The 55,795-nt window shown below is 61.5% G+C and carries 53 protein-coding genes, 2 tRNA genes and 3 pseudogenes (2 of these 58 only partly in view); 34 read left to right on the top strand and 24 right to left on the bottom strand.

Annotated elements, in window-relative coordinates:
• The 5 genes from lpdA to ACZ1G8_RS12995 form a co-directional block, all read left to right on the top strand.
• Positions 1 to 1,208 carry the 3' portion of a dihydrolipoyl dehydrogenase gene (lpdA, locus tag ACZ1G8_RS12975; RefSeq protein WP_472679752.1) on the top strand. Its footprint begins 205 nt before the window's first position, so 1,208 of the gene's 1,413 nt are visible here — the last part of the coding sequence; the start codon falls outside the window, past its left edge; it ends in the stop codon at positions 1,206 to 1,208.
• Between the two features lie 22 nt (positions 1,209 to 1,230).
• Positions 1,231 to 3,087: a cation:proton antiporter domain-containing protein gene (locus ACZ1G8_RS12980; protein WP_472679753.1), complete on the top strand. Its 1,857-nt coding sequence runs from the start codon at positions 1,231 to 1,233 to the stop codon at positions 3,085 to 3,087.
• Entirely contained in the window at positions 3,084 to 4,010 is a 927-nt protein-coding gene (locus ACZ1G8_RS12985; protein WP_472679754.1) for an aminotransferase class IV, read from the top strand. The genes ACZ1G8_RS12980 and ACZ1G8_RS12985 overlap by 4 nt, the downstream gene beginning before the upstream one ends.
• Complete coding sequence (locus ACZ1G8_RS12990) at positions 4,007 to 4,735, top strand: sulfotransferase-like domain-containing protein (RefSeq protein ID WP_472679755.1); 729 nt, start codon at positions 4,007 to 4,009, stop codon at positions 4,733 to 4,735. Before ACZ1G8_RS12985 ends, ACZ1G8_RS12990 begins: the two co-directional genes overlap by 4 nt.
• Positions 4,736 to 4,820: 85 nt before the next feature.
• Positions 4,821 to 5,000, top strand: a complete 180-nt coding sequence (locus tag ACZ1G8_RS12995) for a hypothetical protein (RefSeq protein WP_472679756.1) — start codon at positions 4,821 to 4,823, stop codon at positions 4,998 to 5,000.
• Between the two features lie 2 nt (positions 5,001 to 5,002).
• On the opposite strand, the gene ACZ1G8_RS13000 is transcribed toward ACZ1G8_RS12995, so the two are convergent.
• A tRNA-Ser gene (locus tag ACZ1G8_RS13000) sits at positions 5,003 to 5,092 on the bottom strand.
• 149 nt (positions 5,093 to 5,241) lie between these two features.
• On the opposite strand from ACZ1G8_RS13000, the gene ACZ1G8_RS13005 reads away from it, so the two are divergent.
• From ACZ1G8_RS13005 to mazG, 9 genes are all read left to right on the top strand, one after another.
• Positions 5,242 to 6,261 (top strand): lytic murein transglycosylase, encoded by a 1,020-nt coding sequence (locus ACZ1G8_RS13005; RefSeq protein ID WP_472679757.1) that lies wholly within the window; start codon positions 5,242 to 5,244, stop codon positions 6,259 to 6,261.
• A gap of 115 nt (positions 6,262 to 6,376) precedes the next feature.
• A complete protein-coding gene (locus tag ACZ1G8_RS13010; RefSeq protein ID WP_472679758.1) occupies positions 6,377 to 7,543 on the top strand; it encodes a D-alanyl-D-alanine carboxypeptidase family protein in 1,167 nt (388 codons plus the stop codon).
• Positions 7,540 to 8,181 carry a dTMP kinase gene (gene tmk / locus ACZ1G8_RS13015; RefSeq protein WP_472679759.1) on the top strand — a complete coding sequence of 214 codons (642 nt, stop codon included), beginning with the start codon at positions 7,540 to 7,542 and terminating at the stop codon, positions 8,179 to 8,181. Before ACZ1G8_RS13010 ends, tmk begins: the two co-directional genes overlap by 4 nt.
• Positions 8,178 to 9,125, top strand: a complete 948-nt coding sequence (locus ACZ1G8_RS13020; RefSeq protein ID WP_472679760.1) for an AAA family ATPase — start codon at positions 8,178 to 8,180, stop codon at positions 9,123 to 9,125. Before tmk ends, ACZ1G8_RS13020 begins: the two co-directional genes overlap by 4 nt.
• Positions 9,118 to 10,677, top strand: a complete 1,560-nt coding sequence (metG, locus tag ACZ1G8_RS13025) for a methionine--tRNA ligase (RefSeq protein ID WP_472679761.1) — start codon at positions 9,118 to 9,120, stop codon at positions 10,675 to 10,677. Before ACZ1G8_RS13020 ends, metG begins: the two co-directional genes overlap by 8 nt.
• Positions 10,677 to 11,453: a TatD family hydrolase gene (locus ACZ1G8_RS13030; RefSeq protein WP_472679762.1), complete on the top strand. Its 777-nt coding sequence runs from the start codon at positions 10,677 to 10,679 to the stop codon at positions 11,451 to 11,453. Before metG ends, ACZ1G8_RS13030 begins: the two co-directional genes overlap by 1 nt.
• On the top strand, positions 11,450 to 12,217 hold the full coding sequence (locus ACZ1G8_RS13035; RefSeq protein ID WP_472679763.1) for an MBL fold metallo-hydrolase: 768 nt from the start codon (positions 11,450 to 11,452) through the stop codon (positions 12,215 to 12,217). The genes ACZ1G8_RS13030 and ACZ1G8_RS13035 overlap by 4 nt, the downstream gene beginning before the upstream one ends.
• A complete protein-coding gene (locus tag ACZ1G8_RS13040) occupies positions 12,214 to 12,399 on the top strand; it encodes a hypothetical protein (RefSeq protein ID WP_472679764.1) in 186 nt (61 codons plus the stop codon). Before ACZ1G8_RS13035 ends, ACZ1G8_RS13040 begins: the two co-directional genes overlap by 4 nt.
• A gap of 129 nt (positions 12,400 to 12,528) precedes the next feature.
• On the top strand, positions 12,529 to 13,290 hold the full coding sequence (gene mazG / locus ACZ1G8_RS13045) for a nucleoside triphosphate pyrophosphohydrolase (RefSeq protein WP_472679765.1): 762 nt from the start codon (positions 12,529 to 12,531) through the stop codon (positions 13,288 to 13,290).
• Here mazG and hflX read toward each other — a convergent pair.
• The 7 genes from hflX to dusB form a co-directional block, all read right to left on the bottom strand.
• Positions 13,285 to 14,625: a GTPase HflX gene (gene hflX / locus ACZ1G8_RS13050; RefSeq protein WP_472679766.1), complete on the bottom strand. Its 1,341-nt coding sequence runs from the start codon at positions 14,623 to 14,625 to the stop codon at positions 13,285 to 13,287. The genes mazG and hflX overlap by 6 nt on opposite strands.
• The gene (gene hfq / locus ACZ1G8_RS13055; protein ID WP_244920684.1) at positions 14,604 to 15,140 is read right to left on the bottom strand and encodes an RNA chaperone Hfq; all 537 of its coding nucleotides are present in this window, start codon (positions 15,138 to 15,140) and stop codon (positions 14,604 to 14,606) included. The genes hflX and hfq overlap by 22 nt, the downstream gene beginning before the upstream one ends.
• Before the next feature lie 156 nt (positions 15,141 to 15,296).
• On the bottom strand, positions 15,297 to 16,679 hold the full coding sequence (gene ntrX, locus ACZ1G8_RS13060; protein WP_472679767.1) for a nitrogen assimilation response regulator NtrX: 1,383 nt from the start codon (positions 16,677 to 16,679) through the stop codon (positions 15,297 to 15,299).
• A 1-nt stretch (position 16,680) separates the two neighbouring features.
• Positions 16,681 to 18,921 (bottom strand): sensor histidine kinase, encoded by a 2,241-nt coding sequence (locus ACZ1G8_RS13065; RefSeq protein WP_472679768.1) that lies wholly within the window; start codon positions 18,919 to 18,921, stop codon positions 16,681 to 16,683.
• A gap of 61 nt (positions 18,922 to 18,982) precedes the next feature.
• On the bottom strand, positions 18,983 to 20,398 hold the full coding sequence (ntrC, locus tag ACZ1G8_RS13070; RefSeq protein ID WP_472679769.1) for a nitrogen regulation protein NR(I): 1,416 nt from the start codon (positions 20,396 to 20,398) through the stop codon (positions 18,983 to 18,985).
• Positions 20,395 to 21,465, bottom strand: a complete 1,071-nt coding sequence (locus tag ACZ1G8_RS13075; protein ID WP_472679770.1) for a two-component system sensor histidine kinase NtrB — start codon at positions 21,463 to 21,465, stop codon at positions 20,395 to 20,397. Before ACZ1G8_RS13075 ends, ntrC begins: the two co-directional genes overlap by 4 nt.
• Entirely contained in the window at positions 21,462 to 22,481 is a 1,020-nt protein-coding gene (gene dusB, locus ACZ1G8_RS13080; protein WP_472679771.1) for a tRNA dihydrouridine synthase DusB, read from the bottom strand. Before dusB ends, ACZ1G8_RS13075 begins: the two co-directional genes overlap by 4 nt.
• A 118-nt stretch (positions 22,482 to 22,599) precedes the next feature.
• On the opposite strand from dusB, the gene ACZ1G8_RS13085 reads away from it, so the two are divergent.
• Positions 22,600 to 23,703, top strand: coding sequence for a bifunctional 2-C-methyl-D-erythritol 4-phosphate cytidylyltransferase/2-C-methyl-D-erythritol 2,4-cyclodiphosphate synthase (locus ACZ1G8_RS13085; RefSeq protein ID WP_472679772.1), 1,104 nt, complete (start codon positions 22,600 to 22,602; stop codon positions 23,701 to 23,703).
• A gap of 16 nt (positions 23,704 to 23,719) precedes the next feature.
• Complete coding sequence (locus ACZ1G8_RS13090; protein WP_472679773.1) at positions 23,720 to 24,223, top strand: CinA family protein; 504 nt, start codon at positions 23,720 to 23,722, stop codon at positions 24,221 to 24,223.
• Here ACZ1G8_RS13090 and ACZ1G8_RS13095 read toward each other — a convergent pair.
• Positions 24,220 to 24,676: pseudogene (locus tag ACZ1G8_RS13095) on the bottom strand (type II toxin-antitoxin system RatA family toxin). The gene ACZ1G8_RS13090 and the pseudogene ACZ1G8_RS13095 overlap by 4 nt on opposite strands.
• A pseudogene (lipA, locus tag ACZ1G8_RS13100) lies at positions 24,676 to 25,640 on the bottom strand (lipoyl synthase). Before lipA ends, ACZ1G8_RS13095 begins: the two co-directional pseudogenes overlap by 1 nt.
• An 89-nt stretch (positions 25,641 to 25,729) precedes the next feature.
• Between lipA and ACZ1G8_RS13105 the strand changes: the two are divergent.
• From ACZ1G8_RS13105 to ACZ1G8_RS13120, 4 genes and pseudogenes are all read left to right on the top strand, one after another.
• Positions 25,730 to 26,710 carry a sodium-dependent bicarbonate transport family permease gene (locus ACZ1G8_RS13105; protein ID WP_472679774.1) on the top strand — a complete coding sequence of 327 codons (981 nt, stop codon included), beginning with the start codon at positions 25,730 to 25,732 and terminating at the stop codon, positions 26,708 to 26,710.
• 11 nt (positions 26,711 to 26,721) lie between these two features.
• The gene (locus ACZ1G8_RS13110; RefSeq protein WP_472679775.1) at positions 26,722 to 27,030 is read left to right on the top strand and encodes a P-II family nitrogen regulator; all 309 of its coding nucleotides are present in this window, start codon (positions 26,722 to 26,724) and stop codon (positions 27,028 to 27,030) included.
• Positions 27,030 to 27,671 (top strand): carbonic anhydrase, encoded by a 642-nt coding sequence (locus tag ACZ1G8_RS13115; RefSeq protein WP_472679776.1) that lies wholly within the window; start codon positions 27,030 to 27,032, stop codon positions 27,669 to 27,671. The genes ACZ1G8_RS13110 and ACZ1G8_RS13115 overlap by 1 nt, the downstream gene beginning before the upstream one ends.
• 37 nt (positions 27,672 to 27,708) lie before the next feature.
• Positions 27,709 to 28,430 (top strand): annotated as a pseudogene (locus ACZ1G8_RS13120) (NYN domain-containing protein).
• A gap of 62 nt (positions 28,431 to 28,492) precedes the next feature.
• Here the strand turns inward: ACZ1G8_RS13120 and ACZ1G8_RS13125 are convergent.
• Positions 28,493 to 29,824 (bottom strand): hypothetical protein, encoded by a 1,332-nt coding sequence (locus tag ACZ1G8_RS13125; RefSeq protein WP_472679777.1) that lies wholly within the window; start codon positions 29,822 to 29,824, stop codon positions 28,493 to 28,495.
• A 304-nt stretch (positions 29,825 to 30,128) separates the two neighbouring features.
• Here ACZ1G8_RS13125 and gyrA point away from each other — a divergent pair, with 304 nt between their 5' ends.
• Both gyrA and ACZ1G8_RS13135 read left to right on the top strand, forming a co-directional pair.
• The gene (gene gyrA, locus ACZ1G8_RS13130) at positions 30,129 to 32,969 is read left to right on the top strand and encodes a DNA gyrase subunit A (protein WP_472679778.1); all 2,841 of its coding nucleotides are present in this window, start codon (positions 30,129 to 30,131) and stop codon (positions 32,967 to 32,969) included.
• Entirely contained in the window at positions 32,966 to 33,808 is an 843-nt protein-coding gene (locus ACZ1G8_RS13135; protein WP_472679779.1) for a TauD/TfdA dioxygenase family protein, read from the top strand. Before gyrA ends, ACZ1G8_RS13135 begins: the two co-directional genes overlap by 4 nt.
• On the opposite strand, the gene ACZ1G8_RS13140 is transcribed toward ACZ1G8_RS13135, so the two are convergent.
• Positions 33,805 to 34,473 (bottom strand): lysoplasmalogenase family protein, encoded by a 669-nt coding sequence (locus ACZ1G8_RS13140; protein WP_472679780.1) that lies wholly within the window; start codon positions 34,471 to 34,473, stop codon positions 33,805 to 33,807. The two genes, ACZ1G8_RS13135 and ACZ1G8_RS13140, sit on opposite strands and share 4 nt — an antisense overlap.
• A gap of 89 nt (positions 34,474 to 34,562) precedes the next feature.
• On the opposite strand from ACZ1G8_RS13140, the gene trmFO reads away from it, so the two are divergent.
• Positions 34,563 to 35,930: a methylenetetrahydrofolate--tRNA-(uracil(54)-C(5))-methyltransferase (FADH(2)-oxidizing) TrmFO gene (gene trmFO, locus ACZ1G8_RS13145; RefSeq protein ID WP_472681260.1), complete on the top strand. Its 1,368-nt coding sequence runs from the start codon at positions 34,563 to 34,565 to the stop codon at positions 35,928 to 35,930.
• On the opposite strand, the gene ACZ1G8_RS13150 is transcribed toward trmFO, so the two are convergent.
• Positions 35,931 to 36,398, bottom strand: coding sequence for an EF-hand domain-containing protein (locus ACZ1G8_RS13150; RefSeq protein ID WP_244920671.1), 468 nt, complete (start codon positions 36,396 to 36,398; stop codon positions 35,931 to 35,933).
• Positions 36,399 to 36,434: 36 nt separating this feature from the next.
• Entirely contained in the window at positions 36,435 to 37,094 is a 660-nt protein-coding gene (locus ACZ1G8_RS13155) for a hypothetical protein (RefSeq protein WP_472679781.1), read from the bottom strand.
• Between the two features lie 151 nt (positions 37,095 to 37,245).
• Between ACZ1G8_RS13155 and ACZ1G8_RS13160 the strand changes: the two genes are divergently transcribed.
• The 3 genes from ACZ1G8_RS13160 to ACZ1G8_RS13170 are packed head-to-tail and all read left to right on the top strand — an operon-like array spanning position 37,246 to position 39,916.
• Positions 37,246 to 38,883 (top strand): TadE/TadG family type IV pilus assembly protein, encoded by a 1,638-nt coding sequence (locus ACZ1G8_RS13160; protein WP_472679782.1) that lies wholly within the window; start codon positions 37,246 to 37,248, stop codon positions 38,881 to 38,883.
• Entirely contained in the window at positions 38,880 to 39,332 is a 453-nt protein-coding gene (locus tag ACZ1G8_RS13165) for a TadE/TadG family type IV pilus assembly protein (RefSeq protein ID WP_472679783.1), read from the top strand. Before ACZ1G8_RS13160 ends, ACZ1G8_RS13165 begins: the two co-directional genes overlap by 4 nt.
• 5 nt (positions 39,333 to 39,337) lie before the next feature.
• Positions 39,338 to 39,916, top strand: coding sequence for a TadE/TadG family type IV pilus assembly protein (locus ACZ1G8_RS13170; protein WP_472679784.1), 579 nt, complete (start codon positions 39,338 to 39,340; stop codon positions 39,914 to 39,916).
• 84 nt (positions 39,917 to 40,000) lie between these two features.
• Here ACZ1G8_RS13170 and ACZ1G8_RS13175 read toward each other — a convergent pair whose 3' ends face one another.
• The 3 genes from ACZ1G8_RS13175 to ACZ1G8_RS13185 form a co-directional block, all read right to left on the bottom strand.
• On the bottom strand, positions 40,001 to 41,392 hold the full coding sequence (locus ACZ1G8_RS13175) for a pyruvate dehydrogenase complex E1 component subunit beta (RefSeq protein ID WP_472679785.1): 1,392 nt from the start codon (positions 41,390 to 41,392) through the stop codon (positions 40,001 to 40,003).
• Between the two features lie 3 nt (positions 41,393 to 41,395).
• Positions 41,396 to 42,466, bottom strand: a complete 1,071-nt coding sequence (pdhA, locus tag ACZ1G8_RS13180; protein WP_222442408.1) for a pyruvate dehydrogenase (acetyl-transferring) E1 component subunit alpha — start codon at positions 42,464 to 42,466, stop codon at positions 41,396 to 41,398.
• Between the two features lie 137 nt (positions 42,467 to 42,603).
• The gene (locus ACZ1G8_RS13185) at positions 42,604 to 42,918 is read right to left on the bottom strand and encodes an FtsB family cell division protein (RefSeq protein WP_221428412.1); all 315 of its coding nucleotides are present in this window, start codon (positions 42,916 to 42,918) and stop codon (positions 42,604 to 42,606) included.
• A 144-nt stretch (positions 42,919 to 43,062) separates the two neighbouring features.
• Between ACZ1G8_RS13185 and hppD the strand changes: the two genes are divergently transcribed.
• From hppD to ACZ1G8_RS13210, 5 genes are all read left to right on the top strand, one after another.
• Positions 43,063 to 44,169, top strand: coding sequence for a 4-hydroxyphenylpyruvate dioxygenase (gene hppD / locus ACZ1G8_RS13190; protein WP_472679786.1), 1,107 nt, complete (start codon positions 43,063 to 43,065; stop codon positions 44,167 to 44,169).
• Positions 44,166 to 44,738: a VOC family protein gene (locus ACZ1G8_RS13195; protein WP_472679787.1), complete on the top strand. Its 573-nt coding sequence runs from the start codon at positions 44,166 to 44,168 to the stop codon at positions 44,736 to 44,738. The genes hppD and ACZ1G8_RS13195 overlap by 4 nt, the downstream gene beginning before the upstream one ends.
• A 76-nt stretch (positions 44,739 to 44,814) precedes the next feature.
• A complete protein-coding gene (locus ACZ1G8_RS13200; RefSeq protein WP_472679788.1) occupies positions 44,815 to 45,693 on the top strand; it encodes a mechanosensitive ion channel family protein in 879 nt (292 codons plus the stop codon).
• A gap of 74 nt (positions 45,694 to 45,767) precedes the next feature.
• Positions 45,768 to 46,682 carry a haloalkane dehalogenase gene (locus ACZ1G8_RS13205; protein ID WP_472679789.1) on the top strand — a complete coding sequence of 305 codons (915 nt, stop codon included), beginning with the start codon at positions 45,768 to 45,770 and terminating at the stop codon, positions 46,680 to 46,682.
• A complete protein-coding gene (locus ACZ1G8_RS13210) occupies positions 46,679 to 47,854 on the top strand; it encodes an MFS transporter (protein ID WP_472679790.1) in 1,176 nt (391 codons plus the stop codon). Before ACZ1G8_RS13205 ends, ACZ1G8_RS13210 begins: the two co-directional genes overlap by 4 nt.
• Before the next feature lie 8 nt (positions 47,855 to 47,862).
• Here the strand turns inward: ACZ1G8_RS13210 and ACZ1G8_RS13215 are convergent.
• The 4 genes from ACZ1G8_RS13215 to grxC form a co-directional block, all read right to left on the bottom strand.
• Positions 47,863 to 47,939, bottom strand: a tRNA-Arg gene (locus ACZ1G8_RS13215).
• A 39-nt stretch (positions 47,940 to 47,978) separates the two neighbouring features.
• Positions 47,979 to 48,443, bottom strand: coding sequence for a DUF1178 family protein (locus ACZ1G8_RS13220; protein WP_472679791.1), 465 nt, complete (start codon positions 48,441 to 48,443; stop codon positions 47,979 to 47,981).
• A gap of 7 nt (positions 48,444 to 48,450) precedes the next feature.
• The gene (locus ACZ1G8_RS13225; protein WP_472679792.1) at positions 48,451 to 49,269 is read right to left on the bottom strand and encodes a carbon-nitrogen hydrolase family protein; all 819 of its coding nucleotides are present in this window, start codon (positions 49,267 to 49,269) and stop codon (positions 48,451 to 48,453) included.
• On the bottom strand, positions 49,270 to 49,533 hold the full coding sequence (gene grxC / locus ACZ1G8_RS13230; protein WP_222442416.1) for a glutaredoxin 3: 264 nt from the start codon (positions 49,531 to 49,533) through the stop codon (positions 49,270 to 49,272).
• Positions 49,534 to 49,699: 166 nt separating this feature from the next.
• Between grxC and ACZ1G8_RS13235 the strand changes: the two genes are divergently transcribed.
• Entirely contained in the window at positions 49,700 to 50,170 is a 471-nt protein-coding gene (locus ACZ1G8_RS13235; RefSeq protein WP_472679793.1) for an Hsp20 family protein, read from the top strand.
• Positions 50,171 to 50,510: 340 nt separating this feature from the next.
• Here ACZ1G8_RS13235 and ACZ1G8_RS13240 read toward each other — a convergent pair whose 3' ends face one another.
• The 3 genes from ACZ1G8_RS13240 to tpiA all read right to left on the bottom strand — a co-directional run bounded on the left by ACZ1G8_RS13240 (position 50,511) and on the right by tpiA (position 53,437).
• Complete coding sequence (locus tag ACZ1G8_RS13240) at positions 50,511 to 52,145, bottom strand: CTP synthase (protein WP_472679794.1); 1,635 nt, start codon at positions 52,143 to 52,145, stop codon at positions 50,511 to 50,513.
• Positions 52,146 to 52,247: 102 nt separating this feature from the next.
• Positions 52,248 to 52,607 (bottom strand): preprotein translocase subunit SecG, encoded by a 360-nt coding sequence (secG, locus tag ACZ1G8_RS13245; RefSeq protein WP_472679795.1) that lies wholly within the window; start codon positions 52,605 to 52,607, stop codon positions 52,248 to 52,250.
• 68 nt (positions 52,608 to 52,675) lie between these two features.
• The gene (gene tpiA / locus ACZ1G8_RS13250) at positions 52,676 to 53,437 is read right to left on the bottom strand and encodes a triose-phosphate isomerase (RefSeq protein WP_472679796.1); all 762 of its coding nucleotides are present in this window, start codon (positions 53,435 to 53,437) and stop codon (positions 52,676 to 52,678) included.
• 213 nt (positions 53,438 to 53,650) lie between these two features.
• Here tpiA and ACZ1G8_RS13255 point away from each other — a divergent pair, with 213 nt between their 5' ends.
• Positions 53,651 to 55,594: a peptidylprolyl isomerase gene (locus ACZ1G8_RS13255; RefSeq protein WP_472679797.1), complete on the top strand. Its 1,944-nt coding sequence runs from the start codon at positions 53,651 to 53,653 to the stop codon at positions 55,592 to 55,594.
• A gap of 8 nt (positions 55,595 to 55,602) precedes the next feature.
• Positions 55,603 to 55,795 carry the beginning of an anthranilate synthase component I gene (trpE, locus tag ACZ1G8_RS13260; RefSeq protein ID WP_472679798.1) on the top strand. It continues 1,322 nt past the right edge of the window, so the window shows 193 of its 1,515 coding nt (coding positions 1-193); the start codon lies at positions 55,603 to 55,605; its stop codon lies off the right edge, out of view.

Here is a 55,795-nt window from a genome sequence, read left to right on the forward strand (position 1 = left end):
ATGGCCTCAAGATCGCTGGCGAGATCGAGGCCGATCTCGACGCCGTGGTGAAGCGCAGTCGCGGGGTGGCCAAGCAGCTCAATCAGGGCGTCACGCACCTGATGAAGAAGAACAAGATCACGGTCCACATGGGCGAGGGCACGCTGACGGGCCCGACCAGCCTCACCGTGAAAGGCGAGAAGGGCGAGGAGAAGCTCACCGCCAAGCACGTGATCGTCGCCACCGGCGCGCGCGCCCGTGACCTGCCTTTCGCACCGGCCGACGGGAAGCGCGTGTGGACCTATCGCCATGCGATGACCCCGCCCGAAATGCCCAAGAAGCTTCTCGTCATCGGTTCGGGCGCGATCGGCATCGAGTTCGCCAGCTTCTACAACGACATGGGCTGCGACGTGACCGTCGTCGAAATGCTCGACCGGATCGTGCCTGTGGAAGACAAGGACGTCTCCGCCTTCCTCGAGAAGAGCCTGACCAAGCAGGGCATGACCATCATGACCGGCGCGGGTGTCGAGGACATCAAGGTCTCGGACAAGGGTGTAAAGGCCAAGATCAAGGCCAAGGACGGCAAGGTCTCCGAGACCGAGTTCACTCACTGCATCACTGCCATCGGCATCGTGCCGAACACCGAGAACGTGGGTCTGGAAAAGCTGACCGAAATGGACCGCGGCTTCATCCAGATCGACGACTATGGCCGTACCAAGTCCAAAGGCCTCTGGGCCATCGGCGACTGCACGCCCGGCCCCTGGCTAGCGCACAAGGCGAGCCACGAGGGTGTCACCACTGCCGAGGCAATCGCCAAGGAATTGGGCAACAAGGACGTCCACCCGCATCCGCTCGACCGCGGCAACATCCCGGGCTGCACCTACTGCCACCCGCAGATCGCGTCGGTCGGCCTGACCGAGGAGAAGGCCAAGGAGGCCGGCCACCAGGTGAAGGCAGGCACGTTCCCCTTCATCGGCAACGGGAAGGCCATCGCGCTGGGCGAGGCGGAAGGCTTCGTAAAGACCGTGTTCGATGCGAAGACCGGCGAGCTTCTCGGCGCGCACATGGTCGGTGCTGAAGTTACCGAGATGATCCAGGGCTTCGTAGTCGGCAAGACGCTGGAGACGACCGAAGCGGAGCTGATGAACACTGTCTTCCCGCACCCGACCATCAGCGAGAGCATGCACGAGAGCGTGCTTGCGAGCTACGGCCGCGCCTTGCACATCTGACACGCCGGGTTAGGGGATAGCGATGACCAGTTTCCTGATCCTCGCTTTCCTCATCCTCGTGGCGGGGATCGTCGCGGTCCCGCTGGCAAGCCGCTTCGGACTCGGGTCGGTTCTCGGGTACCTGCTCGCCGGCATGGCGATCAGCCCGGTTCTGCTTGCGCTGGACGTTGATGTCGAGGCTCTGCAGGTTTTCGCCGAATTCGGCGTGGTGATGATGCTCTTCATCATCGGTCTCGAAATGGAGCCGCGCAGGCTGTGGGCTATGCGCGGCAAGCTGTTGGGACTAGGGGGAGGGCAGGTCCTCCTCACGACGCTGGCGATCACCGGTATTGCCCTTCTCGACAGCAACCCGTGGCAGACCGCTCTTGCGATCGGCATGGTTCTCGCGCTGTCTTCGACCGCGATCATCGTGCAGACCCTGACCGAGAAGAACCTCATGCGCAGTGAAGGCGGCGAGGCCAGCTTCTCGGTATTGCTGGTGCAGGACGTCGCGGTCATCCCGATGCTTGCGCTGCTGCCCTTGCTCGCGATGCCCGAACTCTACGGTGCGAGCGGCGATCATGGGGGCGGCCACGGACACGGGGGTCTGGATCTGACGGCGAGCATGCCCGTCTGGCTTGCAGCCCTTTCTCGGATTGCTGCTGTTGCAGCGGTCATCGCCATTGGCATCTTCGCGATCCGTCCGCTGTTCCGCTACATCGCAGGCGCCAATCTGCGCGAACTGTTCACTGCAGCTGCGCTAGGGGTGGTGATCGGCATTGCCCTGCTGATGTCGCTGGTGGGCCTGTCGCCCGCACTTGGCGCCTTCGTTGCCGGCGTGGTCCTCGCGACCAGCGAATACCGGCACGAGCTCGAAAGCGACATCAATCCCTTCAAGGGCCTGCTTCTGGGCCTGTTCTTCATCACCGTCGGGGCAGGGATCGACTTCGTCCTCGCCAGCGAGATGTGGCGTGACGTCGTCTTCTGGGCTGCGGTAACAATCGCGGCGAAGTTCCTCGTCCTGCTGCTCGTCGGCTGGCTCTACGGTTTGCGCCGTCAGGCCCTCTGGCTCTTTTGCCTGAGTCTCCCCCAAGCCGGGGAATTCGCCTTCGTTCTGATCGCATTCGCCGTAGGCAATGCAGTTCTGCCCGAAGCGCTGGCGGACTTGCTGTTGCTCATCGTCGCGCTCACGATGCTCGTCACACCTCTGCTCTTCATCCTCTACGATAAGGTCATCGCGCACGCCTATTGCGTCGATGACGAGAGAGAAGCGGATACGATCGAGGAGGAGAACCCGGTCATTATCGCAGGGCGTGGCCGCGTCGGCGGCATTATCGACCGCATGATCCAGGCCGCCGGTTTCCCGACGACCGTTATCGACTACGACAGCAAGCAACTGGAAATCGTGCGCAAATTCGGTTTCCGCACCTACTTCGGTGACGCCACGAGACCCGACTTGTTGCATTCAGCCGGGATCGACAAGGCGAAACTGATCGTCGTCGCCCTCGACGAACGCGAGCAGATCGACGGACTCGTGAAGTATGTCCTGAAACATCACCCGAAGGTCCACGTGACCGCGCGCGCGATCGATCGCAATCACGTCTACGAATTGTGGTCATACGGCTGCCGAGATATCGTCCGCGAGACTTACGACAGCAGTCTCAGGATGGGCCGCTCGGCTTACGAGGCTCTGGGCATGGACCGACAGCAGGCACAGGCGGCGATGGGCGCATGGGAGGAGATGGACCGCCGGTTCATGCCGGTAGTCGCCGATCTCTATGACCCCGACATTCCCTATCACGAGAACGAGCCGCTGATCGAAAAGGTCAAGGAATTGCGCAAGGAGTGGGACCCGGTCCTGCGCGAACAGATGGACGAAATCCTGAAGAGGGGCTCATGACGCAGGGTACCCATCTTTACGTCCCCGACGAGCGCAACGAACAGGTCATTATCGACATCAATGGCGAGCATGTGCCGCGCCCTGATGCGAAGATCAGCGTTTTCGACAGCGGCTTCATGCTTGGTGACGGCGTATGGGAAGGCATCCGGTTGCACGATGGCAGGCTGGCATTCCTAGACCGTCACCTCGACCGGCTGTGGCGCGGTGCCAAGGCCATCCACATGGACATCGGCATCACCCGAGAGGAAATGGAGCGCCGGCTCTACGCCGTGCTCGACGCCAATTGCATGCGCGGGGACGGGGTGCATATCCGCCTCATGGTGACGCGCGGCATTCGCTCGACACCATACCAGGACCCGCGCGTGGTAGTCACTCCGGCGACGATCGTCCTGATCCCCGAGTGGAAAGAGCCCGCTCCCGAAACCGCGACACGGATGCTGAAGCTTGCCACGGTCCATGTGCGCAGGGGTTATCCCGACGTGCAGGACCCGATGCTCAATTCGCACAGCAAGCTCAACTGCATCACCGCCTGCATCCAGGCAGCACAGGCCGGTGCAGACGAGGGTTTGATGCTCGACCCACACGGCTTTGTTGCTACCTGCAATTCGACCCACTTCTTTATCGTGAAAGACGGAGAGATCTGGACCTCGAGCGGCGATTATTGCCTCGACGGGATTACGCGCGGTGTCGTTATCGAGATCGCTCGGGAAGCGGGAATCACCGTTCGCGAGCGGAACTTCTCACTCACACACGTCTATGGTGCGGAGGAAGCCTTCACGACCGGCACCTTCGCCGGGGTGGCTCCGGTCGGGTCGGTCGACGGCCGTGTACTCGGGGAGAGCAGGGGCCGCATGGTGGAGCGTCTCCAGGTCCTGTATCTCGATCGTCTGTCGCGCGATGTCGGGCAGAGGGCGCGCCCGTGACGATCCGGATCGCCATGTGGTCTGGGCCGCGCAACATTTCGACTGCCATGATGCGTAGTTTCGGGTCGCGGACCGACTGCGCGGTATCCGATGAACCCTTCTATGGCGCGTTCCTGAAGGCGACCGGCGAGCCGCACCCCCTGGCGCGCGAGACGATCGAGAGCATGGATTGCGACTGGCACACCGTGCTCCGGCAGCAGTCGGGCGATGCTCCCAGCGGTGAGCCGGTCTGGTATCAGAAGCATATGCCTCACCATATGGTCGGTCCGGTCTCGATTGCGGCCTTCGGCGATCACCTCCACGCCTTCCTTATCCGTGCACCGGAGCGCGTGGTGGCAAGCTATCGCAAGAAGAACGAATTGCGGCGGGCCGAGATGCTCGGCTTCGCGCAGATGCGAAGCTATTTCGAATTCGAATGCGAGCGCAGCGGTACAGTGCCGCCGGTGGTCGATTCCGACGATATTCTCGCCGATCCTGAAGGTGTCCTCACCAGGCTTTGCGAAGCACTGGAAATTGACTGGGATCCGGCAATGCTCGCCTGGGAAGAAGGCCCGCATCCCGAAGACGGTGTCTGGGGCACACATTGGTACGACCGTGTGAATGCCTCGACTGGCTTCGGCGCATCGCCGGGTGAGCTCCCCAAGCTGGACGGCGAATATCTCAAAGTCGCGAAGGAATGCCGCGAGGATTACGAGGCGCTCGCCCGGTATCGCATCTCTACCTGACATTCCAGCGCGCCAGTCGCTCACTTGGCCGCAACTGCAGGCGCCGAAAAGTCCTCAAAGCGTTGATCCGATGAGGAGAAACGCAATGGAATACGAGATCAAGGACGAACCTCAAGGCATCGAAGAGGAAGCCGAGAGCACCGCGGATGGCGGCCTCGTCGAGGATCATATCGCCTTGAAGAACCAGTCGAGCGTATCGCCGGAGGATTACCCTCGCGCCACCAGGAGGGCGCAGAGCCTCGTCAATCCGAAGCAGCAAGGATAGGCTGGCGGACAGGGTGGGATTCGAACCCACGAAGGGCTTGCACCCTTGCCGGTTTTCAAGACCGGTGCATTCAACCGCTCTGCCACCTGTCCGCGAGCACCAAGGCCGCTAGCGCGCTGCGTGCAGGTTGTCACGCCCAAAGGCCTGAAGCCCGGACCTGTCTTCCCGAAACTGTTTCAATTCCGACGCGTATGGCAAAAGTGCCATTTACCGTTCAGCTTTCCCATGCGAGGAATACCGCATGAAGTTTTCGCGCCTTTTCGCTCTCGGCCTCGCCAGCCTTCTCGCTCTCCCGCCGCTGCCTGCATCGGCACAGGACATGTCCTTCGATGCCTATCTGCAGCTGCTGATTGCACGATCGCGGGCGGCAGGTGTCAGCGAAGCGACCATCCAGCGCATGACCGATGGCCTTACGCCGAACCGGCGCGTCATCGAACTCGACCAGAGCCAACCCGGCACTCCGACCAGTAGCGGTTACCCGCCGCTCGCACCCTACGTTGCACGGCTCGTCGACGATGCCCGCATCAACGGGGGCAGGCGCGCCTATGCTAGGTATCGCAGCGACCTTGCCCGCATCGAGCGCGAATACGGCGTCCCGGCGGAAATTCTGGTGGCCATCTGGGGCAAGGAAACGGCTTACGGCAATGTGAAGGGCGGCTTCGACCTTTCGCAGGCGCTAGCGACGCTCGCATGGGAGGGCCGCAGGCGCGAACTCTTCTCGTCCGAATTTGTCGCCCTGATGCAGGTCGCCGACAAGGGGTATTCCCGCAACGAGCTCAAGGGCAGCTGGGCCGGGGCTTTCGGAAATCCGCAGTTCCTGCCGAGCGTGTACCTGCGCCTCGCCGCGGACGGTAATGGCGATGGCCGTGCCGACATCATGAACGATCCGGTCGATGCCCTCGCATCGATCGCGAACTATCTGCGCGATGCGGGCTGGCGCGAAGGCGAGCCGTGGGGTGTCAGGGCCTATGTTCCGAGCGGGTTCGATGTCGATCGCTACCGCACCAAGATCGTCGCACCAAGCTGTGTACGTGTCCACGAGCGTCACAGCGTTTACAAGACCGTCGCGGAATGGCGCTCGCAGGGCATCCAGCCCCAAATCCCCTTGTCCGAGAATACGCTCGTGACGCTGTTCCAGCCTGACGGGCCTGGCACGAACGCCTATCTGTTGACGAGCAATTACCGCGCGATCCTCGAGTACAATTGCTCGAACTACTACGCGATGGGCGTCGGTATATTGTCGGACGAGATCACTCGCTGAGCTAAGCGGTGGACAGGCCGTCCGCACGCTCGCCAAGGCGTGCGACGGTGGCTATAGAAATTGCCGTAGCACCGAATTGAGGGAGACGCCGGAAGAGTCCGGCGATTTAAGCGGCTTGAGACTATCTGTCCGACTAACCCTGGCTGGCTCTGCCTGCCTGCTTTGCACGGGCGCGGTTTCGGCGCAGCAGGCTGAGGATCCTGTCGGCCCGCCGGCAGTCGAAGACGCGCCGATCGCCTATCTCTACGATGTTACGAGTGGACAGGTCCTCTTCGCACGCGAGGCGGACCGGCGGTTCATGCCAGCATCGATCACCAAGGTGATGACCACCTTCCTCGCTTTCGAATGGATGGAAGAGGGCCGGATCGTCCCGCAGCAGAGCTTCGCGCCGCCGCTCGAGCTTTGGCGCGAATGGCGGGGCGTGGGTTCGACCATGTTCCTCGCCTATGATGAAACGGTCACGGTCGACGAGTTGGTGCATGGGGTCACCACCGTATCTGCCAATGACGGGGCTGCACTCCTCGCTCATGGTGCTGCCGGGTCAGTCGAGGCGTGGGTCGATGCGATGAATGCCAAGGCGACCGAGATCGGCATGCGGGACAGCCACTTCGGCACGCCCAATGGCTGGATGGACGAAGGCAGGACTTTCGTGACGGCGCGCGATCTCAGCACTCTCGCCAGCGTCATGGTTCGGCGCCATCCGGTCAAATACCGCCACTTTGTCGGCAAGCCGTCTTTCACCTACGGCGGCATCACGCAGCCCAATCACGATCCGATCAGCGGCAGTTTTCCGGGTGCAGACGGGATCAAAACGGGATTCACCAACCAGGCCGGTTTCGGCTTTCTCGGTTCCGCCGAAAGGAACGGTCGCCGCCTTGTCATGGTCGTTGCAGGAAGCCCCGGGGCGAGGGCACGCGATCGTGCTTCCCGCCAGCTGATCGAGTGGGGGTTCGAGACGTTCGAACAGACCCAGCTGTTCCCGCCGAAGACTGCAGTTGGGGAAGTGCGGGTCCAGGGTGGATCGAGCGGGAGTGTGGATGCCGTGGCGCCGCAGGGTGTCTATGTCGACCTGCCAGAAGGCACTCCGGCAGCTTACGAACTGTCAATCGAGTATGAAGGGCCGCTGCGCGCACCTATCGCCAAGGGCGAGCTGATCGCCCACCTACGGGTCAGCGTCGAAGGCATGGAAGACTATCGTGTTCCACTCGTCGCTGCGGAGGATGTGGCTACTGCCAATGTCATCGAACGAGCCATAAACGGCCTGCGGAGCTGGATCACGTGAGCAAGGGCAAATTCATCGCACTCGAGGGCGGAGAGGGGATGGGCAAGTCCACGCAAGGGAGGCTACTGGCCGATGCTCTGAGAGATCGCGGACTGTCGGTCGAACTCACCCGTGAACCGGGCGGGACGCCGGGTGCAGAAGCGATCCGCAACCTCCTGCTCCATCCACCGGGGGAGGGGTGGGGACCACAGGCAGAGGCGCTCCTCTTTGCTGCGGCCCGCTCGGACCATGTCGCCCGATTAATTACTCCCGCGGTCGAGCGCGGAGCGTGGGTCATCTGCGATCGCTTCCTCGATTCCAGCAGGGCGTACCAAGGGATTGCCGGTGAGTTCGGTGACGAGAAGGTCAAACAGCTCCATGCAATCGGCAGTGATGGCTTGCTGCCCGATTTCACCCTCGTGATCGAGGCGAGCAGCCACGACGTTTCCGACAGGCTCAGCAAGCGTGACGGCGATAATTCGGACGCGATCGGCGGAAGGGACGCGGATTATCACGCAAGAGTGAACCGCGCCTTTTCCGACTTTGCCAAGGCGGAGCCGGAGCGCTTCGCACTCATCGACGGGAACGGTACGATCGAGGAAGTCCACGCCCGGGTCCTCGAAGCGGTCGCTCCACTGCTTGGCGAGGCAACGAAATGAGCTTGGTCGGGCACGAGGAAGCTTGGGCGCAGTGGCGGGCCGCAATGGGCGGTGAACGCATGCACCATGCCTGGCTGCTCGCCGGCAAGAAGGGTCTCGGCAAGGCGAGCTTCGCGCAGGCCGCCGCTCGTGAAATGCTCGGGGCCGATGGATCGGGCGAGCATCCCGATATCATCACGCTGACCTATGGCCCCAAGAACAAGGACGAGGCCAAGAAGCGCGACGAGGGCAAGCCATACGAACTGGCGCGCGGCATAAAGGTCGACCAGGTGCGCGAGATCCAGAAGCGCCTGACCACGCGCCCCACCATGGGTTCGAAGCGTGTCGTCATCATCGATCCTGCCGATGACATGGAGGTTTCCGCCTCTAACGCCCTTCTCAAGAGCCTCGAGGAACCGCCCCAAGGCACATATTTCCTTCTCGTCGCCCACAGCCCGGCTAGGCTGCTGCCGACTATCCGATCCCGATGCCGCACCGTCCGCTTTCCCGCATTGTCGAGAGTGGCAATGGACGAGTTGCTGCGCGACCTCGCGCCGCAGGTCGATATCGCCACACGGGATGCCGCTATTGCGGCCGCAGCCGGTTCTCCTGGGGCCGCCCTGTCCTTCGTCGATCTCGATCTAGGCAAAGCTGCCCAGTTGATGCGGCGTATCGTGGATGAGGGCGACCGCGATTTCAGCCTGCGCGGCCAGCTGGCCGGCGTTATCGGCGCGAAGCAGGACATTCCGCGTCTCCAGGCGGTGCTCGATCTGGCACGCGCGATTCTCGCGGAAAAGCTCCCTTCGGTGGCGGGCGATCCTCGCGGGCTGGTCGACACCCACGCCCAGCTCGTAAGGCTGACTGGCGAACAGCCGACCTACAATTTCGATCCCGGCCTGCTCGGGATGGAAATCGGAACCTTGCTAGCGGGCGCAGGCGCGGCTAGCGAGCGCGGCAATGGCTGACCCTTATTATATCACCACCGCGATCCACTATCCGAACGGCAAGCCGCATATCGGCCATGCCTACGAGACCATCGCAGCAGACGTCATCGCGCGCTTCCAGCGCCTGATGGGGCGCGACGTGCGCTTCCAGACGGGCACGGACGAGCATGGCCTCAAGATGGCGCAGAAGGCGCGCGACCTGGGCAAGACCCCGCGCGAACTGGCCGACGAGATGTCGGGCGCCTTCAAAGACCTATTCGACCGCCTCGACATCACCTACGACCGGTTCATCCGGACCACCGACGAGGATCACCACAAGGCGAGCCGCGCCATCTGGCAGGCGATGGAGGCCAAGGGTGACCTCTACCTCGATCGTTACGAAGGCTGGTACTCGGTCCGCGACGAAGCCTATTACGACGAGAAGGAACTGATCGAAGGGGAAGGGGGCGAAAAGCTCTCGCCGCAGGGCACCCCGGTCGAATGGACCGAGGAGGAGACCTGGTTCTTCCGCCTGTCGAAATATGCTGAACCGCTGCTCGAGCTGCTGAACAAGCCGGGCTTCCTCGAACCGGCTAGCCGCCGGAACGAGATGATTGCCTTTGTCGAGGGCGGCCTGAAGGATCTCTCGGTAAGCCGCACCAGTTTCGACTGGGGCGTGAAGGTCCCAGGTGCAGAAAACCACGTGATGTACGTGTGGGTCGATGCGCTGACCAACTACATCACCGGCGTCGGCTATCCCGATGGCGGCGAGATGTGGGACAAGTACTGGCCCGCAAGCCTGCACCTCATCGGCAAGGACATCGTCCGGTTCCACACGATCTACTGGCCCGCATTCCTAATGAGCGCGGACCTGCCTGTGCCGCAGCACGTCTTCGGCCATGGCTTCCTGCTCAATCGCGGCGTCAAGGAATCGAAGTCGGCCGGCAACGTGACCGACCCGAACGAACTAGTCGACCTGTTCGGCGTGGACTCCTTGCGGTACTTCCTGATGGCCGAAGTCGTATTCGGAAAGGACGGCAGCTATTCGGCAGAAGCGCTTGTAAACAAGGTGAATGCCGAGCTTGCGAACAGCTTCGGCAACCTCGCGCAGCGTACGCTGTCGATGATCCACAAGAACATGGACGGCAAGCTCGAGGCCTTCGAGCCAAACGGTGATGACAAGACGCTTCTGACCACGGTGCAGGAAGCCTGCCGAACTGTCCTGCCGCGCGAGTTCGAAGCGCTCAGTTTCAGCGTCGGGATCGAGGCATGGCTGAAGGCGGTTTTCGCCTGCAACGCCTATGTCGACGAGCAGGCGCCTTGGGCCCTGAAGAAGACCGATCCGGAGCGGATGAGAGCCGTTCTCCAGACGCTCTTTATCGCCATCCGTGATCTTGCCATCGCGATACAGCCAGTCGTCCCGACGAAGTCGGCAGCGGTTCTGGACCAGCTTGGCGTCACGGCGGATCGCCGGACCTACGCCGACCTGGCCGATGAAAGCTGGTTCCCCGCGCTTGTGGCCTCGGGTCACGTCATCGAGAAGCCCACGCCTGCCTTCCCGCGTCTCGAACTTCCGGAAGCAGAGGAAGCGTAATGCTGGTCGATAGCCACTGCCACCTCGAATACGAAGGACTGGTCGAGAGCCAGTCCGAAGTGCTCGACCGCGCGCGCGGGGCAGGGGTGGGGGCTTTCCTCAATATCTCGACCAAACGCGCGGAGTGGGCCCAGGTGGTCGGAACGGCCAATGCCAAACCCGATGTCTGGGCGAGCGTCGGCATTCATCCGCACAATGCCGACGATCATCCCGATCTGACGCGCGAAGAATTGCTCGAAGCCACGCGTGATCCGCGCGTTATCGGTATCGGCGAGACCGGGCTCGACTATTACTACGATCACTCGGACCGCGCGGAGCAGCAGCGCCTGTTCCGCATCCATATCGACGTGGCACGCGAAACGGGCCTGCCGGTGATCATCCATACCCGCGATGCCGAGGACGACACGATCGCGATCCTGGCGGACGAAATGGAGAAGGGCGCTTTCCCTGCCCTGATCCACTGTTTCACCGCTTCGGAAGAGTTCGGCCGGAAAGTGCTCGAACTCGGGCTGTCGATCTCCCTATCGGGCATCGTGACCTTCAAGAACGCGAAAGAGCTGCAGGAAGTCGCCAAGACCGTACCGCAGGACCGACTGCTGGTCGAAACTGACAGCCCGTTCCTCGCGCCGGTGCCGCACCGTGGGAAGACCTGCGAACCGGGTTTCGTGCGCGATACGGCCAGCTTCATCGCCGACCTGCGCGGCGAAACGTTCGAGGAGCTTTCCGAGTACACCACGCGGAATTTCTATCGGCTGTTCAGCAAGGCTGCCGCGTGAAGCTCATCATGCTTGGCTCGGGCACGTCCACAGGCGTACCTCGTGTCGGAGATGACTGGGGAGAATGCGACCCGAACGAGCCACGCAATCGCCGTACGCGTGTGTCCATCATCGTCGAGAACGATGCCGGTCAGCGAATTCTCGTGGATACGTCGACCGATCTCAGGGCGCAGCTGCTGGCCAACGGGATCGCCAAGGTCGATGCAGTGTTCTGGACCCACGACCATGCAGATCACTGTCACGGGATCGATGACCTTCGCGTGATGCGTTACGACCGCAGCAATCCGCTTCCCGGTTTTGCCACGAAGAAGACCTGCGAAAGGTTGCGCAGGCGCTTCGACTACGTGTTCGAGGGTCAATTTGGATATCCAACGATTGTCGAATTGAAGGAAACTTCGCAAACACAGCTAGTTGCAGGCTTTTCCTTCGACGATGTGATAATGCCGCACGGTCCTGCGCGCAGTACAGGATTCCGTTTCGAGGCCGACGGAAAATCGATCGTTTACGCGACCGATTTCAGCGAGATCACGCCTGAAATGGTAAAGACCTTCAAGGGATGCGATCTTCTCGTGGTCGACTGCCTGCGCGAGCGTCCGCATCCGACCCACGCGCACCTCGACATGGCTTTGGACCTCGCAAGACGTTGTAAAGCGCGCAAAACCGTCCTGACCCATATGGACAAATCGATGGATTATCGCCGACTGTCCGAGAAAGTGCCCAAGGGCGTCATCGTCGGTTATGACGGGTTGGAGGTTCGGTTATGAGCATGGGTGGTGGCGAAGTAGCCTGGGCGGCACTGATGGCCGCTCTCGTGGTTGCGTATCTGGTCGGTATGAAACGCGGCGATGGATTGCGTTCGACCGAGATCATCAAGATGGCGCTGATCTGGGTCGGCATCATCGGCGTAGCGTATTTCATCGTCAGCTGGTTCACGGGGATGAGCTGAGCAAAAAGGGGCTTATCCTCCTGCCGCACCCTTCCATCATTTAACATAATATATATTATCAATCCAACAGTTGGAGTTGTCGACAGGGCTCCCCTTCCGATTTGAAGCTCCGCGAACTATCGAAAACCCATGTCAGAACAGATCGACCGACTTCTGAGCATCATGGCACGCCTCCGGGATCCGGAACGCGGCTGTGAATGGGACACCGCACAGGACTTCTCGACCATCGCACCCTATACAATCGAGGAAGCCTACGAAGTCGCTGATGCCATCGAACGCTCCGATGTGGACGATCTACGCGGTGAACTCGGCGATTTACTCTTCCAGGTCGTTTTCCATGCCCGGATGGCCGAGGAAGTGGGAAGTTTCGACTTCACCGACGTGGCGAAGGACATCTCGGACAAGATGGAAGCACGCCATCCGCACATTTTCGGCGACGAAGGTGGCGTGATGGAAGAAACCCGATGGGAAGACATCAAGGCCGCTGAACGAGAGTCATCCGGTGCAACAGGCGCGCTCGATGGCGTCGCCAAGGCACTACCGGCTTTGCTCCGGGCCCAAAAGCTCCAGAAACGGGCTGCCCGCCATGGCTTCGACTGGCCCGATACCCATGGACCACGCGCCAAAGTTCTTGAGGAAATCGAAGAACTTCGAGAGGCAACTGAAAGCGAAATTGAAGAAGAAGCGGGCGACTTTCTTTTCGCTGCCGTCAACCTCGTGAGAGCCTTTGGCGTCGACGCGGAAGGTGCGCTTCGTGCCGCCAACGCAAAATTCGAACGCCGCTTCAGGGAGATGGAAGCTCTAGCAGGCGGCGACTTTGCCGAACGCGATCTCGCGGCGCAAGAAGAGCTCTGGCAGGAAGTGAAGCGCCGCGAAAAGGCAGCCTCATAGAGTTTCGAACTGACCCATTTCCTTGGGGTTCAATCGAACGACAAAACGACGCATCGGGCCTTCAGGGCCCTCGCCCGCGTCTTCTTCGGATAGCACCTCGCCATGCGCGTGAAGCCAGGCGATCCTGCGGCCGTCGCTGGCAGGGATGGAAACTTCCTGCACCAGCGCCTTGGCCGTCAGCATTTCACCGAGCTTTTCGAGGAGTTCGTCCACGCCTGCGCCGGTCAATGCCGAGACCCGCACGATATCCTCGCTGCCCTCGACCAGTGGCTCCAGTTCCTCTGCCCGTTCCTGCGAAAGAAGGTCCCACTTATTCCACACTTCGAGGATCGGAATGGATGACTGACCCCCCTCCCCGTCGATAACGCCGAGATCCGTCAGGACGCGAAGAACCTGAGCTTTCTGCGCTTCGGCCGAGGGGTTCGAGATATCGCGCACGTGACAAATGATATCTGCAGCAGTCACTTCTTCCAGCGTGGCGCGGAACGCGGCGACCAACTGTGTGGGCAGGTCGGAGATAAAGCCGACGGTATCGGAAAGGATGGTCTTCTCGACACCCGGGAGAGAAATGGCCCGCATCGTCGGATCAAGGGTGGCGAAGAGCAGGTCTTCGGCCATGACCTCCGCACCGGTCAGACGGTTGAACAGAGTCGACTTGCCCGCATTCGTGTAGCCAACGAGCGCGACAACCGGCCACGGGGCGCGTTCGCGGCGCTCGCGGTGCAGCCCGCGCGTCTTGCGAACCTGCTCCAGCTCCTTGCGCAGCCGGCCCATTCGCTGGCGGATCATCCGCCGGTCGGCCTCGATCTGCGTTTCACCCGGACCGCCGAGGAAGCCGAAGCCGCCACGCTGGCGTTCGAGGTGGGTCCAGCTGCGCACAAGGCGGCTCTGCTGGTAATCGAGATGGGCAAGCTCCACCTGCAGGCGGCCCTCTGCAGTCGCGGCCCGTTCGCCGAATATCTCGAGGATCAGGCCAGTCCTGTCGATGACCTTGCGCGAGAGCTTTTCTTCAAGGTTGCGCTGCTGGATCGGGCTGAGCGCACCGTCGACCACTACGAGTTCCGCTTCGTGCTGTTCGCAGGCGATGCGGATGTTTTCGACCTGGCCGGCACCGAACAGAAGGTTCGGTTTCACATCCCGGACAGGCAGGATGAAGCTGTCTTCGATGGCAATACCGATGGCGAGCGCAAGCCCCTCCGCCTCGCGCAGACGGCTGTCCGCGTCGAGATCGTAAGCGATGCCGCGAATATCCGGGCAGATGACGAGGGCCCGCGCACCGCGTGAGACCTCGCCCAGAAGATCGTCGTCGAAACTCAGCTGTCGTCCTCGTCCCACTCCTCGGTCAGGTCGACCGGAGTGGCAGGCTGGATGGTGGAGACCGCATGCTTATAGGCCAATTGCACGTAGCCATCGCGCTCGAGCAGCATGCAGAAGAGATCATAGGCCGCGATCTTGCCTTGCAGCATCACGCCGTTGACGAGGAACATCGTCACCTGCGCTTCGGCCTGGCGGACACGGCTGAGGAAGACATCCTGCAACAGCCGCTGCTTCGCGTTGGAACCTTGGCTGGAGAACTGCTGCGCGTCGATCGGCTGACCGGGCATGATCGTGCTGATGGCATGCTTGTAGACCAGCTGCGACTGGCCATCGCGCCTAAGCAGGATCGAGAAATTGTCGAACCAGGTAACGATGCCTTGCAGCTTCACACCCTTCACCAGGAAGACGGTGACGGGTGCCTTCTCCTTGCGAAGCAGGTTCAGGAAAGCGTCTTGCAGATTGGGCGCCTTGCCTTTTGGGGCTGGCTCTTTTGACGGGCGCGGGCGGGCCGAGAGAGTGCGTTCGCCAGACATCGTTGTGTCTCCTGTTGTTGGCCGCCCTGTTAAAAGGCGACGATCTGGACGCTCCCACCGCGTCCGGGCACCGGATTTCCGTCCGGAATTGAAACGCAATGTGCCTTCTTGGTTCCGTCTTAGCAATAAAATAAATGGGATAGGTGGCCTGTACCCCTACTTGCGATCCCCGCTCTTCCTTTCGGCCATTCCCAGCAGTTTCAGCTTACGGTGAAGTGCTGAACGCTCCATTCCGATGAAGCTGGCCGTCTTGGAGATATTGCCGGAGAAACGCCGAATCTGGATCGCGAGATATTCCCGCTCGAAGCTTTCGCGCGCTTCCCGCAGCGGAGCGCCCATGAGCGCTGCCATTCCGCCGGTGCCGCCCACCTTCCCTCCGGTGACTTCTTCAGAAAGCATGTCTGCCTCGACCGTCTCGATCTGGTCGCGCGGTGTGAGGATGATGGTGCGCTCGACCACGTTGCGCAGTTGGCGGACATTCCCGGGCCAGTCATAGGCCTGCAGCGCAGCCATTGCCTCCTCGCTTATGGCTGGCGGCCGAAGCCCTTGCTCGGTGGCGTAGCGCGCGAAGAAATATTCGGCCAACGCAGGAATGTCGTCACGCCGTTCGGCCAGCGACGGAATCTCGACCGGCACGACATTGAGGCGATAGAAGAGGTCTTCGCGGAAGTTCTTCTCTTCCATCTCCTTCGTCAGGTCGCGTGCAGTCGATGAGATGACCCGCACGTCGACGCCGATCTGCCTATTGCCCCCTACTCTGACGAAGCTCTGTTCGGTCAGGACACGAAGGATCCTCGCCTGGGTCGACAGCGGCATGTCCGCCACTTCATCGAGGTAGAGCGTTCCGCCATCGGCAGTTTCGAGCAGCCCCGGACGAACCAGCTTTCCCTCGGCCTCTTCGCCGAAGAGCTCTTCTTCGAAGCGCTCGGGCGTGATGCGGGCAGAATTGACGATCACGAAGGGCTTGTCGGCGCGGGTGGACCAGCTGTGGAGCAGACGGGCAGCCACCTCCTTGCCGGATCCCGCAGGACCACTGATGAGCACGCGGCTGCCGGTCGCGGCTACGCGCTTGAGCGTCGCCCTCACAGCATTGATCGCAGCCGAGTTACCCGTGAATTCGCCGCCATCGTTGGTGCCTTCGCGCAGCCGCGAATTCTCGCGCCTCAGGCTCTCGGTCTCGGTTGCGCGTTCGACGAGGTGCAGCAGGCGTTCTGCCTCGAACGGCTTCTCGATGAAGTCCATGGCGCCGCGGCTGACCGCAGACACCGCCGTGTCGATATTGCCATGGCCGGAGAAGATGATGACGGGGAGTTCGGGTTCGCGCAGCTTGATCGCATCGAGCACCTCGAGCCCGTCCATGGGGCTGCCGTGAAGCCATACGTCGAGCAGAACGAGACTGGGTCGCTTCTCGTCGACCGCGTCGAGCGCCGAGACGCTGTCGGCCGCTGTCCGGCACTCGTAGCCCTCGTCGCTCAGCACGCCCGCCACGAGCTCGCGAATGTCGCGTTCGTCGTCGACGATGAGGATATCCAGGGCCATATCAGCTTCCCGTTCTTTCTTCGGAGTTCTTGTCGGAATTGTCGCGCACCATGCCGTGCGGGTCGCGGGCGAAGCGCAGCATCACGCGGGTTCCACCGCCGTCGACGGATGAGAAACTCATGTCGCCGCCATGCTCTTCGACGATCTTGTTGACGATCGCGAGACCGAGGCCGGTGCCCTTCTCGCGAGTGGTGACATAGGGATCGAGGATGCGCTCGCGATCCTGCGGCAGGCCGATCCCGTTGTCGGTAACGGTGATCGTGATCGAGTTCTCGTCCTGCGCCACCTCGACGGCGATCCGCCCCCGGTAGTCGGCTGCCCCATGGGCGGCCTGCGCTTCGATCGCTTCGGCAGCGTTCTTGAGGATGTTGGTCACTGCCTGACCGAGTTGGTGACGGTCGGCCTGGATCTTGAGCGGACCTTCGATCTCGGTGGTCATCCCGTAGTTGATGTCCGGGTTGGCGACTTCCTGCAGGAACAATGACTGGCGAACCAGGTCAAGCGCATCTTCCGGGCGGAAGACAGGTTTGGGCAGACGCGCAAAGCTCGAGAATTCGTCGACCATCTTCCTTAGGTCGCCAACCTGGCGCACGATCGTGCTGGTCAGTTCGTCGAACAACTCGCCATCCGCCTCGATCTGTTTGCGATAGCGGCGCTTTAGGCGCTCGGTGGCAAGCTGGATCGGGGTCAGCGGGTTCTTGATTTCGTGGGCGATGCGGCGTGCGACATCGGACCATGCGGCCTGACGCTGGTCGAGCAGCTGGCGCGTGATGTCCTCGAAAGTGATCACGTGCCCGTCGCCCTCGGGCACCAGCTTGACGGCGAGCGTCATCAGTTCGCCGTGCCGCGAATGGCTGACCACGCCGCGCTCCAGTCCCGCAGCGACCATCGCCGCAATCTGCGGGGCCATTTCATCAAGCGTTTCGGGATGCGCTGCGCCCTCCCCGCCCTCGAGCAAGGTCGCCTGGGCGGGCGCGTTCATGAGCAGGACGCGCCGCTTGCCATCGATCGTGATAACGCCAGCAGAGACCGATTCCAGAACCGCCTCAATGAAGCTGCGCCTGTCTTCCAGTTCATTATTTGCCGAGACGAGAGCATCGGTCTGTTTCTCGATCTGCGCCGTCATCCGGTTGAATGCTCGGTTTAGCAGGCCGATCTCGTCCGCGCCCGTCCGGCCTTCGACACGCAGTGCGAAGTTGCCCGCGCCGACCTTGCGCGCGGCTGCCACGAGGTCAGTGAGCGGTTCTACCTGCCGGTCGGCGAAGCGCAGCGCGAACCAAACTGCAATGCCGACGAGGGCAAGACTGACGAAGAAAAGTGCGAGGTTGAACCGTAACTGCAAGGCGCGCGCCCGCTTGGTAAGCTCTTCGTATGCCGACGAGATCGATCGCGCGCTTTCCCAGCTTCGGAAGCTTGCCGCCTCGGCATTGCGTGCGGTGTAGAGATAGATCCCCGCAATCCGGTCAATCGGAGCGATAGCCTCGATCCGCTCAGGGCTGCCGCGGATAGCCACCGCTTCTCCGCGGCGCAGCGAGCTCAGGCTTTCCTCGGTGAAACCGACCGGATCACTGCTTTCGGTGATGCCATAGACGACCGCAGTACGGGCCGTTCCGTCCGGGAAGGTCTGCAGGATGGCACTCTCGAACACTTCGCGCGGCTGCGCCTGGTATTCGTAGACCAGCATGAAATCCGGATCGGTGACCGAGACCTGCTGGAGGATCGTGCGCATATCCATCGCCATCGAGATGGTTTCCTGCGCAAGATCGAGCTGGTTATCCTCGTAATAGCTCTCCGCCAGATCATTGGCGTTTTCCATCAATCCGCGGGAGTTGTCCGAGAACCAGAAATCGACGCCGGACTGGAACAGGATCGCGGCGAAGGCAGCCACGAGCAGGGTCGGGACGGCGGCGATCATCGAGAAGAAAAACACGAGGCGGACGTGCAATCTCGCCGTGCTGCCGGCAGCCCTGCGGAGTGCGAGCCTGCGTCCTGCAAGGACCAGCAGCGCCATTGCCGGAATAAGCGTACCGATCAAGAGGACAGCAACCTGCCTGCTGGGCAGGAGTTCGCCTGTATCCGGCGCACTCGTGAACGCTGCCCATGTCGTTGCGACCATCAGCAGGAATGCGGTGGCGGCGAGAATCTCGACGACAGTGAAGAAGTTCGCCCGGCGCGAAGCCACCACGAACCTGCGCCACCAGCGCGGTGTGCGTCGAGTCTGGGGGGCAGCCTGCGTCGCCATCGTGGCAGCGTTACATCGCCCCTGTTGCATTTTTGCAAGCCCTAAATCGATCAGTCGACAGCTATCGACGCCGAGCAAAGCGCTCCGGTTCGATTTCGAGATCGCTCAACCGCTTGCGCAAGGTGTTGCGATTGATACCGAGAAGCTGCGCAGCCCTAAGCTGGTTGCCCTCAGTTTCGCGCAAGGCATGCTCGAAAAGAGGCTTCTCGAATGCGGCGAGCGCGCCATGGTAGAGTGTCCCGTGGCTCGGCCCAGCCCCGGCAAGCCAGGTCGAGAGCGCGACATCGAACACATCGCGGCCGCCCTCCCCTTTCTCCGGCACTCCTGCAGGCAAAATGCCTTCGAGCGTCGATGCGTCGATAACGTCATCGCGCGCGACGAGCGCAAGACGGAAGATCACATTGCGCAGTTCGCGGACGTTGCCTCGCCAGTCATGCCGTTGCAGCCCGTTGATCGCCTCGAGCGAAAGCCGACGGCGCGGCAGGCCCTCTTCGACCGCCTGCGCGAGGAAGTGAGCCGAGAGATCCGCAATATCCTCGCGCCTTTCGCGAAGCGGCGGGAGATGGATGGGAACGACATTGAGCCGGTAGAATAGGTCCTCGCGGAACCTTCCGTCGGCGATCATCGGTTCGAGATTGCGGTTGGTGGCCGCAACGATGCGGACGTCCACGGCAATCTCCTGACGTCCGCCGACCCGGCGGATGCGACCAGACTGGAGGGCACGAAGAAGCCGCGTCTGGGCCTCTGCCGGCATGTCGCCGATCTCGTCGAGGAAAAGCGTGCCGCCATTGGCCTGCTCGAACTTCCCGATCTGCTGGGCATGCGCACCGGTGAATGAACCGCGCTCGTGGCCGAAAAGCTCGCTTTCGAGCAGGTCGTGCGGGATCGCCGCCATGTTGACCGCGACGAAGGGGCCGGTCCGGCGCGACCCCAGCTGGTGGATCGCCTCGGCAACCAGCTCCTTGCCGGTTCCACTTTCCCCCGTCACCAACACGGTGAGGTCGTTGCGCAAGACCCGCGTGATCATGCGATAGACGTCCTGCATTGCACGGCTGCGGCCGATCAGCGGAAGCTCTGCCCCTTCTGTACCGGAGGAGTCTTCTTCCCGGCGCGGTGCCTTCTCGACCGCTTGCCGGACAGCTTGCGACAATTCGTCGAGATCGAACGGCTTGGGGAAATATTCAAAGGCTTCGCTGTCGCTTGCCCGCACGGCCGTATCGAGCGTGTTCTGGGCGGAAAGGACGATGATGGGCATGTCTGGCGCGGTCGCGCGAACTTCGCCAATCGCGTCCAGACCGTCACCATCCTCGAGCATCACGTCGGTCAACATGACATCAAAGCGCCGCTCTTTAAGCAGGCGGTCGCGGTCGGATATCCGCGCGCAACCGGTCACCTCGAAACCTTCGTCGCGAAGTGCTTCGGTAATGACCGTTGCGATACCGCGGTCGTCTTCGACAAGGAGGACGGAATGGCTCATGCTTGGTTCCTGCCTTCAGCGACGGGTAGGTTGATCCGGAAATGGGTAAGGCCTGCAAGTTCATCGCGTTCGTGAGAAATGCGTCCACCCATGTCGCGCAACAGCTTTCGCACCAGTGCAAGGCCAAGGCCCTGCCCGTGCGGCTTGCCCGATACGAAGGGTTCGAACACCTGGTCGCGCAGGTCCGGCGGCAGGCCCGGCCCCGGATCACTGACCGTGATCTCGATCGGCAAGCGCGTCGCCTTGCCGAGCCGGATGGCCGAGAAACTCAGCCCGCTCACGAAGCGAGTCCGCACGATGATACGGGCAGCCTCGACATCCGAACTCGCATCACAAGCATTGGCGAGGAGGTTGATCAGGACCTGCTCGAGCGCGCCCTGGTCGGCCTCGACCGCCGGCAAGGAAGGATCGAATTCCTCGGCCAGTTCGCAAGCATCCTCGCGCCCTGCCCTCACCGTGGCCATAGCGTTTCGGATCGCCTCGTGGAGGTTGCAAGGGCCGGTTTCGACCTTCTTGCGACTTCCGAGCTGCTGCATCCGGTCGATCAATTGCGCGATCCGGTCGACTTCGCCCTCGATCATGGTCGCGAGCGGCTTGTCCTTGGCTGCCGAACGCCGCGCCAGAAGCTGGCTTGCACCGCGAATGGCAGACAGGGGGTTCTTGATCTCGTGGGCGAGCACCGCCGGCGCGCGCAGTTCGGTGCGCTCCTCGTCGCCTTCGGCCTCCATCGCGTCCTGCCCCGCATCGGATATGGTGATCACCCGCCACCCCGGGTGGCTGTGCATCGGCGAACAACTCAGGTTCACGACGCGTTCGCGGTCACCGGTACTCAGGATCAGGCCGCGCACGATCAGCTGCGCCTCGGACTGCAGCAGCGAAGCGGCGACGCGTTCGTCGGATATCGAAAGCGAATTGAACAGCGGCTCGCCGACCAGTCGCTTGCTGCTGCGGCCGAGCAATTCTTCGGCTGCCGGATTGACGCTTGCCACCCTGCCCTCGCCATCGATGCAAAGGACGGCAAAGACCATCGCGGCTATCTGGTCGGACGCCGCCGGGACTGTGCTCACGCTGCTCGCCGCTGCAGGAAAGGTTCGTAGAACCGCTCGAGTTCTTCAAGAACAAGAGGTGCTTGGTCGATGAAGTTCACCCGGTTCCGAAACTCTGCGGAACCGTGCATTCCCTTGGTGTACCAGCCCAGATGCTTGCGTGCGATCTTGGCCCCAACCTGCTCGCCGTAAAGTTCGAGCATGTCGCGATAGTGTTCCACCACAACCTCGTACTGCTCGTCGAAACTCGGGCTTTCGAGCGTCTCACCGGTCTTCCACCAGTGCATCACCTGCGCGAGAAGCCACGGTTTTCCGTAAGCCCCGCGGCCGATCATCAAGCCGTCGGCGCCGGATTGTTCGAGCGCCTTCCCGGCATCATCAATGGTGCAGATGTCCCCGTTGACGATGACAGGGATCGAAACGGCGTCCTTCACTTTGCGCACGAACTCCCAGTCCGCACTACCCTTGTACATCTGGTTGCGAGTACGGCCATGGATGGTGACCATCTTCACACCTAGATCCTCGGCGATGCGGGCGAGTTCGGGGGCATTGAGATCGGCATGGTCCCAACCCATCCGCATCTTCACGGTCACCGGAACGTCGACCGCCTTGACCGTAGCCTCCATGAGCCTCGTGGCGAGCGGCACCTCCTTCATCAGGGCAGAACCTGCCAGCTGGCCCACGACCTTGCGAACGGGGCAGCCGAAGTTGATGTCGATGATGTCGGCACCGTTACCCTGCTGGAGCTTGGCAGCCTCGCCCATGCTATGAGGGTCGCAGCCGACGAGCTGCATCGATACGGGCTCTTCGATCGGGTCCCACGCAGCCTTCTGCACCGACTGACGCGTCTCGCGGATCGCAGCCTCGCTCGCGATCATCTCGGTGACATTGAGACCCGATCCGTACTTGCGAACAAGCTTGCGAAACGGAAGGTCCGTGACACCCGTCATGGGCGCCAGGATCACGGGCGTGTCGATGGTCACATTGCCGATCTGGATCGGTTTCGGTTCGACCGGAGGGATGGGTTTCGCGCTCATTCTGGATGTGTGCCTAAATATTGGGCAGGCACATAGTGCGTTGCAGCGAAAACGGCAAGCCGCTAGCGCGCGGCATAGCTATGCAGGACGATACCGCCCTCCCCCCTTCGCTGCAATCGTGGTCGCCGCCGGCAAGGGCCTGCGCGCCGGCCAGCCATTGCCCAAGCAGTTTGCCCCCTATCGCGGCAAGCCGGTGCTGCGCCATTCGGTCGAGGCGCTGCTCAATGCTGGTGCCGATCCGTTGGTCATCGCAGTTCCCAAAGGCGGCGAAAGCGCAACGGCCGAAGCGCTCCTTGGGCTCGATGGCTGGACGACTGTCGTCGGAGGCGAAACGCGTCAGCAGTCGGTACAGAATGCCTTGCTGACGATCGAGAGCGCAGACCGCGTCCTGATCCATGATGCCGCTCGCCCGGGCCTTCCAGACGTCGTGATCGCACGCTTGCTGGACGCACTCGAAAAGCATCCCGGTGCCATCCCCGTCCTTCCGGTGGTCGATAGCCTCGTTATCGAGGAAAGCGGCGTGATGGCAGGAAGCGGCGAACGCGAGAAACTGAAGCGCGTCCAGACACCGCAAGCCTTTCGCTTCACCGATATCCGCGCAGCTCACGAAAGCTGGAAGGGCACGAAGGTTGCCGGAGACGATGCGCAGGTGCTTCGCGCTGCTGGCGGTTCGGTCGCGCTGGTCGAAGGCGATGCAAGGCTCAAGAAACTTACATTCTCGGAGGATTTCGTGTCCGACCTTCCCCCAGTCCGCATCGGCACGGGTTTCGATGTGCACAAACTCGCAGCCGGTGAAGAGCTATGGCTCGGTGGTATCCGGATCGAGCACGAGAAGGGTCTTGCCGGACACAGCGATGCCGATGTCGCTCTACACGCGATCGTCGACGCACTGCTCGGCGCAATCGGCAATGGCGATATCGGCGATCACTTTCCTCCGTCCGATCCGCAGTGGAAAGGTGCGAGCAGCGACCGTTTCCTTACCCATGCCGCTGAACTCGTTGACAAAGCCGGCTACAGGACGGGCAATGTCGACCTGACGATTATCTGCGAGGCCCCCAAGATCGGCCCGCACCGCGAGGCTATCCGAACTCGCATCGCGGAATTGCTGGGCGTTGACACGGGCGTGATATCGGTGAAGGCGACCACCACCGAACGGCTGGGCTTCACCGGCCGCGGCGAAGGGATCGCAGCTCAGGCGGCTGTCACGGTCCTGCGCAAATAAGTACTACGAGGTGAGCATGACGCTCGAGGCCCTTCTCCCCGAAGACATCGACGCGCTGGCACAGCGGGTCATCGACGAGAACAAAACTGCCGGACGCAGGGTGGCAGTCGCCGAAAGCTGCACCGGTGGGCTGGTCTCGGCAGCACTTACCGAGATTCCCGGCTCTTCTGCCGTCTTCGACCGGGGGTTCGTCACCTATTCGAACGAAGCGAAGATGGAAGCGCTCGACGTGCCGCTCGACATCATCGAGACCTTTGGCGCCGTCTCCATCGCCTGTGCCTGGGCCATGGCGAAAGGCGCGCTGGCGAAGAGCAATGCCGATGTCGCCGTGGCCATCAGCGGCGTTGCCGGCCCCACCGGAGGCACCAAGCTGAAGCCGGTCGGAACCGTGGTGTTCGCTCGCGTCATTCGCGGTGAGGAAGGCGAGCCCGAAGGCGAACTCAAGAAGTTCGAACCGACGTCGCGCGCGGATATCCGCCGTGAAGCGACCGTCTGCGCGCTGGAATTGCTGCTGCCCTAAAGGTTAGCTGCCGCGTTCTCGCGGCCGTAGAGCTCGTCCGCCCGTTTCTCGAACGCTTCGACCATCTTGCGGAAAGCGCGGTCGAAATACTGCCCGGCAAGCCGCTCGAACATGGCGTTGCGGAAAGAGAAATCGACGCAGAAATCGATCTCGCAGCCCCCGTCCGGCAGGCAGGTGAAACGCCAGTTGTTGTCGAGATCCTTCAACGGACCGTCGACGTAGAACACCTCGATATGATCCGGGCGATTCTTGATCACGCGCGAGGTGAACTTCTCGCGGATCGCCTTGAAGCCGACGAGCATGTCGGCGGTCATTTCGCTCTCGCTGTCACTGCGAGATCCGCGTAGCGACGACCCAGGGCAGGAACTCGGGATATCTCGCCACATCCGCGACGAGGTCGAACATCTGTTCACAGCTGTAAGGGAGACGACGCGTCTCGCGGATGCCCGGCATCAGGCTTTCTGCCTCGCTTGCTCCTTCGCAAGGCGTTCTTCGCGCGCAGCCTTCATCACGGCGAAATCGTCGCCTGCGTGATAGCTCGAACGCGTCAGCGGGCTCGAGGCAACCTGCAGGAAGCCTTTAGCGCGGGCGATCGAACCGTAGGCTGCAAACGCCTTGGGCGTAACGAAATCCTCGACCTTCGCGTGCTTGGGTGTCGGCTGGAGGTATTGGCCCATGGTGATGAAATCGACATCCGCGCTGCGCATGTCGTCCATGACCTGGTGCACTTCGAGGCGCTGTTCGCCGAGGCCGAGCATGATGCCCGATTTCGTGAAGATCATCGGGTCGTGCGCCTTCACTTCCTCGAGCAGGCGCAGCGAAGCGTAATAGCGCGCACCCGGACGGATCGTGGGATAAAGACGCGGCACGGTCTCGAGGTTGTGGTTGTAGACGTCGGGCCCCGCCTCGCAAATCTTCTCGACCGCAGCGCGCATCTTGCCGCGGAAATCGGGCGTCAGGATTTCGATCGTCGTGTCGGGCGTTTCGCGGCGCAGCGCCTTGATCACCTTCACAAACTGGTCCGCACCGCCGTCTGGCAGGTCGTCACGGTCGACGCTGGTTATGACGATGTGGTTGAGACCCATTTGCCCCGCTGCGATCGCGACGTTTTCCGGCTCCATCGGGTCGACCATGCGCGGCATGCCGGTCTTCACGTTGCAGAAGGCACAGGCGCGGGTGCAAACGTCGCCCAGGATCATTACCGTGGCGTGCTTCTTGTCCCAGCACTCGCCGATGTTCGGACAGGCCGCTTCCTCGCAAACCGTATTGAGCGAGAGGTCGCGCATCAGCTTGCGCGTCTCGTGATAGCCCTTGCTGACCGGCGCCTTCACGCGGATCCAGTCGGGCTTGCGCTGCTTGCGGGGGCTTCGCCCTCGGGCTTCGGCGGGGAGGAAAGATCGTTCATCGCGCCGCCCATCTAGGCGCGCGCGTGGCGCGTAGCAACCCGTGGATAGCTATTCCCTCGCAGGCTTGTGAGCCGTAGCGGCCACGGCTATCGCGGCAATCATGGATGCTGCCACTCTTCAGACGTTCACCTCGCCGGTGATCCTGTTCTTCGTCCTTGGCATGCTTGCCGCTTTCGCCCGGTCGGAGCTGGCTGTTCCTGAAGCTCTCGCAAAGGGTATGTCGCTGTACCTGATGGCAGCGATCGGTCTCAAGGGAGGTGTCGCGGTTGCCAAGTCGGGTGTCGATACAACCGTGGCTTTGGCGTTACTTGCCGGCATTGCGGCCAGCTTCGTCCTCCCCCTCATCGCCTTTGCGGCTCTGCGGAGCTTCGGAAAACTCGACCAGCTCAATGCCGGCGCGGTTGCAGCACACTATGGTTCGGTCAGCGTCGTAACCTTCGTTACAGCCGTCGAGATTTACGAGTTGCGTGGCACCCCGCCCGGCGGATTCATGGTCGCTGTCATGGCAGCGATGGAGACTCCGGCTATCCTCACTGGCCTGATTCTCGCACGGCGCGCGATGGCGAAAGAGGAAGGCGCGGCCAAGCGCCCCGCCGGCGAGTTGCTGCACGAGGTCTTTTTCAACGCCTCGGTCGTGCTCTTGCTCGGCGCCTTTGCAATCGGTGTAGTCAGTGGAGCGAGCGGCTTCTCCGATGTCGCACCCTTCTTCGAGGCCGGTTTCAAAGGCGTCTTGTGCCTGTTCCTCCTCGACATGGGCCTAATCGCCGCACGCCGCCTGATGGATGCACGGGCCATGACCTTCCGGCTTGCCATCATCGCGATCGCCCTGCCCCTTTTGAACGGTGCAATCGGCACTGTGCTCGGGACGACTATCGGGCTCGATATCGGCTCGAGCGCGGCGCTTGGCGTGCTCTGCGCAAGCGCCAGCTATATTGCAGTTCCTGCCGCCATGCGCCTTGCCCTGCCCCAGGCGGACCCCGGAATTTACCTGACCATGTCGCTCAGCGTGACATTCCCGTTCAACATCCTGATCAACATCGGATTGATCGGCGCGCTCGCGACAATGCTGGCCGGCGGCTGAGGAGAGAGACCGTGATCGAGACTGTCATCCGCAAGCGCATCGAGATCCTGACCGATACTGCCCTTGTCCGCCGGGTAACCGACGCCATCGACCGGGCCGACATCACCGGCTGGACGATCACCCCTGTCCAGTCGGGCAAGGGCCGTGACGGTCACTGGCGCGAGGAGCGCGTGATGGGCACGGACAAGGTCCTGATCCTGACGATCGCACCTCAGGACAAAGCGATGGCGCTCGCAGAAGATATCGCGCCCATTCTTTCGAGCCACGGCCTCCTGCTTTCGATGTGGGATGTCGAAGTGATCCGCGGCGAGAGGTTCTGATGCCCGAGTTCACGGAACTCCTTCGCGGCTATCACCGTTTCCGCGCCGACGGTTATCCGGAACAGAAAGAGCGCTACGACGAACTCGTCGCCGAGGGGCAGCACCCCAAGCTCATGATCATCGGCTGCTCGGACAGCCGCGTCGATCCCGCCCAGATTTTCGACGTCGATCCGGGAGAGATCTTTGTCGTCCGCAACGTCGCCGCGCTCGTGCCGCCTTTCGAGACCACTCCCGGACAGCACGGCGTTTCGGCCGCATTGGAGTTCGCAGTAAACTTCCTCGAGGTGCGACAAATCCTCGTCATGGGTCACGGCATGTGCGGCGGCTGCAAGGCCGCACTGACTCGCGATCTTGCCGGAAGCGAACTTGGCCGAGGCGGTTTCATCGCCAACTGGGTTAGCCTCCTCGACGAAGCCCGCGAGGAGGTGTTGGCAAGCCACGGGATAGATGGCGAAGAAGCAGAGCGAGCGATGGAAATGGCGGCAGTCGGCGTCAGCCTCAAGAACCTTCGCAGCTTCCCCGCAGTGCGCGAAAAGGAAGCCGACGGCTCGCTCAAATTGCGGGGCGCATTCTTTGCCATAACCGAGGGCGTCCTCTACGTCCTCGACGAGGAAACAGGCCAGTTCCAGCCCGCGAAGTGACTTGCGCATGGCCACCGCGCCCGCCATGTGACGGCGCATGCCAGAAAAAGACCTCAAAAACATCGCCCTGCTGATCGACGCGGACAACATCAAGCCGCAGGGTATCGATCCCGTCCTGACCGTCATGGCCGAACTGGGCCAGGTCAACATCAAGCGGGCCTATGGCAACTTCGCCAAGACCAATCTTTCGAAGTGGGACAAGATCTCCCACAAGTTCGGCATCCTTCCCCAGCAGCAATTCGACTTGACTGCCGGCAAGAACGCCACCGACATGGCGATGACAATCGATGCGATCGACCTGCTTTACCAAGGTAAGGTCGACGGCTTCGGCATCATGAGTTCGGACAGCGACTTCGCGCCTCTCGCCACGCGGCTCAGGCAGGATGGCCTCATCGTCTACGGCTTTGGCGAAAAAAGACGCCTGACGCTTTCAAGAGCGCCTGCACAAGGTTCATCGATATCGATGCTCTGATTGCTGGCGCTTCAGATGAGCCCTCCCAGTCGAAGTCCAATAACGGCAAAGGCAAGGCCACTATCGATGACGAGCTTGTCGAGCTCCTCGGAACCGCGTGGAAAGCCGCCAACCGCGACGACGAAGGGTTCGCTCAGATGGGTGAGGTCGGAAGCCTTGCCGGAAACCGGTCCAGCTTCGACGTCCGGAATTATGGCTTCAAGCGCCTGTCAGACCTGTTCCAGTCGCTTGACCAGTTCAAGGTCGAACGGAGAGACAACACGCTTTGGGTGAAGCGCCTGCGCTGAACAGAAAAACGGCGCGGATCCCGTGGGACCCGCGCCGCCGAATTCGATCTAGAAGATCTGGCTTACGCGCCGCTCTTCTGGGCTGCAAAGATCGCCCAGAGGTTCGCGACCGGAGCACGCTTGCCATCGACCTTGCCGAAGGTCTCGATAGCCTCTGCATACTTGCCCTGGTCGAACTGCGCGATACCAAGGCGCGTGAGCACCATCTGGGTGTCGACACCTGCCATGGTCAGCGCCTTGGCGTAGAATTCCTCTGCCTCGGCCGGCTGGTCGTAGCTGAGGAAGGTGTCACCAGCCACGACGACCGTCTTCGGGTCCGAGCTCGAACGGGCATCCGATGCGAGGTTCGGAAGGTCCGCCTTGTCGGCCGCGATGCGGCCCGAAGCTTCCTTGCGCGTCTCGATCAGGTAGGGATCGGTACGGTCGGCAGCGCCGCTTGCGAAACCTTCGTCGATCACTGCGACAACCTCACCGGGGTAGCGGCGCGGGTCAAGCACCTCGACGTATTCCGAAAGAACACGCTGGTCGTTGTAGATGCCGGTGCGACGCGAAAGGCGAAGCAGGTCGAGAATTTCGGGGTTCTCGTAGTTGTTGCCGTTCAGCGTGATGATCACGGCATCGCCCCATGAAACGTCGGTCGGATAGTCGCGCACGAGGAATGCTGCGTACTTGGCCGCTTCCGCATTCAGGCTGTTCTCGTAGGCGTTTGCGAGACCCTGGCGGATCCAGACTTCCGGAGCCTTCTCGCCAGCAGCATGCTTGGCTTCGATGAGACCGGTGAGATAGCCGATGCCTTCAGCGTAACTGCCGTTCTCGAGATAGAGGTCGGCGATCAGGTAATGCATGCGGTCGGGACCGAAGACCTGCGTGCTACCGTCGGTCATCGTGGCGTTGAACGTATAGTTTGCAGCGATCGCGCGCTCGAGTGCAGCGCGAGCATTCGCGACGTCGCCCATGCCATTGTAGGTCTGATAGGCAGCAAAGCTGAGCTGGCCGACGAGAGCGGTATCGATCTTGCCACTTTCGATCATCAGGTCGATGCCCTGGAGCTGCAGCTGGTCATCGCCCGTGTCGTTGGCGAGGTTGAACAACATGCCGCCGGCAGCGTTCTTTTCATCGTCCGACTTCACTTCGGCGAGCATCGCCGGGATCAGCGCCTTGGCAGCGGCATAGTCCGGTGCTTCCGACTTCTGGATCTCCGAGATCTTGGTGTATTCCTCGAGGAACGACTTCGAATACTCGGGCTTGGCGTCATCCTTCTTCTTCTTGTCACGCTGCGCGTGGGCAGGCTGCTCGATCGCGGTAGCGGTAAGCGTACCGCCGACCGCAAGAGCAAGAGCCATGGCAATCGCCGAAGAAGGACGCGAGGCCCGGCTGAGACGGGTGAAAATCATCAAATAAACTCCCAAGAGTGGATGGAGCGGGAACGCCTGATGCGTTCAGATACGACATCGACGGCGCCAATGCCGTTTCTGCGTCCCCATTGCAAATTTTTGTAGCGAAAAGCCGCTGAATGGCGATTGAATAACGCCGCGTCCTCGCGTTCAGCCAAAGTGACGCATTTGGGCGCAGCCATATGTGGAAAACCTCCCGGTTTGGCTACCGCTGACCCCGAACGCAGTGGCGCCACTGGCCTGCATACCCTACATTGATCTGCAATCATAACTGACCTGTATCAACAGACGGAAATACCGAGTTTTGGCTGACGAAACCGACCTGATCGATCCCCCTGCCCCCGGCGGCGACGAATATACCCGTATCGACATCGTCGACGAGATGAAGACGAGCTATCTCGATTACGCGATGAGCGTGATCGTGAGCCGTGCGCTGCCCGATGTGCGCGACGGCCTGAAGCCTGTTCACCGTCGCATCCTTTTCGCCAGTAACGAAGGCGGTTTCGTAGCCGGACGCCCGTTCCGCAAGAGCGCCAAGATCGTCGGCGACGTGATGGGTAACTACCACCCGCACGGCGACGCTGCGATCTATGACGCGCTGGCCCGAATGACGCAGGACTGGTCCCTCCGCGTCCCGCTGATCGACGGCCAGGGTAACTTCGGCTCGATGGACCCCGATCCGCCCGCCTCGATGCGTTACACCGAGGCGCGTCTTGCCCGCGTGGCAAATTCGCTGCTCGACGATCTCGACAAGGACACGGTCGATTTCGCCGACAACTATGACGGCTCGCGCCGCGAACCGACCGTCCTCCCTGCCCGCTTCCCCAACCTGCTCGTCAACGGTGCAGGCGGTATCGCAGTCGGCATGGCGACGAACATCCCGCCGCATAACCTCGGCGAGGTGATCGACGGCTGTTTCGCCTACATGGACAATCCCGCGATCACGAGCGAAGAGCTATTCGAGATTATTCCGGGACCGGATTTCCCGACCGCGCCGCTGATCCTCGGCAAGTCGGGCGCCCGTGCGGCCTACACCACTGGACGCGGTTCGATCCTGCAGCGTGCGCGCCACGAAATCGAAGAAAAGCGCGGCGACCGGAAGTCGATCGTCCTCACTTCGATCCCCTTCCAGGTCGGCAAGAGCGGTCTCGTAGAGAAGATAGCCGAGGCCGCGAAGGACAAGCGGATCGAGGGCATTTCAGACATCCGCGACGAATCCTCCCGTCAGGGTGTGCGCGTGGTCGTGGACCTGAAGCGCGATGCCTCGCCCGAAGTCGTGCTCAACCAGATTTGGCGTTACACGCCCGCACAGGCGAGCTTCCCGGCCAACATGCTGGCAATCAGCGGCGGCCGTCCGGAAGTTCTGACACTACGCGAATTCATACAGGCGTTCATCTCCTTCCGCGAGGAAGTGATCACTCGCAGGACAAAGTTCGAGCTGAATAAGGCCCGTGACCGCGCGCACATCTTGCTCGGTCTCGTGGTCGCAGTCTCGAACCTCGACGAGGTCGTGGCGATGATCCGCGGCGCGCCGACCCCGGCAGAGGCACGCGCCCGCCTGCTCGCCAAGGAGTGGCCGATCGGCGACATCGCGAAGTATATCGCGCTGGTCGAGGCGATCGAACCCAACGCGGAACAGGAAGGCGGCACCTATCGCCTGTCCGAGCGGCAGGTGAAAGCGATTCTCGACCTGCGCCTGCACCGCCTGACCGCGCTCGGCCGCGACGAGATCGGCGACGAGCTCAAGGAACTCTCGCTGTCGATCGAGGAATATCTCTCGATCCTTGCCGACCGCGTGAAGCTCTACGGCGTGATGCGCGGTGAACTCGAAGAGATCAAAGCCGCCTATGCCACGCCGCGCGTCTCCGAAATCGCTCCCGCGTGGGACGGTATCGAGGACGAAGACCTTATCGAACGCGAGGAGATGGTCGTCACCGTCACCCACGGCGGTTATATCAAGCGCACCCCGCTCGATGCCTTCCGTGCGCAGGCGCGTGGGGGCAAGGGCCGCTCCGGAATGGCGACGAAGGACGAAGATGCTGTCGTCGAGATGTTCGTAACTTCGACGCACAACCCTGTGTTGTTCTTCACGAATACCGGACGAGTTTATCGCATGAAGGTCTGGAAGCTGCCCGAAGGCGGCCCGCAGACCAAGGGCCGGCCGATGGTCAACCTCCTGCCGCTTGGCGATGATGAGCGGGTCACCAACGTGCTTGCCCTGCCTGAGGACGAGGCGGAGTGGGCAAACCTCAACATCGTCTTCGCCACCGAGCAGGGCATGGTTCGCCGCAATTCGATGGATGCCTTCACCAATGTCCCGTCGAACGGCAAATACGCGATGGGCTTCGTCGAAGGCAGCGGCGACCGCCTGATTGGCGTCGAATTGCTGAACGAACAGCAGGAAATCTTCCTCGCGTCGGACTCCGGCAAAGCGATCCGCTTCTCCGCTACTGATGCGCGCGAGACCAAGAGCCGTACCGGTATCGGCGTGCGCGGCATGAAGCTCAAGGACGGCCAGAAGGTCGTTTCGATGGCTGTTCTCGACGCTGGCGAACGCGATACGGAAGTGCGCGATGCGTACCTGCGGGCTGCCGTATGGAAGAACAACGAGAACGAAGCCCTGCTCGACGCAGAAAAGGTCGAGGAAATGGCCGAAGGCGAGGAGTTCATCCTTACGCTGACCGCCAATGGCTACGGCAAGATTTCGTCGGCCTATGAGTATCGTACCATCGGCCGCGGTGGGATGGGCCTTACCAATATCGGCGAGCCGTCGAGCAACCCGGAACGCAATGGACCGGTGGTGGCCAGCTTCCCGGTCAAGCACGGTTCCCAGCTCATGCTGGTAACCGACCAGGCCAAGCTGATCCGCCTTCCGATCCATTTCCGCCACATGGTCGAAGGCGGCTTCGAAAACCACGAGGGCTTCTCGATTTCCGGTCGCGGCTCCTCCGGTGTCCGGATCTTCAACGTGGCCAAGGGCGAGCAGATCGTTGGCGCTGCCTTGATCGACGAGACCGAGGAACCCGAGAACGAGGCCGAAGAAATGGTCCAGGACGAAATCGCCGCACGCGGCGGGCTGGAACAGACGACGCCCCATACGACGGCACACTCGGACAAGAATATCGACGGCGAGCCGGGCGGATGACCTTGAAGGTCGAGCCCAGCAGTCAGGCGTGCGGCGCGCGCGTGACCGGGCTCGACCTCTCGGAGCCGGTTTCCGAGGGCCTTGCTGCCGAAATTCGTGAGATATGGCTCAAGCACAAGGTGCTCGCCTTCCCTGGTCAGACAGTAGACGACGATGCCCTCGAGTCATTCACGCTGGCCATGGGAGGTTTCGGAGATGATCCGTTCTTCGCGCCCATCGAAGGACGCAAGCATATCGCGGCAATCCTGAGGGAAGCCGATGAGACGTCGCCGCTCTTCGCCGAGAACTGGCACAGTGACTGGAGCTTTCTCGAGCATCCCCCTGCAGGCACCTGCCTGATGGCGGTCGATATACCTCTTACCGGTGGCGACACCCTGTTCGCGGATCAGGCCGCTGCTTTTGCCGCGCTTCCGGAAGAGCGCAGAGATTACCTCCGTACGCTCACCGCGATCCATAGCGCCCAGCTCGCTTACGCCCCCGAAGGAACCTACGGTGAGCGCGACAAGGGTCGTTCGATGGCGATCCGTCCGGACGAAAGCGCTCGCGAAACACGGACCCACCCACTGGTCCAGCAGCACCCGGAATCGGGCGAGGAATGCCTCTACTCAACGCTTGGCTACATCATCGGTATCGAGGGGATGGAAGCCCAGGAAGCTTTCGCACTCCTTACCGACCTGGCCGCATGGCAGGGGCGCGAGGAGTTCACCTATCGCCACCGCTGGGAAAACGACATGCTCGTGATGTGGGATAACCGCTCGGTCCTGCACAAGGCGACCGGCGGATATGAAGGCCATCGCCGGGAACTGCACCGCACGACAATCGCAGCGTGGAAAGGTTAGCGCGCCGTCTTTCCGCTTCGCTCGAGCACGGTCTGGACGACCCCCGTCGCGATCAGGAACTGGCCCGCATAATAGAGCGGCCAAACCAGCCACTCGGCGATCTCGCCCGGAAGCTGACCTGACTCGCGGGCAAAGATAATGAGGTCGCTCACCACGAAAAGAACTGCGCCGACACCAACCCGGTATCGCGGAAAACTGCTGGTCCAGGCTGCCCCGCCCATCGCTCCGACCACGAGCGCATAGAGCGCCACAAGGGCCCAGTTCTCGAGCGGATAGATCAGCAGCGCTGCGAGGATCGGCGTTCCGAACAGGAGCGCAACGCCGGCCATTTTCTGGCTACCGTTGGTGCTCGGCCTGCGGTTCGACATGTAAAGCCAGATCGCAACCAGATGCCCCATCGCGAAAATCGCCCCACCTATGATGAAGCTGAACTCCAGAACCACGTCGGCCAACGCACCCAGCGCCATGACGACAGCAATCAGCGCGCCATCGCGGCCGACACCCCTGTGTGCGGCATAGACGGCAAGGAAACCGACGCCTGCCCCCTTCCACAAAGCGAGCCAGCTGCCGCCCACCTTTCCGTCCATCACGAAGAAATAGGTGATCGCGAAAAGGAGGCTCAGGACAAGGTATGGCCGATGCTCGACCAGAGCGCGCTTGGGCATTTCGTTTGTTCCCCTCGATAAGCCGATGCGCATCGCGCAATTGCCGCAGCGTTGCAAGCCGCCACGCACACGACTAGATGGCCCTCGCAATGACACACGACATCCAGATCATCGGCGGCGGCCTCGCCGGAAGCGAGGCAGCGTGGCAACTTGCGCGGCGAGGGTTCAAGGTGCGCCTCTCGGAAATGCGTGGCAGCGGTGAGATGACCCCTGCCCACCAGACCGAGGGCTTGGCGGAGCTCGTCTGCTCGAACAGCTTCCGTTCCGATGACAGCGACAAGAACGCCGTCGGTCTCCTTCACCACGAAATGCGTCGCCTCGACAGCATTGTGATGCGCGCCGGAGAGAAAGCGCGTGTTCCGGCCGGTTCCGCGATGGCGGTGGATCGCGACGTATTCTCGGCTGAGGTCCAGCGGACCCTAGAGGAACATCCGAATGTCACTGTCGTGCGCGAGCGGGTCGATGCCCTTCCCTCGGACGGTCCGGCCATCGTCGCCACTGGTCCGCTGACAGCACAGGCGCTTGCAGAGAGCATTGTCAGCGCGACCGGCCAGGATCGACTTGCATTCTTCGACGCAATCGCGCCGATCGTGCACCGCGACAGCATCGATATGTCGAAATGCTGGATCCAGAGCCGTTGGAACAAGCGGACCGAGGCCTCGAACGAAGATGGCGATTACATCAACTGCCCGATGACAAAGGAGCAGTATCTCGCCTTCCACCAGGGCCTAATGGACGGCGAGAAGACCGAGTTCCGCGAGTGGGAAGCCGACACGCCGTATTTCGATGGCTGCATGCCGATCGAGGTGATGGCTTCGCGCGGCATTGAGACCTTGCGTTATGGCCCGATGAAAGGCGTCGGCCTCGACAACCCCTACGACACGACCGAAGAGCACCCGCAGGGCCGCTGGCCCTACGCGGTCGTCCAGCTGAGGCAGGACAACAAGCTGGGCACTCTGTGGAACATGGTCGGCTTCCAAACGAAGCTGAAGTATGGCGCGCAGGTCGAGCTTTTCCGCACAATCCCGGGTCTCGAGAACGCCGAGTTCGCGCGTCTCGGCGGGCTCCACCGCAACACCTTCATCAACTCGCCGCTGGTGCTAGACCGCCAGCTGCGCCTTCGTGGTGGCGAGCACATCCGTTTCGCCGGCCAGATCACCGGCTGCGAGGGCTATGTCGAGAGTTCCGCCGTCGGCCTGATGGCAGGCATGATGGCGGCGAGCGAGCTGGCAGGGCACGACTGGACGCCGCCGCCGCGCACCACCGCGTTCGGCGCGCTGCTCTCGCACATCACGGGCGATGCGGAAGCTGACACATTCCAGCCCATGAACGTCAATTTCGGCCTTTTCCCGCCGCTTCACGATGTGAAGAAGAAGCAGCGCAAGGAAGCCTATACCTCGCGCGCAAAGCAGGAATTCGCAGAATGGCTCGATACGCTCGTGGCCGTACCTGCCTGATCAGCAGTTGCAGCGTCGTGTCCTTGTCGGCTTGGGCTTCGTGGTTGCGAATTCACCGGGCGACAGTTCCCGGTCGCCATTGGCATCCGCCCCTTCGAATTTCTCGACGGTAGTAACGGCCCACTCCTCGAAGGTGAGGAGATTGTTGCCGTCCTTGTCGAGCTTGCGGAAGGCATCGCTTCGCGTCGACAGCATCTCGCTGCGTGTGATCCGCCAGTCACGGTTTCGGTCGTAGCGGAAGAAGCGGCGCTGCTCCTTGGTCAGCTCGCTCGCCTCGGGCGGCGCCGGACCTTCGAGGTCACCGGGATCGACTGTCGGGAGGCTTTCGGGATCAGGTGCTTCGCCTGCCAGCGAAATCAGCGATGGCGGAGGGGCAGCAGCCTCGACCTCCGCCGGGCCCTGCCACCAGAACAGGCCGATACCAGCGGCAATCAGTGTCAGGATGCACCCAAGGACTATGCGGCTCATCGGCAAGCTCCCCTCTTGCAGGAGGCCTGCCTAGGCCTAAGTGCCGAAAATTCCAAGCCTTAGTGCAGCAAAGGGACTGAGGCGGTCACCGAAAAGCGGCTTGCCGCCACGCTGGAGAGAGCGGCGTGACAAGCCGCCGATCATGGCCAGCGGACGTAGACCTCGCGGCAGACGAGGCAACTCCGCGGCGACACGCAAACCTTCCTTCATCAACCCGCCGTCCTCGTCTCCAGCAATGAGTACTAACTCGGCATGGGCCCAGACATTGCCGTGACGGGCTGCATCCGAAGCAGCATCGGCGCAGCCACTCATGGTCGCCAAGGCTTCGAAGGCCTTACCTCTCGCCATGGCAAGACCACCCGCTTCAAGGGCGCTATCGTCGTGCTCGGGGAGCAGCGTTTCCCAACCGTCCGTCAAAGATGCCAGGACCTTACGGTCTGACGGCCAGCTCAATAGCAAAGACGCAAGCAGCGGATCGGGCGGTGCCCCCAAACCTTCCCGCTCACGGGTCAGCTCTTCACGCCACCATGCGAGCCGTATCTGCGCCAGCGCCGGTTCGTTCGCAGTCAGGACTATGCGGGCAAGCAGCCGGTCAAGAAGCAGCAGGTCGCGCAGCTGATCGCGCAATCCGGGGCGGGCGTTGCCCACCACCAAACTCTCCCAATCGCCCAATTGCTCGTTGGCGGTGTTATCCATGCTTTCTCGCATCCGATCAGGCACCCTGTCCTGTCAAGCCGCACGCCTGTTAATTCTCCAAGGAAACCGGAAGTTAACTCTTCCCCTCCATGTTGCCGCAGGATTTCCGCCTTAATTGCGGAAGCTGCAATGAATCCTGCTCGGGGGCACTATGGCACTTAAGCGACTAAACAACCTGATGCGCCGACTCAAAGCCGATACCAGCGGCAACGCGATGCTGCTGGTTGCTTTGGGAATGCCGATTCTCATCGGCAGCTCGGGAATGGCGATCGACGTGGCGCAGTGGTACGTGTGGAAGCGCGAACTGCAATTCGCGACAGACCAGGCTGCACTTGCCGGTGCCTGGGCCAGTGCCGAACCGGAGCAAAGAGACAACTACGTCGCGCTCTCGAAGCTCGAGTTCAATTCGAACCTTTCTTACCTTAAGGGCAAGGTTGCCGATCCGACCGTCGGATATGAAGACTGGAATGGCGGGACCGGCAATACCGTTGTCGCTACGGCTACCTACACGAAGGCACTGCCTTTCACTTCGATTTTCTGGAAGAACCAAGCGACTGTGAATGTCAGGGCGCAGGCCAGCTATCAGGCGGCGACCAACTATACCACTTGCCTACTCGCTCTCGATCCGGACGCGGACGATGCCTTCGTCATCGGGGGTTCGCTTACCGGTGACGTGACATGCGGTGTGGGGGCACTGTCCAACTCCGCGTCTGCAATCCGCAAGAACGGTTCGACGCTGATCGACGTGGCCGACCTCATTGCCGCAGGTGGTATCGATGAGGACCTGGCCGTAAACGGCACGATCCACGAGTTCATCAGCAACCTGAGCGATCCTTTCGATGGAGTAACGCCGCCGGATTCGCCCTATGCGCGCACATATTCTTGTCCGACGACCACGACGACGCCGATTGTGGCCGGCGACTCCACTGCTGATGTCGCAACGCGTACGGTGATTACCTACACCTATTATCAGGGTAAAAACCTAAGCAGCGCGAAAACCGTCGTCACCTATACGGGTGCCGGGGCGAACACCAATTCGGATACGACCGTCAATGCCTTGGCCCAGGATCTCGGCTTTACTCCGGCCGAGGGCTTCAACGAGACGGTAAGTGATACAGGTGAAGTCTACACCGGCCAGAACTGGCCCTCTACCGCCAAGAAGAACACAAATATCTACGAGTATCGCCAAGAGGTCGTAACCAAGCTCTATTCGAACGTGGTTCCCGACAGCGGGGCCTCCACTGCGACTTCTGGCACAGCAAATGGCTTGCTCCCGGGTACCTATGGGGACATCACGATCGGTTGTAACACGACCTTCAACCCGGGCGTCTATGTCATCACCGGGGTTCTCGATTTCGGTCAGAACCACATAGTGCAGGGCAACAACGTGCTGTTCGTCTTTACGGGCGAAGGCACCGAGCGAATGAAGCTGAATTCCCAGTCGGTCGTCAACTTTACCGGCATTACCTACGACCAGCTCGTGAACGAGTATTCCGTGTCTGAGGAAGATGCCGAAATTCTGAACGGCATGATCGTATACGATCCGCAATCCACCGCGGACATCGCGATCAACGGCGGAGCCGACGTGATATTCGACGGCATTCTCTACATGCCAAACCGGCATGCCCAGTTCAACGGCAACTCGACCGTCGGAGGCACCTGTATGATGCTTGCTGCCGGCACGATCGAGTTGACCGGCAACAATACGATCCAGAGCCTGTGCCTGCCGACGAATGTCACCTCTTTCGAAATCGGCGGCACCACCATTTCTGTGAGGCTAGTGGCATGATCAGGGCGATTAAGAACCGCTTCCGTAAGGAAGAAGACGGCGCAGTCGTTATCGAAACCGCAATCGTGGTACCCGTCCTGCTTCTCATGGCACTTGGCGGGATCGATTACGGCACAATGCTCGCGCGCCAGGTCGAGCTGCAGAATGCCATGGCGGAAGCCTCCCAAATTGCGCTTGCCGCAGCGCCGACCGACGCAGCTGCCCGACAGGCAGTGAAAGAGGTTCTGCAAACCTCGACCGGTCTGGATACGGATCATGTCTCCATCACGGAAAGCTATCGTTGCGGCACGGACGCCGATTACGTCGCGGATTCGGATCTTTGCGGTACCGGTCCCTATGCGCGCTTTATCCGTATCGAGATCGTCGAGGACTACACCTCGGCTTGGTCCACCATCTCCGGAGCCAAACCGCTCCGGTTCAATTTCGTCCGCATGGTTCAAGTGGGATAACGGCTATGATGAAACGCCTTCGCAACGACGAGAGCGGCGCAACGGTCGTCGAATTCGCCCTTCTGCTTCCAGTAATTTTCGGAAGTTTCCTCGGTGTGCTCCAGGCCGGCATGAGCATGATGACGTACAATTCGCTGCGCAATCTGTCGGCCGAGACATCGCGATATACGCTGGTAGAATACCAGATCAGCAACGAACTCACGCATACGCAGATAGAGGATGATGGCAAGGCACGTGCCGGGAGCCATGGGTTGGACCCAACCAAGTTCACGATCGACGTCGAAACCGCTACGCCACAGCGGATTGAAGGTGCGACCGAACTCACGTTGACCACGACCTACGAGGTCATTTCCGTCGTTTCGTTCCTTGGGGTCGACAAGTTCGACGTTTCATTCACACGCCCCATCTTCCTGATCGATGAGGTCGACACCAGTGAAGACGGGTCGGAACTCGACGGAACAGTAGACGATGGGACCGGATTTGGTGAAGGTGGCATCGATGGCGGCGGTGGTGATGGCGAAACAACCGATCCCGTCGAAGGCGATTGCGCCGAAGCGGGCAACTGTTACGGCCACACCAACTAATTGACGCTGGAATAGACCGGTTTCCCGGTCAAGCATCTAGATTAGAGAGCCGGGTCCGTGAGCACGGGCCCGGCTTTCTCTCGTTTAGTCGCGGTAACAGACGCTCTTGACGGCCTTCACGATTTTCGGAGTGTCGATCAGCGCAAGCTTTTCTAGGTTCGCCGCATAAGGCAGCGGCACGTCCTCGTCGCAAACGCGCGTTACCGGCGCATCGAGGTGGTCGAAGCCTTCCTCCATACAGATCGCGACGATTTCCGATGCGATCGAGCAGGTCGGCCAGCCCTCTTCGGCGATGACCATGCGATTGGTCTTCTTGAGGCTTTCGAGCACCGCTTCCTTGTCGAGCGGGCGCAGCGTGCGCAGGTCGATCACTTCGGCATAGATTCCCTCAGCCGCTAGCTCCTCGGCTGCTTCGAGCGCTAGGCCGACTGCGATCGAATAGGCGACGATCGTAACGTCCGAACCTTCGCGCATGATGCGGGCCTTACCGATCGGGAGCACGTGGTCGTCGAGCTCAGGCAGTTCGAAGCTGCGGCCGTAGACGAGCTCGTTCTCGAGGAAGACGACAGGGTCCTCGCAGCGGATCGCCGCTTTCATCAGGCCCTTGGCATCCGAGGCGTCATAAGGCGCGATCACGATCAGACCGGGGACGCTGGCGTACCAGGGACCAAAGTTCTGGCTGTGCTGCGCGCCGACACGGCTTGCAGCTGCATTGGGACCGCGGAACACGACCGGGCAACGCATCTGGCCGCCCGACATGTAGTTCGTCTTCGCTGCCGAGTTGATGATGTGGTCGATCGCCTGCATGGCGAAGTTGAAGGTCATGAACTCGACGATCGGGCGAAGGCCGCCCATCGCGGCACCCGTGCCGATGCCGGCAAAGCCGTATTCGGTGATCGGCGTATCGATCACGCGCTTGGGACCGAATTCGTCGAGCAGGCCCTGGGTGACCTTGTAGGCGCCCTGGTACTGGGCCACTTCCTCGCCCATCACGAAGACGCGCTCGTCGCGGCGCATTTCCTCGGCCATGCCGTCGCGAAGTGCTTCGCGCACGGTAATGGTCTGCATGTTGGTGCCGTGCGGGATCTCCGGATCCTTCACGCCCGTTTTCTTGGCCGGCTTGGCGATTTCCGCTTCGCTGCCCTCGCCCGAGCTTTCGGGACGGCCCACGTCCTTGCCCTCGCCCGGCACATCCTCGACCGGAGCGGCTTCGGCGGCGCCGGAGACATCCTCGCCCTCGCCCGCCAGCATCGCGATGACCGTACCGACCTTCACGTTTTCGGTGCCTTCGGCCACCAGAATCTTTCCGAGCGTGCCTTCGTCGACAGCTTCGAATTCCATCGTCGCCTTGTCGGTCTCGATCTCGGCAATGATGTCACCAGCGACGATCTCGTCACCTTCCTGCTTGAGCCACTTGGCAAGCGTGCCCTCCTCCATGGTGGGCGACAGCGCGGGCATCTTGAGTTCGATAGCCATGGCTTAGTACTCCTCCACCAGGACATCGGTGTAGAGTTCGCTCGGATCCGGCTCGGGCGAGTTTTCGGCGAAGTCTGCCGCCTCGCTCACCACCTTGCGGATGTCCTTGTCGATGGCTTTCAAATCGTCCTCGCTGCTGCCCTGTTCGATCAGGGTCTTCTTCAGGCCTTCGATCGGATCGCGATGCTCGCGCATGTCCTGTACTTCCTCGCGGGTGCGGTACTTCGCCGGGTCCGACATCGAGTGTCCGCGATAACGATAGGTTTCGCATTCCATGAGAACGGGGCCCCTGCCCTCGCGGACGTGCTTGAAGGCGATTTCGGCAGCCTGGCGCACTTCGAGCACGTCCATGCCGTTGACCTTCATACCCGGGATGCGGAACGCGGTGCCGCGGCGGTAGAACTCGGTCTCCGCCGAGGAACGGCTGACCGCCGTGCCCATGGCATACTGGTTGTTCTCGATCACGAAGACGATCGGGAGCTTCCAGAGAGAGGCCATGTTGAAGGTCTCGTAGACCTGGCCCTGGTTGGCTGCACCGTCACCAAAATAGGCAAGACACAGGCCGCCGTCTTCGTTGTACTGGTGGGCGAGTGCCAAACCGCCGCCAAGCGCGACCTGCGCGCCGACGATGCCGTGGCCGCCGTAGAACTTATGCTCGGTCGAGAACATGTGCATCGACCCGCCCTTGCCCTTCGAGATGCCGGCTTCGCGGCCCGTGAGCTCGGCCATGATGACCTTGGGATCGATACCGTAGGCGAGCATGTGCCCGTGGTCGCGATAACCGGTGATCACGCTGTCGAGCTTTTCCGTCAGCGCGGACTGCAGGCCGACTGCGACCGCTTCCTGTCCGATGTAAAGGTGGCAAAAGCCCCCGATGAGGCCGAGGCCGTAAAGCTGGCCGGCGCGCTCTTCGAAACGACGGATGAGCAGCATCTGCTCGTAAAAGTCCTGCATCTGCTCCTTCGACGCATCGAAGCGCTTGTTCTTCTCGAACTCTTCCTGGAGCGAGTGGAGCGCGAAGTCCGGGTTTTCCGCGGGGCTTCTGGGGGTCTTGTTCTTGGGGGCCTTGGCCAAAATGCTTGTCCCTTTTCCTGTCGGGGAATTCTCTCTGCCCGCGCCTATAGGCACAGCCTCGTGGGCAGCGCAACGGGGCGCAGCGTCTGCATACGAAAACCTTACGGAAATGAGGGGTTCCGGCTGACCGGAGAGCTTCAGTCGTCGAGCTTGATCACGACTTCGTCAGGATGGACGACATTGAGCTGGCTTCGCAGCAATTCACCGACCATATCGGGGTCGGCGTGATCCGGATGCAGCAGCTGGACCTTGTTTTCGAGCGCCGCCCGTTCTTTCTGGAGCGCTTCGAGCTGGGCTTCACGCTGGTCGAGAAGACGCAGGTTCTCACTCCATGCGAGAAGACCCGAGGGACCGGCAATCCCGAGGCCGCCGAGCACGAGCAGGACGGCAAGCGCCGCATTCTGCGTCGTCTTCCGTTTACGTCCGAGATCGAGTCTGCCCTGCCGCCTCATGAAACGCACAGAATCACAGTTAACCTTCGGGTGCAAGGACAAAAGCGGAACCCCCAGCGCGTTCACTATGTTGGTTTGTTGACAGACAGGCACTCCACGCCTATTTGGTTTCCATTGAAACTATCTAGTGGACAGAGGATTTCCATGCCCGACCTTTTCGAAAATCCCATCGGCCTCGACGGCTTCGAATTCGTCGAATTCTGCGCCCCCGAAAAGGGCGTGATCGAACCCGTTTTCAAGGCGATGGGCTTCACGCAGGTCGCTACGCACCGCTCGAAGGACGTCGACCTGTGGCGCCAGGGCAGCATCAACCTCATCCTTAACTACGAACCGCGCAGCGCAGCATGGTACTTTGCTCGCGAACATGGCCCCTCGGCGTGCGGCATGGGCTTCCGCGTCCGTGACGCGAAGAAAGCTTATGAAGAGCTGCTCGAGCGTGGCGCTGAACCCGTCGCTGTCGAAACCGGCCCGATGGAACTGCGCATCCCCGCCATCCGCGGCATCGGCGGCGCGATCGTTTACCTGATCGATCGATATGCAGACGAAGATGGTGAAGGCCTGTCGATCTACGACATCGACTTCGAATATCTCAAGGGCGTCGAAAAGTGGCCGAAGGGCGCTGGCTTCAACGTCATCGATCATCTCACGCACAACGTCTACAACGGCCGCATGAAGTACTGGGCGGACTACTACGAATCGCTCTTCAACTTCCGCGAAATTCGCTTCTTCGACATCAAGGGCGAGTATACCGGGCTCACTTCCAAGGCGCTCACCGCACCCGACGGTAAGATCCGCATTCCGCTCAATGAAGAAGGCGAAGGCGGCAAGGGTCAGATCGAAGAGTTCCTGCGCGAATTCAACGGCGAAGGCATCCAGCACATCGCCCTCATCTGCGACGATCTCGTCCAGTGCTGGGACAATCTCAAGGAGCTGGGCGTACCATTCATGACCGCCCCGCCCGAGACCTATTACGAAATGCTCGACGAACGTCTCCCGGGTCACGGCGAGCCGGTGGGCGAGCTCCAGATGCGCGGCATCCTCCTCGACGGCACGACCGAAGGCGGTCAGCCGCGCCTTCTCCTGCAGATCTTCGCAGAAGCGCAGGTCGGACCGGTGTTCTTCGAATTCATCCAGCGTAAGGGCGATGAAGGCTTCGGCGAAGGCAACTTCAAGGCGCTATTCGAGAGCATGGAACGCGACCAGATCAAGCGCGGCGTGCTCGAAGTGAGCGAGACGGAGCCTGCCGAATGAGCGACGTTGCCGAACACCCCGTGAAACTGGGCGGCGTCCACCACGCTGCCTACCGCTGTAAGGACGCGAAAGAGACCGTTGAGTGGTACGGCAAGGTCCTCGGCATGGATTACACCACCGCATTTGCGGAGGACCATGTTCCGTCGACCGGCGCCTACGATCCCTACATGCACGTCTTCCTCGATGCGGGTAACGGCAACATCCTCGCGTTCTTCGAGCTACCTAACCAGAAGGATATGGGCCGCGACGAGAATACACCGGCCTGGGTCCAGCACCTCGCCTTCCGCGTAGGCAGCGAGGAAGAACTGCTCGCGGCCAAGGAACACATCGAGGGCCTTGGCATCGATGTCCTCGGGCCGACGCACCACGGCATCTTCAAGTCGATTTACTTCTTCGATCCGAATGGGCACCGCGTCGAACTCGCGGCCGACATCGGCACCGAAGAACAGTATGCCGAGCTCAAGCGCGTTGCGCCGCTGATGCTCGACGAATGGAGCCAGACAAAGAAGGCTCCTCGCCACGCCGACTGGCTGCACGAGATCGCGCGCAAGGAGCACGGACACGGTTAATCGCCGCTAAGCGCGATTTTCCGCGATTTCGGAACCCGTTGCGGTGCACACCGTTGCCCCGCAAAGGGAGCTTTGTGTGAATTACATCGAAACGCTGCGCGCGCAGCTACAGGGAATGGCCGAAGGTTTCGTCGAAAGCCTTCCCAGCCTGGCCATCGCGCTCTTCATCGTCATCATCACTTGGGTTGTCGCGCGTTTCGCGGTGAAGATCTCGGACATGATCGTCGGGCGCACCGAAATCCGTGCCAGCCTGAAGAATCTTGTCGACACTGCCGTAAGGCTGACAATCTGGATCATCGGCCTGTTTATTGCGGCAGTCGTGGTGATGCCGGACCTGACACCCGCCAGCCTGCTGGCAGGGCTCGGCATCGGCGCTGTCGCGATCGGCTTTGCCTTTCAGGACATCTTCGAGAACTTCTTCGCCGGCATCCTGATCATGCTGCGCGAGAAGATGCGCATCGGCGACATCATCGAGTGCGAGGGGATCACCGGCAAGGTCGAGCACATAACCCTTCGCGAAACCCATGTTCGCAAGCTATCGGGCGAACTCACGGTCGTTCCCAATTCGATCCTGTTCAAGAATCCTGTCGAGATCTTCACTGACGGGGACCAGCGCCGCCACGAAGTCGTTGTCGGGGTATCCTACGACACCAATCTCGACCATGCCGCCACCGTCATCCGCCGCGCTGTGGAAGGCATAGACGACGTACTCGCCAGCAAGGGCATCGACATCTTCGCGCAGGAATTCAACTCGAGTTCGGTCGATTTTCTGGTGCGCTGGTGGGCCGGCTCCACTCCGCGTTCGGGCTGGGAGAGCAAGGACAAGGTCGTCCGCGGCATCAAGGCGGCGCTCGACGAAGCAGGGATCGAGATCCCCTTTCCCTATGTCACTCATACCTTCAAGGAAACGGTCCCCGTCAGCAAGCTGGGTGACAGCAGCAAGCCGACGCCCTAAAGGTTGCAAAGAGAAACGGGAGTACGGCATTGGGTCGCCCCTTGCCGCTCCCACGCAATCGGGGAGATTAAGGCATGCAGATCCTTCGCACACCGGCAGAACGTTTTGCCGATATCCCGGATTATCCCTTCGCGGAAAACTGGATCGAGATCGATCTGGGTGATGGCCTGACCGCCAACCAACACTACGTCGACGAAGGTGACAAGGACGCCCCGCCCGTGCTGCTGTTCCACGGCGAGCCGAGCTGGTCTTTTCTCTATCGCAAGATGATCCCCATCCTCGTCGATGCCGGATTCCGCGTGCTCGCACCCGACCTCATCGGTTTCGGCAAGAGCGACAAGCCGGACGACATCGATTTCTTCACCTACGAACGCCACGTCAGCTGGCTCAAGCAATGGCGCGCCAAGGTCGAATCCCGTCCTGCTGCGCTGTTCTGCCAGGACTGGGGCGGCCTTCTCGGCCTGCGCATGGTGGCGCACGATCCCGATCTCTTCGCTTGCGTGGTAGCCAGCAACACGTTCCTGCCTGCAGGTGGAACCCCCTCCCCCGCATTCCTTGCATGGCGCGAATTCGCCCGCTCTTCGCCCGACTTCAAGATCGGGCCGCTACTTGATCGTGCGACACAAACACCGCTCACCGAAGCCGAGATCGCTGCCTACGATGCGCCCTTCCCTGACGAACCTTCCAAGGCTGCTGCGCGCGCTTTCCCCGCGCTTGTCCCAGTCGAAAACGGGATGCCCGGGGTGGAGGACAACAAGGCTGCCTGGCCTAACCTGGCGGCCTTCGACAAGCCGTTCCTCACGCTTTTCGGTGACGAGGATCCCATCACCAAAGGCAGCGAGAAGTTCCTCATCGACCGTATTGCTGGCGCCAAGGGGCTCGATCACGAGACGCTCAGTCCGTGCGGACACTTCTGCCAGGAAGACCAGGCCCAGAGGCTCTCGCAAGGCGTCATCGACATGGCCCGCAAGGCCGGTCTCCTGAAGTGAGGGAACCCGCGCGGCTGAGCCGCACGCAGGAATACCTCCTTGCGGTGGCCGCGGCCGTCGTGACCGCCAACGCCTACTATATTCATCCGATCATCGGTGATGTCGCCGCGCATTTCGGTGTGGGCGAGGCGCGGATCGGTCTTGTCCCGGCTCTCAACCAGCTGGCGCTCGCGGTCGGCATCCTCCTGCTCTTGCCGCTTGGCGACCGCTATTCGAACCGCCGCCTGACGGTTCTTTTCGCAATCGGCCAGACTGCCTCGCTTGCCCTCATGACCCTCGCGCCGGATTTCGTGACATTCACTGCCGGATCGACGCTACTCGGATTCTGCACCATCGCCCCTTACCTTCTGCCCGCCTATGCCTCCAAGCGCGTGGCGCCCGAACGCCTCGGCCAGGTCACTGCGCTCCTCACTGCCGGTGTCATCTTCGGTATCCTGCTAGCACGGGTAGGCGCCGGATGGATCGCAGAGCAATTCGGATGGCGCACGGTCTACTGGATCGCGACAACCCTCATGGTTGCCATCACACTTGCCCTTCCCCGCCTGATGGAGAGCGGCGAGCGGTCGCCCGGGAGTATTAGGTACTGGCCACTCGTTTTCTCGGTCTTCCGGCTCGCCGGACAGTACCGCGAGGTCTTGCTCTCGGGCGCAATACAGGCGCTTAACTTTGCGCAGTTCATTGCCCTGTGGCTTGCCCTGGCCCTCTACCTGACTGCACCGCCGTTGAATTACGGCACCGACGTGGTCGGCTACCTCGCTGCAATCGCGGCAGTCAGCATCTTCTCGACCCCGCGCCTCGGGCATTGGTCAGACATGGTGGGTCCTCGAAGGGCGCGCGTAGTCTTTGCAGGCATCCAGCTTGTGGGGATTGCGCTCTTGTGGCCGTTGGGCGGCTCTGTCTGGACGCTTCTCATTCCGCTGGTCATCGTCAACCTGGTAGGGCCGGCAGTCGACGTGACCGGACGAATGACCTTCCTCTCGCTCGAGCCCGACCTGCGCACACGACTAACGACGGTTTACATCGTGATCATGTTCGTTGGCGGCGGGCTTGGCAGCCTGCTGGGCACAGCAGTTTACGACGCCTTCGGCTGGTCCGGCGTCTGCATCATGCTAACGCTGTCGTCGGCCGTCCTGACGCTTCTTTGTGGCGTGGCCCGGAAGCTCGGCAGGTAGGAAGGAAATGGTGCGCCCGACAGGATTCGAACCTGTGGCCCCCAGATTAGGAATCTGGTGCTCTATCCGACTGAGCTACGGGCGCCCCGGGGCGTTCGTATAGCGGCTCGCCGTAAAGAAACAATCAGTTGAGTTCGTCGGGCTCGGCGACCGGGAAAAGTATCGGCGCGACCGAGATACCTTCATTCGCAAGATCCTCAGCCTCCTTGCGGGTGGCCTTCCCGTGGATCGGTGCCTCGTCCTTTTCGCCATAGTGCTGCGAGCGCGCTTCGTCGGCAAACTTGTCGCCGACCCATGTACTGCTCTCGAGCGCCTTGGCCTGTGCCTTGGCGAGCTGCTTCAGCGCTTTCTCGACCTCGGGCGGCATGGGCGCGTTGGAAAGCTGAGCCTCCTTGCCCGCCGGAAGGGCTTCGACCGTATTACCCTTAGCGCCGACAGCAGGTGCCATAGGCGCCTTGCCGACAGCCGTGCTGCCACATTGCGGGCAATCCACAAGCCCCCGTTCGCGCTGGCTTTCGTAGTCGGCAGACGAGCCGAACCAGCCCTCGAACTTGTGGCCATTGTCGCAGTGGAGGTCGAAGACAATCATGCGGGCGCTATTTGGCTATTTCGCGCCGGTTCGCAAGGCTTGGAACCTGTTGGCGAACATCTTCGATGCGTGGCAGATCGATGTCCGCAAATCCAAGGCCCGGTCCCTCGCCGCCCATATCGAGAATGATCTCTCCCCAGGGGTCGATCACCAGGCTGTGGCCATAAGTCTCACGGCCGTCTTCATGCGTGCCGACTTGCGCGGCTGCGATGAGGAACGCGCTGGCCTCGATCGCACGGGCCCTCAGAAGGACGTGCCAGTGGGCCTTCCCCGTGGGAACAGTAAAGGCCGCGGGAACGGCAATCGTATCGCAGCGAAGGTTGCCCAGTTTCTCGAAGAGCGCCGGGAAACGCATGTCGTAGCAGATCGATAGGCCTAGCCTGCCGACAGGCGTGTCCTCGACCGCCACGACCTCGTTCCCCGGTTCATAGGCGTTGGACTCGCGCCAGCTTTCGCCGCTCTCGAGATCCACGTCGAACATGTGCATCTTGTCATAGGTCGCGGCGGCATCGCTCACACCTTGCTTGAAATAGTAGGCGCGGTTGACCCACTTTCCGCCGGAGTGCGCCACGGCCATGGAGCCGATCGCAAGATCGATCCCCGCCTCGGTTGCGAGGGCCGCCAAACGGTCCGGGTATTCTCTGGACGCTGCTTCGACCAGCGGGGCGGCGCGTTTCCGGTTCCTGTCCAGCAGGACCGACATTTCGGGAGTGAACAGAACCTGCGCCCCACCTGCACCGGCTTCGCGCGCAGCATTGCGGATCGTTTCGAAATTCACCTCGGGATCGATGCCCGATTGCATCTGCAGGACGGCTATAAGCGGCATTCAGCCCTCGAGAAGAGCGTCCAGCTTACCTGCACGTTCCAGCTCAGCCAGTTCATCCGAACCGCCGACATAGGTGTCACCGATGAAAATCTGCGGGACGGTACGTGCTGCCGGTGCGCGTTCGAGCATTTCGTCGCGCTTGGGACCTCCCATGGTGATGTCATGTTCGGCATAGGTCGCGCCCTTCTTGTCGAGCAGCGCCTTGGCGCGATAGCAGAAGCCGCAGCCGAACTTGGTGTAGATGTCGATATGAGGCTGGCTCATGTAAATTCCTTGGTCGCTTGGCCGGAGAATAGGGTGTTGCAAGGTGTCTTGAAAGCCCTTTGCCCTTCCCTATCTTGATTGTGTCGCTGCATGGTGCGGCGATGCGGGAGTGCCGCTGACGGGCTCCCAATACATACTCAAATTGCTCACAGGAGGATTTGTTTCGATGAACCGTTTTGACACCACCCCCTATCGCCGTTCGACCGTTGGTTTCGACCGCCTTTTCGACCTGATGGAACGTCAGGCTCGCAATGCCGGCGGCGACAACTATCCGCCGTTCAACATCGAACGCCGTGACGAGGACCAGTACCGCATCACCCTGGCAGTGGCCGGGTTCCGCGCTCAGGACCTCGACATCACCGCCCAGCAGAACCTGCTCACGATCCAGGGCCGCAAGCGCGACGATGAGGTCGATGGCGAAATGCTGCACGTCGGCATCGCAAACCGCGGCTTCGAACGCCGCTTCGACCTTGCCGACTACGTCCGCGTCGAAAACGCCGACCTCAAGGACGGCATGCTGGTGATCGACCTCGTGCGCGAAGTGCCTGAGGCGATGAAGCCGAAGAAGATTTCCATCGGCGACCAGAAGCCGCTCGAGGTGATCGACGGCGACAAGGACGACAGCGCAGCCGCCTGATAGCGGCTCAATTCCAAGCTTAGACAGGAATCGAAAGGGGGCGGCCTCGTAAGAGGACCGCCCCCGCGACGTCTAGCGCCGCCAAGTCCCGAATTCGGTCGTCCGGGTCGCAGAAGACAACCGGGTTCGAGACAAGCCCCACCGCTGGCTGGCGCAGCGAAAACTGCAATGACTAAAGGCATTTGCGCCCCTGAGTCGGCAGCGTTCTGCAACAGATATATCAAAAGATAAAGGGACCGAACCGGGCCGCGACAAAGGGCGCTGTCGCGTGGTTACAAGCCCGCGACAACCGGTCTAATGATTACAAGCGTTTACCCGCCTGCATTTTTTGCAACTTTTTTTAGACCAGGCGCGCCTGTTCGAGCGCCGCACCGATGAATCCGGCAAAAAGCGGGTGCGGATCAAAGGGTTTCGACTTCAGTTCGGGGTGGAACTGTACGCCGACGAACCACGGATGGTCGGGTCGCTCGACGATTTCAGGAAGCAGGCCGTCTGGCGACATGCCCGAGAAGATCAGCCCCTGCCTTTCGAGCGGGTCGATGTACTTGTCGTTCACCTCGTAACGATGACGGTGACGCTCCGATATCTCGGTCGCGCCGCCATAGATCGACGAGACGTGGCTGTTGGCCGCAAGCTTCGCGTCATAGGCGCCGAGGCGCATCGTGCCGCCGAGATCGCCGTCAGCTTCCCGCTTCTGCAGGCCCTCTTCGGTCATCCACTCGGTAATGATACCGACTACCGGCTCGCTGGTTTCGCCGAATTCGGTCGAACTCGCCTTGTCGAAGCCGGCGTTACGCGCGCCTTCGATGCAGGCCATCTGCATGCCCAGGCAAATGCCGAGGAACGGGACCTTTCGCTCGCGCGCGAAGCGTACGCTGGCAATCTTGCCCTCGCTGCCGCGCTCGCCGAAGCCACCCGGAACCAGGATGCCGTGCATCGGCTCGAGCTGCGATGTGATGTCGGCATCGCTCTGCTCGAACACCTCCGCATCGATCCACTTGATGTTGACCTTGACGCGGTGCGCCATGCCGCCGTGAACGAGCGCTTCGTTCAACGACTTGTAGGCATCCTGCAGGCCGACATACTTGCCGACGACGCCGATCGTAACCTCACCTTCGGGGTTCGAGTGGCGGTCGACCACGTCGTACCAGCGCGACAGGTCGGGCTCGGGTGCATCGGTGATGCCGAATCCGCGCAGCACCTCGGTATCGAGGCCTTCCGCGTGGTACTGCAGAGGGACCGAGTAAATCGAAGGTGCGTCGAGCGCCGGAATGACCGCTTCCTTGCGCACGTTACAGAAGTTGGCAATCTTCTGGCGCTCGCCATCGGGGATCGGATGTTCGGCGCGGCACAGCAAAACGTCGGGCTTGATGCCGAGGCTTGCGAGTTCGCGGACCGAGTGCTGCGTCGGCTTGGTCTTCAGCTCGCCCGCCGCCGCGATGTAGGGCACCAGTGTCACGTGGACGCTGAGCGACTGCATCGGCTCGAGTTCGTTCCTGAGCTGGCGGATCGCCTCCATGAACGGTAGGCTTTCGATATCGCCGACCGTACCGCCGATCTCGCACAGGATGAAATCGTGATCGTCCTGGCCTGCGAGCGCGAATTCTTTGATCGCGTCGGTGACGTGCGGGACGACCTGCACGGTCGCGCCGAGATAATCGCCGCGGCGCTCCTTAGCGATGATCTGCTGGTAGACCCGACCCGAAGTGATGTTGTCGCCCTGATGGGCGGACACGCCGGTGAAGCGTTCGTAGTGGCCGAGATCGAGATCGGTCTCGGCCCCGTCATCCGTCACATAGACCTCACCATGCTGATACGGGGACATCGTGCCCGGATCGACATTCAGATAGGGGTCGAACTTACGAATGCGGACCTTGTACCCGCGCGCCTGAAGGAGCGCTGCGAGCGAAGCCGCCATGAGACCTTTACCGAGCGAGGAGACCACGCCGCCGGTGATGAAAATATACCGCGCCATGGGAGTCGGGCCTTAAGCGTGGGGGTTGAGTCGGCGCAAGGGAAAAGGCGCGCTAAAAGCGCGCCATCCACAAGCGCAATGCGAATTTTGGTGCCCGAAGGCTTATTCGGCGAGCGGATCGTCTGCCGGAGTTGCTGGTGCCGGCTGTGCTGCGGGAGCAGCGCCCGGCCCGCCAAGCGGATCGAAATCTTCCACCGGAGCGGCATCGCCGCCCAGCGTGGTTTCGACCGTCGCGGCATCCTCGTTGACCGCCATCGCTGCCAGAGCGATCGACAGGACTACGAAGATAACTGCCAGCCACTTGGTAGAACGGGTCAGGAAGTCTGCCGCGCCGCGTGCGCTGAGCATGCCGCTCGGGCTACCGCCGATGCCGAGGCCGCCGCCTTCGCTGCGCTGCATCAGGATAACGGCAATCAGTGCTGCTGCGACGATTGCCTGTACGACGGTAAGGAAGAGGAACATTGGTGACCAACTCTATCGAATAATCTGTGCCTCGCGCATTTAGGCGCGCGGGTGTGAAACGGCAAGCGTCAGGCGTCTTCGCTTTCCGAAGCCGCAACGACGATACCGAGGAAACTTTCAGCGCTAAGGCTGGCCCCGCCCACGAGGGCACCGCCAACCTCAGGGGTCGACAGGATTTCACGAGCATTTTCGGGTTTCACCGAACCGCCGTAGAGGATGCGGACTTCTGCCGAAGTCTCTTCCCCATAGGTTTCATCCAGCAGGCCGCGGATCGCCTTGTGCATCGCCGCAATGTCCTTGATGGTCGCGGTCCGTCCCGTGCCGATTGCCCAGATGGGTTCATAGGCGACGGTCAGACGCTCGGCAGCATCCTCGATCTTGGGAAGACTGGCGGCGAGTTGCTTCAGAACGAACTCCTCCGCCTCGCCAGCGTCGCGCTTCTCAAGGCTTTCACCGCAGCACAGGATGATGCGCAGGCCCGCCTCGAGCGCGCTTTCGATCTTGGCATTGATGAGCTTGTTCGTCTCGCGGTGATCGTTCCGGCGTTCGCTGTGACCGAGGATAACGAACTTCGCGCCGGCATCGGCCAGCATGTTCGCCGAGATGTCGCCAGTGTGCGCGCCATCTTCGCCCGGGAAGCAATCCTGCGCACCCACACCGATCTGTTCGGCTTCGCGATGTACGGCGTGAATGAGGGTGTACGGCGGTGCCACGGCCACTTCGGCCTTCATGTAGCGCTGCGCCGCACGATCGATCGCGCGCGCTTCCGAAAGCATGGCGCGCGTACCGTTCATTTTCCAATTGCCAACAATGTAGGGCCGTTCGGCCATAGAATTATCCTGCTGCGTTCTGATTCAGGCGAGGCGCTATATAGGGACTGCGCGTGTCTTCGCCAGAGATGTTTGTTTCTGCACCAAAACCGGACGGGACCTGTTGCGGGGAGGTCGCAGGGCGGATAAAGCGCGCTGCACCAAAGGCAATGCACCGTGTCCGGCGTTGGATGTGGTGCGCCCCAAAGCACTGAAAAGGCCGCACCGCAAGCCATGCTCACTTTCTTCCGCAATTTCTTCAAATCCAAGATCGGTCTCGCCATCACCCTGGCGTTCCTCGGGCTCATCGCGTTTGCCTTTGCCAGCATGGATGTCTCCAGCACCGGCACCTTCGGCGGCGTGGCCGGCGGAGACAGCGTTGCTGTCGTGGGCGACGAGAAGATCGGCACGGCCGAACTGCAGCAGGCTGCGAACGACGCTCTGCGCGAAGCGCGGCAGGAAGACCCCGAAATCACAATGAACGAGCTGCTCGCCAACGGCGGTCTCGAGCGGATCCTCGACGATCTGATCGATCGCTATGCGATTACCGCATGGGGCGAAGACAACGGTTTCCGGGCAGGAAACAACCTCGTCAACTACGAGATCCGTAATATCCCGGCCGCGCGCGGGGCGACCGGCGAGTTCGACCAGAACGCCTACGCCCAGTTCCTCCAGTCAGCCCAGCTGACCGATGCAGGGCTCCGCCAGCAGCTGCGCACATCGCTCTATTTCCGCCAGACCATCCTTCCGGCGATCTACGGCGCGAAGCTGCCCGAATCGCTGGCCGAGAATTACGCGCAGACCTTCAAGGAGCGCCGCAGCGGCGCGATCGCCACTATCCCTGCGAGCCTCTATGCTCCGTCTGGCGATCCCAGCGACGAAGTCCTGACCGCCTTCTACAACGACAATAGCGAACGCTTCGTGCGTCCTGAGCGCCGCACCCTTCGATACGCAACTTTCGGCAGCGAAGCGCTTGGCGATCGTATCCAGCCATCAGAAGAAGATATCGCCGCTTATTTCAGCGCCAATGCCGCAGATTTCGAAGCGAAAGAAAGCCGCAGCTTCACTCAGCTCATCGTCTCGACGCGACAGGGCGCAGAGGCGATCGCAGCACGCGTCAACGCTGGCGCAACCTTTGCCCAGGCAGCGGCCGATGCGAATTTCCGTACCACGAGAATCGAAGGCGCGACGCGGGAGGAAGTCCGCGAACAGGCTTCGGGTTCCGACGCTGTCGTCAATGCCTACTTCGCTGTCGCGCAGGGTTCGCTGACAGAGCCTGCCCGCAGCCCGCTCGGCTGGCACCTCGCACGCGTCGACCGTGTAACCCAGGCACCGGCCCGTACCCTCGAGGATGCTCGCGAGGAAATCGTTGCTACGCTGCGCGAACGCAATCGCCAGCGCGGGATCGCAGAGCTCGCGGTGACCATCGAGGACCGCCTGTCCGACGGTGCATCGCTGACTGCCATCGCCGAGGAGCTGGACCTTGAACTGCAGACCACTGCTCCGCTGACTGCAGCCGGCCAGGTCTATGGTACTCCTCAGCGCGCACCGGACGTGCTGGCACCTGTCCTGAACTTCGCTTTCCAGATCAACGAGGGCGACACCGAGATCGGTGCACTGCCCGGAGGCGAGAATTTCCTCCTCTACGAAGTCGCGCGCATCACTCCGTCCGCCGCAGCTCCGCTCGCCGAGATCCGCGACGAAGCGATCGCCATCTGGCGCAGCGCCCGCGGTGACGAACTGGCCGAAGCTGCTGCCGACCGCATTCTCGCCCGCGTCGAGGAAGGTCGCACGCTTGCCGAAGCAGTTGCTGCCGAGGAAGCAGCGATCCGTGCTCCCGACGACGTCGAGTACAGCCGCGAACAGCTTGCACGTCTACAGGGTCGCAACGTCCCCGCACCGGTCGCACTGATGTTCGGCATGGCCCAGGGCACGACAAAAAAGCTCGAAGGCACCCGTGACCAAGGTTGGTACGTCGTCGCGCTCGAGACGATCACGCTCGACGAGCTCGAAGAGAACGACCCGATCATCGATCAGGCAAAGGCACAGGTCGCACAGGCCTGGAGCGGCGAATATGCCGAGCAGATGCTGCGTGCCATGCGCGCAGCCATCGGTGTCGAGCGCAACCAGACTGCGATCGACGCGGTGCGCCGCCAGCTCCTCGGCGAAACGAACTGAGGCCGCGCTTGGCAGGCCAACTTGAAGGCCGCGCAAGAGCGCACAGTGCGCTGGAGCAGGACAGGCCCGGGCTCGTCTGGAGAAGGCTAGTTGCCGATACGCTCACTCCGGTCGGCGCAGCGCTGCGCCTGATCGAGGAGGGGCGCGGCGATTTCCTGCTGGAATCGGTCGAGGGCGGCGAAGTTCGCGGGCGGTACAGCC

Source organism: Qipengyuania sp. BR81-2 (assembly GCF_055693895.1).

What these genes read in the sequence shown, in the direction of transcription:
- ACZ1G8_RS12980 (WP_472679753.1), top strand. Translation starts at nt 1,231, where the DNA reads ATGACCAGTTTCCTGATCCTCGCTTTCCTCATCCTCGTGGCGGGGATC.
- ACZ1G8_RS12985 (WP_472679754.1), top strand. Translation starts at nt 3,084, where the DNA reads ATGACGCAGGGTACCCATCTTTACGTCCCCGACGAGCGCAACGAACAG.
- ACZ1G8_RS12995 (WP_472679756.1), top strand. Translation starts at nt 4,821, where the DNA reads ATGGAATACGAGATCAAGGACGAACCTCAAGGCATCGAAGAGGAAGCC.
- ACZ1G8_RS13005 (WP_472679757.1), top strand. Translation starts at nt 5,242, where the DNA reads ATGAAGTTTTCGCGCCTTTTCGCTCTCGGCCTCGCCAGCCTTCTCGCT.
- ACZ1G8_RS13020 (WP_472679760.1), top strand. Translation starts at nt 8,178, where the DNA reads ATGAGCTTGGTCGGGCACGAGGAAGCTTGGGCGCAGTGGCGGGCCGCA.
- metG (WP_472679761.1), top strand. Translation starts at nt 9,118, where the DNA reads ATGGCTGACCCTTATTATATCACCACCGCGATCCACTATCCGAACGGC.
- ACZ1G8_RS13030 (WP_472679762.1), top strand. Translation starts at nt 10,677, where the DNA reads ATGCTGGTCGATAGCCACTGCCACCTCGAATACGAAGGACTGGTCGAG.
- ACZ1G8_RS13040 (WP_472679764.1), top strand. Translation starts at nt 12,214, where the DNA reads ATGAGCATGGGTGGTGGCGAAGTAGCCTGGGCGGCACTGATGGCCGCT.
- mazG (WP_472679765.1), top strand. Translation starts at nt 12,529, where the DNA reads ATGTCAGAACAGATCGACCGACTTCTGAGCATCATGGCACGCCTCCGG.
- hfq (WP_244920684.1), bottom strand. Translation starts at nt 15,140, where the DNA reads ATGTCTGGCGAACGCACTCTCTCGGCCCGCCCGCGCCCGTCAAAAGAG.
- ntrX (WP_472679767.1), bottom strand. Translation starts at nt 16,679, where the DNA reads ATGGCCCTGGATATCCTCATCGTCGACGACGAACGCGACATTCGCGAG.
- ACZ1G8_RS13065 (WP_472679768.1), bottom strand. Translation starts at nt 18,921, where the DNA reads ATGGCGACGCAGGCTGCCCCCCAGACTCGACGCACACCGCGCTGGTGG.
- ntrC (WP_472679769.1), bottom strand. Translation starts at nt 20,398, where the DNA reads ATGAGCCATTCCGTCCTCCTTGTCGAAGACGACCGCGGTATCGCAACG.
- dusB (WP_472679771.1), bottom strand. Translation starts at nt 22,481, where the DNA reads ATGAGCGCGAAACCCATCCCTCCGGTCGAACCGAAACCGATCCAGATC.
- ACZ1G8_RS13090 (WP_472679773.1), top strand. Translation starts at nt 23,720, where the DNA reads ATGACGCTCGAGGCCCTTCTCCCCGAAGACATCGACGCGCTGGCACAG.
- ACZ1G8_RS13105 (WP_472679774.1), top strand. Translation starts at nt 25,730, where the DNA reads ATGGATGCTGCCACTCTTCAGACGTTCACCTCGCCGGTGATCCTGTTC.
- ACZ1G8_RS13115 (WP_472679776.1), top strand. Translation starts at nt 27,030, where the DNA reads ATGCCCGAGTTCACGGAACTCCTTCGCGGCTATCACCGTTTCCGCGCC.
- ACZ1G8_RS13125 (WP_472679777.1), bottom strand. Translation starts at nt 29,824, where the DNA reads ATGATTTTCACCCGTCTCAGCCGGGCCTCGCGTCCTTCTTCGGCGATT.
- ACZ1G8_RS13135 (WP_472679779.1), top strand. Translation starts at nt 32,966, where the DNA reads ATGACCTTGAAGGTCGAGCCCAGCAGTCAGGCGTGCGGCGCGCGCGTG.
- ACZ1G8_RS13140 (WP_472679780.1), bottom strand. Translation starts at nt 34,473, where the DNA reads ATGCCCAAGCGCGCTCTGGTCGAGCATCGGCCATACCTTGTCCTGAGC.
- trmFO (WP_472681260.1), top strand. Translation starts at nt 34,563, where the DNA reads ATGACACACGACATCCAGATCATCGGCGGCGGCCTCGCCGGAAGCGAG.
- ACZ1G8_RS13150 (WP_244920671.1), bottom strand. Translation starts at nt 36,398, where the DNA reads ATGAGCCGCATAGTCCTTGGGTGCATCCTGACACTGATTGCCGCTGGT.
- ACZ1G8_RS13155 (WP_472679781.1), bottom strand. Translation starts at nt 37,094, where the DNA reads ATGGATAACACCGCCAACGAGCAATTGGGCGATTGGGAGAGTTTGGTG.
- ACZ1G8_RS13160 (WP_472679782.1), top strand. Translation starts at nt 37,246, where the DNA reads ATGGCACTTAAGCGACTAAACAACCTGATGCGCCGACTCAAAGCCGAT.
- ACZ1G8_RS13165 (WP_472679783.1), top strand. Translation starts at nt 38,880, where the DNA reads ATGATCAGGGCGATTAAGAACCGCTTCCGTAAGGAAGAAGACGGCGCA.
- ACZ1G8_RS13170 (WP_472679784.1), top strand. Translation starts at nt 39,338, where the DNA reads ATGATGAAACGCCTTCGCAACGACGAGAGCGGCGCAACGGTCGTCGAA.
- ACZ1G8_RS13175 (WP_472679785.1), bottom strand. Translation starts at nt 41,392, where the DNA reads ATGGCTATCGAACTCAAGATGCCCGCGCTGTCGCCCACCATGGAGGAG.
- ACZ1G8_RS13185 (WP_221428412.1), bottom strand. Translation starts at nt 42,918, where the DNA reads ATGAGGCGGCAGGGCAGACTCGATCTCGGACGTAAACGGAAGACGACG.
- hppD (WP_472679786.1), top strand. Translation starts at nt 43,063, where the DNA reads ATGCCCGACCTTTTCGAAAATCCCATCGGCCTCGACGGCTTCGAATTC.
- ACZ1G8_RS13195 (WP_472679787.1), top strand. Translation starts at nt 44,166, where the DNA reads ATGAGCGACGTTGCCGAACACCCCGTGAAACTGGGCGGCGTCCACCAC.
- ACZ1G8_RS13205 (WP_472679789.1), top strand. Translation starts at nt 45,768, where the DNA reads ATGCAGATCCTTCGCACACCGGCAGAACGTTTTGCCGATATCCCGGAT.
- ACZ1G8_RS13220 (WP_472679791.1), bottom strand. Translation starts at nt 48,443, where the DNA reads ATGATTGTCTTCGACCTCCACTGCGACAATGGCCACAAGTTCGAGGGC.
- ACZ1G8_RS13225 (WP_472679792.1), bottom strand. Translation starts at nt 49,269, where the DNA reads ATGCCGCTTATAGCCGTCCTGCAGATGCAATCGGGCATCGATCCCGAG.
- grxC (WP_222442416.1), bottom strand. Translation starts at nt 49,533, where the DNA reads ATGAGCCAGCCTCATATCGACATCTACACCAAGTTCGGCTGCGGCTTC.
- ACZ1G8_RS13235 (WP_472679793.1), top strand. Translation starts at nt 49,700, where the DNA reads ATGAACCGTTTTGACACCACCCCCTATCGCCGTTCGACCGTTGGTTTC.
- ACZ1G8_RS13240 (WP_472679794.1), bottom strand. Translation starts at nt 52,145, where the DNA reads ATGGCGCGGTATATTTTCATCACCGGCGGCGTGGTCTCCTCGCTCGGT.
- secG (WP_472679795.1), bottom strand. Translation starts at nt 52,607, where the DNA reads ATGTTCCTCTTCCTTACCGTCGTACAGGCAATCGTCGCAGCAGCACTG.
- tpiA (WP_472679796.1), bottom strand. Translation starts at nt 53,437, where the DNA reads ATGGCCGAACGGCCCTACATTGTTGGCAATTGGAAAATGAACGGTACG.
- ACZ1G8_RS13255 (WP_472679797.1), top strand. Translation starts at nt 53,651, where the DNA reads ATGCTCACTTTCTTCCGCAATTTCTTCAAATCCAAGATCGGTCTCGCC.